Below are 57671 nucleotides of genomic sequence, written 5' to 3' on the forward strand. Positions count from 1 at the left end.
TCTCTGTGCCGCAGCGGCGGACCGTCTCTGTGGTTAAAAACAACCCTGCTTCACAAAAGCACCCTAACCACCATGCGTTATACCCACGTCACTGCCGACAAGATCAGCGCATTTAATAGTCCGCTAGATGAGCTATAACGGGTTGATGGGTAGATGCCGTCGAAGCAGTTGGCGCAGTTGCGACAGACTGAAAAACCGGCTTTTGAGTACGTAATCGACCGTGTACCGTTTAACAGCCCGTTTCATGACAATGATTTCCCCACGTGCGTTCAACCGGTACAGCCGACCCTGCGCGTCGAGGAAATAGTTGGGATAGCCGTCAATATCCCACACCCGGTCGGCGGCGACCAGTACCTGTTTGTGTTTCACACTACTTTTACTGAGAATGGTTGGAAGTAAAGGTAGCGTTTCTCATCTTGTCAACACATTCGCTTGTCTTTGACGTTAAAAACAAAACGCGGAACTATAACGTGCTGATAGCCAAACCAACGTAGTTCCGCAACTTTGCGTACATTAACTTGTTGGGCGGGGCCAGCCATAAAAGGGCTTGTGCGTGGTCCGTTTGGCGTGTGACAGGTTGCTCGCTTGTGGAGCCGTCGGGCGGTGCGTGGGGTCAGTTTCGGCTGACATTTTGCACGCCTGAGTAAGTGAAGTTTGGATCTTCTAAGTCCGTCGCTCCGGCGACAAAACACACGCCTGAGTGAGGTAGGTTTGGGCTTTCGTTCCGGGCCTCGCTTGACAATGAGCAGGCCCCTCCACTAATTCTTGTATTATGACCATTCAACACCACCAAGTAGAAGAGCAAAAAATTGCCGAGATAATCTCGACGGAGGTGATTATTCAAACCGTTGAGGATGGAGCTAATTTAGTGGCCAATATCTACTACCAAGGCTATGACGCCCTAATTCTACATCAAGGCAATCTCACGGCTAACTTTTTCGATCTGACGACTCAACTAGTGGGTGAAATCCTGCAAAAGTTTTCCAACTTTCGAGTTCGCTTGGCTATTGTTGGCGATTTTAGCTCGTATTCAAGTAAGAGTCTCCAGGCTTTCATAGCCGAGAGTAATAAAGGCGGTCAAATTAACTTTGTCAGTTCAATAGCGGAGGCTTTGATTAAACTCTCAAAGGCATAAGTCAAGGGCGGGTTTCCGCTCCGCGCTGCTATCCTTCCGTTGACAGGTTGCTCGCCGGTGGAGCCAAGTTGGGGGCCACCCAACATACGAAGGGCGTAAAGGCTCGCTTCGCTCACCATCGCCCCTTCGGGGTGTTGGGTGGCCCGTTCATGTCGGGGCTTGCGTGGCTCCCCTCTTTCGTTCGACAGGTAGCACGGCTCAGGAGCCATCGGGTGGTGCGTTAGGGCGGTCTTAGCTGACAGTGCGCTCGCCTGAGTGATGCAAGTTGCAGGCTTCCAAGTCCAGTTTCAGGCTGACAGTTGGCACGTATTGGTGAGTCAATTTACTGTTAATCAAATAATTATTATTTGATTCCTGCGTGGATTGGCCTCGGTTGACCAGGCTAACGCCCCCGTAAGGCGACTTTATGTCAACCCATCTTCAATTAATATGACTCCTGCTATCAAAACCATTCTGAAAGCTGTAACAACACTTAACTTATCTGACAAACTTAACTCATTATTGTTAACTCCTACTTGACTATACACAGATGAGTATTAGCTTACGTTGCAAAACTACCTATTCTTACATCCATATAAACTGACACAGCGTATGAAGGCATTAGATATTTTGAAGCTATACAAAAATGAATATCCGACGATTGAATTGGATATGTTATCTGCTGAAAAATATGAAATAAACGGAAACTTAAAATATGCAGGTGAGAAGTACAAGTTCATTGCTAGAAACCTTCTAAAACTCAAACTCGCGCCATTTGCAATAGATTATTATTTGATAGCCAGCGATTTATTCATCAAATCAACTAATTATGAAAAAGCTATCGGAACAGAGCTAACCATCTACCAGATATATAGACTTGAGAATAATACAGTAGGAATGGCGACCACTTATGAAAAAATTGCTTCCTATTACAAATATTATATGAATAATAATGGAACAGCAGGATCATACTATATGATGTCTGCAAAACTATACGAGCGAGATCAGAATTACTCATCTGCTTTTAAAAAGGCCAGATTTGCTTGCGAGTGTTTAGAAAACATCAGGAATAGTGAGCTGAAAAGAAGTGCTAATAGTCTTGCTTTTAGGATGGCTCTTCAATCAAGATATTATGAAAGAGCAGGGATACATGCAAAAAAATGGCTCGATTTAATGCCCAAAGACTATTCACCGCATTATATATCTATATGTATGAAAGGTTACAGATCATTCATCGATACAGATAGAGCAAATGATGCATTCTATTTCGTAAATGAAATAGTTATAGCACATTATGAAAAAGGTATAACACAGGACAAAATTATTAAATACTTGATTGATGGAATAAAACTGTATATTAAAGATACTAAGGAGATGAATGAATTATACAACACAAGAATTCTTTCAGAGCTTAAAACAAATATTGATTCTCAATTTAAGTATTCAATTGAACTCAGAGCGTTTTCTAATTCACTTGGCCTAGATCATATAGCTAATTTTTTTTATTTACAAGAGAAGGAGTTAATAAGGCAGAAGGCAAAAAATAGTAGAACATATTACAAATATTTCAACTATACATTGTGGAAAATATCATGTAGCTATGGTACTAGTCTTATCAGGTGGTTTCTAACATCTGCCATAATTATCGTTGTATTTGGGGTGTTGTACTCTGATTTTAGTTTTGTTAATATTGAGAATACATCGCTCAGGAATATTGTATCTGATATAAAACCAAGTGTAAAAATTACAAGCATTGATAATTGGTTTTCTCCTTATTATTATAGCGTTGTAACTTTTGCAACATTAGGTTATGGAGATATATTACCGAGTGATCTCTCAGGACAAATCTTTTCAGTGATAGAAGTACTAACTGGATATTTGATGCTCGGAGGACTACTGTCTGTTTTTTCAAAGAAAATGATAAGATAATTTTATCATCAGTAAACTTCGCTATTTGGCATTTACGGCTGACAGTTACATTTAAGAACACCATTATTCTTTGCCCAACACGACTGGGGGTAAAAAGGTTAGCTAAGTTGGGGCTTCGTTTGCGTAGGCTGGGTTGCGCTGGTCGGCTCTGTGATAGGACCGTCTGTCGGTCGACAGGTTGCTCGCCCCCGGCGGCAAATAGAGGGCATCCCAACCAGCTGGGGGTGTAAAGGCTCCTACGTCGCCATCAGCCCCCAAGGTCGTTGGGTGCTTCCATCCATCATGCAAGTGGACGTTTCACGTATCGCACCCACCCCTATGCCAACGTATGAGGGCGACTTTCAAAGCAGGAGATGTGTCTGTTGTTAGTTCAATAACCGCTTATGGCTACCGCCAGGCAACCGAGTAGGCTAGGTAGGCTAACAAGGCTGCCAATTCTGAGCGCCTCATGAGGCTGTCCTGGAATTAGTCATGGAGTCAACTAAGCTGGCCTTATGAGTTTGCTTCATGGCTACAGACTCAATTACAGTAGGCTGCGATGACCTTGTAAGCCGGATTGTATCCTAGTTCACCCGCTTTGGAGAGGTCGAGGCACCCGCCGTTTTCGTCGCCAAGGCTGTTTTTAAGGATACCCCGAATGTAGTAAGCTTCGGCGTAGCGTGGATTGAGCTTAATGGTGTTGTTGCAGTCAATGATGGCCGCGTGCTGATCGCCCTGCTCTGACCGGATCAGCGCGCGCGTGAAGTAGGCATCAGCGTAGGTTGGATTTAGCTCAACGGCCCTGTTCATGTCGGCAATGGCCAGCCGCGCGTCACCCTGCGCCTTGCGGCTGCTGCCCCGGCTCAAATAAGCTTCGGCCCGGTCTTTACTGAGCTTATTGATGCTGCTCCGCGCCTGCACCTGGTTGCGGAAGTTGTCGAGCACGTCGCGGGTGAGGCGGCTGGCATATACCTGCTTCGCCTCTTTATTCACGTTGGCATTGTCGATCTCGATAGCCTGATTGAAATCCTGAATAGCGCCTTTGTCGTCGGCGAGTTTGCTGCGGCACAGGCCCCGCCCGTAATACGCCGGGTAGTAGGTGCCCATAAGCCGGATGGTCTGGTTGAAGTCGGTCAGCGCCGCTTTATAGTCGTCGAGTTTGCTCTTGGCGAAGCCCCGGTAATAGTATGATTCGCCGTCTTCGGGGTTCAGCTCAATGGCTTTGTTGAGGTCGGCGATGGCCCCGGCAAAATCGTTCAGCGCCACCCTCGATACACCCCTGCCCGCGTAGGCCAGGGGCTTTTTTGGTGTTGCGTCAATTACTTTGGCAAAGTCGGGCAGACTTCCCTTCACGTCGTCGAGGCGCTGTTTGGTAATTCCCCGCAGGTAATAAGCGTCTATGTTGGCCGGGTTCAGTTCAATGGCTTTGTTGAAGTCGGCCAGAGCACCCCGGTATTGCTCCACGCGGCGGCGGCTCTGGCCCCGGTTGTAGTAAGCCTGGGCATTGGCAGGGTTGAGTTCAATAGCCCGGCCGTAGTCGAGCAGAGCACCGCGGTCATCATTTTGCTTGCTTTTGCTGGCCCCCCGACTGAGGTAGACAAGGGCGTCGCCGGGGTTGAGTTCAATGGCCCGGTCGTAATCGAGCAGCGCCCCCCGGTGGTCGTTCAGGTTTGCTTTGGCCAGCCCGCGGTTGTAGTAGCTCTCGGCCCGGTCGGGGTTCATGGTTATAGCTACGCTGAACGCTTTTAAAGCCCCGGTAAAGTCTCCGGCTCGATTTTTGAGGATACCCTCATCAAAACTATCAACGGGATTTTGTTGAGCAGCAGCCCTCCAGGGTTGACATAATAAACACAGGACCAGAGCGGCCAGGGGCAGTAAACAGCGCTTCATAGGTGGTAGGTACAACTGACGGTGAGTCGCCAACGGAACGACAATCAGAATTGTACCACAAATTCCGCACCATCATTTTGCCGGTAGCTAAGTTGACCACGTAGCTGCTGGGTGAGTGCTTTTACCAGCCGCATACCCAGCGATGCCCCCGACAGATTCATGATGCCGTTGGGAATACCAGGGCCGTTGTCACGAACGGTGAGCCGGTTGCGGCCATCATCCGTCCGGTCCAGAATCAGCTGAATACGGCAATCGCCCATGTTATAAAAAGCATGCTTGAATGAATTGGTAATCAGTTCATTCACGATAAGCCCCAGGGGCACGGCCGTGTCGAGCGATACGTTGAGCGCAGCCACGTTGTCTACTTTGATAGCCACATTCGGGATCAGCTCGGCATGGTGGTGGGCAATAATACGCGTCAGCTCTTCCAGGTAAGCGCACAGATCAACGGTGCTGACATTTTCGTTTTTATAGAGCTTTTCGTGCAGAATAGCGATGGACTCAAGCCGTTTTTCGCTTGTACGCAGCGCGTTCAGGGCGCGGGCATCGGTCACGGTGTTTGTTTGCAGCCTTAGAATAGAGGCAATCACCTGCAAATGGTTGCGCATCCGGTGGTGGCTTTCCCGCAGCAGCATCTTCAGTTCTTCCGATTCCTGCGCGGCTCGTTTGTCCACTTCGGTCAGGTAAACTGTTTTGTCAAAGAAAACAAAGAAAATAGTAATGAGCGCGGCAAAACTGAACGAGCAAAGCAGCAGATACCCCACCGACGTGAATGGGATGAAGCCAATCCATTTCGAATAAAAAAACAGGGTGCCGGCAATACCAAACGTGATGATGATGTTGACCAGAATCTGCTTCCAGAGGGTCCAGCGACGTTGTTGCTCCCTACGATGCCGGGGAAATAGCAAACCCAACAGCACCCCCGGCAAACCCACCCATATGGCAACGGGAACGCCAAAGCCCAGTAGCACCCAGAATTTGTGGGGATGCCGGAACTCTGCCAGGCCAAACGGTTGAAAGACCAGATCAACGAGCGCGACAATCATACCCGCAATAGTGGCCTTTAATCCGGCATTGCGGACCGTAAAGGGCTGCGGATACGGTTGTTTTAACCGGCTGACAAGAAAGGGATAGAGCGACATAGGTTGCTACCAAGACAACCCATAAAGCTAAGTCTATTTTTATTGCCTTAAACTAACAACTATCTGACCGGTCAGCGATTCGCCCGGATCCAGGATCGTTAGCCCCTCATTATTATTAAACGAATCGACGTTGGCCGTCAGGGGTTCAATGGCAATGCTGTCGCGGCGTCCCGGTGTGTAGATTACGAGGTAGGGCAACGATTCACTTTGTTCCACCACCAGACTGACCCCTTCGGTTGGCCAGCGCACCACCGTTTCGGCCCGACGCTGGGCATTAACGCGGGTTGGGTCAACCACAAATGGCGTATCGAATGACACATCTTTGAGCGAAGCCGGGCCACGGTGAACGTCGCTGGCGGGTTGCTGACCGTTTGGAATCATGTGCTGATCGAGGTGTATTTCGGTCTTCACAGGCAGGGTCAGTTCCAGCTCATCGGTATCGGCGTTGTTGAGCGTGAAGTAGGGATGCCAGCCAAATGCCGCCGGACAGCGGGCCGTGCCCGTATTCATGGCCGCAAACGTGAAATCCAGCCCCTGGTCATTTAGGGTGTAGGTAACCGCCAGTGAAAACGGAAACGGGTAGCCCGACAGGTCGCCCGGGTAGTCGTATTGCACACTGATCTGGGCGTGCTGAGCGCTGGTCTCCTGGCGCATCACCCGAAATGCTTTGCCATGTACGAAGCCGTGCAGGGCGTTGCTACGCCGGGTTTCGTTTAGTGGCAAGGCATACGCTTCGCCATCGAAGCGGTATACACCCTGAAAAATCCGGCTGGGATACGGGTACAGGAGCGCACTGGCGTAGGTCTCGTCGGCCCAGAGCACCTGCGCCGAACCAGCTGTATCAATAACCTTATACCGCTTGCCGTCGCGGCGCAACACCAGTTGCCGCAGGATGCCGCCAAAAGCGGGTAGTACCGTGGCCCATTCACCTGTTTCGGTATTGGCTAAAATATAGTCGATGAGCGGCGGAGCGCCTTCGATGGGGTCAAGCTGGCGGGTTGTAATCGTGTACATATGGATCAGAAAGGCCTATTTACCTACAGAATCCACAAAGTACGGGGGTTGTTTGGAAAAAGGAGTGCAAGGTTTAACGTCCAAGGTCCAAAGTGGGCTGACGCTGCAATATGCGTGCGTCAGCCCACTTTGGACCTTGGACGTTAAACCTTGCACTCCTCTCTCAATACCAGCGGTAGGTCAAACCAGCCGAGAGCAGGAGGTTCTGGGCACCATTGATCTCGTTGTATTTGTAGAACACGTTCTGGTACTGCGCCTGAATCTCGCCGCCAAGGCCCTTTTCGCGTTTGCCAAATACTTTCACACCAATGGCTGGCGCAATGGCCCCCGCAAATTTCTTGTCGGTGTCGGCCAGGGTGCCGTAGTAGTTGGTGTAGTTCATAAACGCACCACCGCCCGCCACCTGTACGTAGGGCCGGATGGGAGCCGCCGGATCACTAAAATAGTACGCCGCCGAAGCCATCACGGGCGTCATGGTCAGGGTGCGGGTCTGCACCGCCGAAATCGTTTCGCCCGATGTAAACGTGGTCAACTGCCGGGGCAACCGTTGCTGATTGTACTGGTAACCCGTTTGCAAACCCAGCGAAAAATTCTGCGGAAACTGCCACTCCATCGTCAGCAGGGCGTTGGCGGGTGAAATCGTTGAGATGTAATTCCGGCTACTGCCCATTGGCAACCCAACACCATACCGCAACGACGTGTTGAACGTCACGTACCGGCTGTATGTCGACTCGCGCATGAGGTTGTAGGCGTTGAGGCGGGGCCGCCCGTAGGCGTCGCGGTTTGGGTCTGTCCGGGGTGTGGGGTTAGGGGCAGGGGTCGTTCCACGTTCGGGCAAATCCTGCGCCCGGCCCGATAAGGTGGCCAGTCCCAGCAGAGCGGCCATTATGATTGACTTGTTCATAGGTTGTTGACAATTAGCGTGTTGCCTTCAGGTAGGTTGACTGAGCAAACGCGTCGGTGATGAGTTTGTTGATCGAAGCCGTATCGAAAATTCCGTTGCCACGTAGTTCGGCCTGGTAGATCACGCGCAGTTGATTCTGCGGGGCGTTGGGGTCGGTAGTGGGCGTAGTGATAACCCGGTTCTTGAGGTCTACTAACTCCACGCGCCAGTAGCGGTCTGTTACCTGGTAGTACTGGTAATAGCTGGGGTAGTAGGCCGAATAGCCGTAGCCATACCCGTAGCCCCAGTAGTTACCATAGCCCGCGTAGGGGTTGGTGGTCACGCCCGTGTAGCGATTGTTCACGCGCGTAACGGCCACGCCCAGGTCAGCCGATTTCCCCGCCGCCACGCGCGTATAGCCCCGATTGGTCAGCTCCTGAGCTACCTGCGCTACAATCTGTTGCTCAACAGGCTGGCTGGACTGGCTATAACCGTTATTCGACTCCACAATAACCGAGTCGGGCAGGCTAAACGTTTTGTACTGACTAAAATCAATCTGCCGGTCGTAGTTGGTAATCAATACGTTAGAGTCAGCCGGGGTCAGGTTATTAACGGCGTTATCAGTACAGGCCGATAGGCCCACACCAAGGCCCAGCGCCAGCACAGCCGCTGCCAGGGGCCGCCGGAATTGGCCACTTATCTTACTTGTTTTCATAGGATTAACGTTGGATTTGCACTACCTACAAAACGTATAGACTATACCAAAAGTTTGTCGTGGCCCGGCGTTAATGAGATCCTAATTTATTTCCAGCCAGGGGTTAATCCCGCGCCTTATCCAGAAACTTCCTTCTGGAACCCTACACACCATTTCAAGCCTTATAGGGTTAGGCAGATGCCGTATCTTTGCCGTTTGAAACGATCTAGTAGACTGTGCTGTACACGGAATATAAAAACCTCAATTACGCCGCTCTTGCCGAGGCGGTGCTGGCGCACTGGAAGGAAACAAACGCCTTCGAACAGTCGGTAACCCTGCGGGAAGGAAAGCCGACCTTTACGTTTTACGAAGGCCCTCCCTCGGCCAATGGCATGCCGGGCATTCACCACGTGATGGCCCGTGCCATTAAAGATATTTTCTGCCGCTACAAGACGCTGAAGGGCTTTCAGGTGCCCCGCAAAGGTGGCTGGGATACCCACGGCCTACCCATCGAGCTTCAGGTAGAGAAAGAACTCGGCATCACCAAAGACGACATTGGCAAGACCATTTCGGTGGCCGAATACAACCAGAAATGCCGCGAGACGGTCATGCGATTTACTGACCGCTGGAACGACCTGACCGAAAAAATGGGCTACTGGGTGGACCTCGAACACCCTTACGTCACCTACGAAACAGATTATATTGAGTCGGTATGGTGGCTGCTCAAGCAACTTTACGACAAAGGGTTGCTCTACAAGGGCTACACCATCCAGCCGTTTTCGCCGAAAGCGGGTACGGGGCTCAGCTCGCACGAACTGAACATGCCGGGTACGTATAAAGACGTAAAAGACACCACGGTGGTAGCGCAGTTTAAGGTGAAACCCAACGGCAAGTCGGGCTTTCTTTTCTTCGACTCCGCCGACGCCGATGTATACATCCTGGCCTGGACTACCACGCCCTGGACCCTGCCCGCCAACTCGGCCCTGACGGTGGGCGCCAACATTGATTACGTGCTGGTGAAGACCATCAATCCCTACACCTTCATGCCGGTACACGTGGTGCTGGCCAAGAACCTGGTGGGCCGGTGGCTGAACGAAAAAGGGCGCGTCGACAGCATCAACAGCCCTGCCTTTGATGCCTACCTCTCGACCGACAAAATCATCCCCTGGGCGCTGGTGTCGGAGTTTAAAGGGCAACACCTGGAAGGCATCGAATATGAGCAGTTGATGCCCTATGTTAGCCCCACGCCAAAGGAAAACGAGGGCAAACCATTCCGCGTAATTCTGGGCGATTTTGTGACCACCGAAGACGGTACGGGTGTGGTGCATACGTCGCCTACGTTCGGCGCTGATGACTTCCGCGTAGCACAGCAGAATGGTATTCCGGCCATCATGGTCAAAGACGAAACCGGCAAGGATGTGCCCATTGTGGATCGTCAGGGGCGTTTTGTGACTGAAATCACCGACTTTGCGGGGCGGTATGTGAAAGAGGAATATTACAGTGACGAAGAACGCGCCGACCCCGACTTCAAACCCACCGACGTGCTGATTGCCATTCAGCTGAAGGAGGAAAACAAAGCGTTTCGGGTGGAGAAGTACGAACACCCTTACCCCCACTGCTGGCGCACCGATAAACCCATTCTGTACTACCCCCTCGATAGCTGGTTTATCAAAACCACGGCGGTGAAAGACCGGCTGGTGGAACTAAACAAAACCATCAACTGGCAACCCGAAAGCACCGGCACGGGCCGCTTTGGCAACTGGCTCGAAAACCTCGTGGACTGGAACCTGAGCCGCAGCCGGTTCTGGGGTACGCCCCTGCCCATCTGGCGCTCGGAAACGCGTGAAGAGATTTGCATCGGTTCTGTGGCAGAATTAGTCGGGCAGGTGCAAAAAGCCCTTGCCTCGGATATACTGACTGCTGAGCAACGAGCTAACAACGAGTCGTTTATGGTCGCCTACGCGGCTGGTAACGTTGATCTCCACCGGCCTTATTCCGACGAAATTTACTTCGTATCAGGGTCAGGTAAGCTCATGCAGCGCGAACCGGACCTGATCGACGTGTGGTTCGATTCGGGGGCCATGCCGTATGCACAATGGCATTATCCGTTCGAGAACAAGGACCAATTCGAGCAGTCGTATCCGGCTGATTTTATCTCGGAAGGTGTTGACCAAACGCGGGGCTGGTTCTTTACGCTCCACGCCATCGCGGGTATGCTGTTCGACTCGGTAGCGTTCAAAAACGTGGTTTCAACGGGCCTGGTGCTGGACAAAAACGGCCAGAAAATGTCGAAACGGCTGGGCAACGCCATCGACCCCTTCACCACGCTGTCGGAGTACGGGGCCGATGCCACGCGCTGGTACATGATGACCAACACCGAACCCTGGGACAACCTGCGCTTTAACCTCGACGGGGTGGCCGAAGTGCAGCGGCGGTTCTTCGGTACGCTGACCAACACCTACAATTTCTTTGCGCTTTACGCCAACGTAGACGGCTACCGAATTGAGCCGTTCGACCGGGACGCCGAACTGCGCATCCCGCGCGAGCAACTGCCCGAACTGGATCGGTGGATTCTGTCGAAACTGAACACACTCATTCGCGAGGTAGAGGCTTCTTTTGAGGCGTATAACCCCACCAAAGCGGGGCGGCTGATTCAGGACTTCGTTAATGACCAACTCTCGAACTGGTATGTGCGCTTGTGTCGGCGGCGGTTCTGGGCCGGTAAAATGAGCACCGACAAACGGGCGGCTTATCAGACCCTGCACCACTGCCTGACGTCGGTGGCGCAGTTGATGTCACCCATTGCGCCGTTCTACGCCGACTGGCTGTATCAGAACCTGACGGCCGCTGTTCGGCAGGAGTCAATTGCCCAAAACAGCGCAGTGACGGACCACCCGTTCAGGCATGATTCGGTGCATTTCACAGACTGGCAGGGTGCTGAAGAAGACTGGATCGACACGGACCTGGAAGAGGCAATGGCCCTGGCGCAGCAGATCAGTTCGATGGTGCATTCCCTGCGGAAAAACCATAAACTGAAGGTGCGGCAACCCCTGTCGCGGGTGCTGATCCCGGTGGTCTCGGTAGGGCAATCAACGAGCACCATGCAACGGCAGATCGAGCAGGTGGCCCCGATTATTGAGTCGGAGGTGAATGTGAAAACGGTGGAATTTGTGGCCGACGCCAGCGGGTTGCTGACTAAAAAGGTGAAGCCCAACTTCAAAGCCCTCGGCCCCAAATTCGGTAAGCAGATGAAAGACGTAGCCGCCGCCATCACGGCCATGACATCCGACGAATTGACCCAGTTGGAACGCACCAGTAACCTGCAACTAGCTGGTTTTGATTTGCAACTGACCGACGTAGAGATCCTGACCGAAGATGTGCCCGGCTGGGTAGTGGCCGTTGATGGTCCGCTGACGGTGGCCCTCGACGTGACCGTGACTGATGAGCTACGCCGCGAAGGCATTGCCCGCGACCTGGTAAACCGGATTCAGAACCTGCGGAAAGATCAGCAGTTCGACGTGACCGACAAGATCAACGTGGCCCTGGAGCGCAATAATGAGCTACTTTCTGAAGCCGTAGAGGCCAACCGCGCCTATATTCAGCAGGAAGTGCAGGCCGTAAAACTGGAGTTGGTACCCAGCCTCAACGGGGGCTCGGTGGAAATTGATATGGATGAGTTTGTGCTGAAAGTCAAGGTCGAACGGGTGTAATTCTACTTTGGCATGGTGTTTGTAAAAATACTTAGTAATCCATAAACGTGATAGGCGATCTGTCTCGTTAACACACACAAACCTTGGTAAGCCCGGCTACGTTGTATGCCGGGCTTCTTTGTTTTAAGCACCGTCATTTATAGACAGCACCGGCTTGACCCCTACCTTTGCGGCATAACCCGTCAACTCTCCCGTATGCCTCAACGGATACTTGTTCTCCTCTTTGTGCTCGGCACGTTCCCGGGCTTTGTCTTTGCCCAGGCCATTACCCGTGGGCCTTACCTGCAACGGGTCACGCCAACGGGCGTTACCGTTCGCTGGCGCACCGACGTACCCACCGACAGCCGGGTGCGGTACGGCGCGGGGCTTTCACAGCAAGCCGTTGACAATGCCCAGACAACTGAACACATTGTGGTGTTGACCGGGCTGCAACCGGCCACACGCTACACCTATGCCGTGGGTACGTCGAAAGTCGATTTGTCGCCCGCCAATGACGCCTCCTACGCGTTCAAAACAGCCCCGGCGTTTGGGTCGAATGAAGCGGTGCGGGTGTGGGTACTGGGCGATTTTGGGGCCATTGGCCCTCGTCAGGATCAGGCGTTTTCGTCGTATAAAGCCGCCACCAAAAACCAGCCGCCCGACCTTTGGGTGTGGCTGGGGGATAATGCCTACTCCTATGGTCGCGATGACGAGTACCAGCGCAACGTATTCGATTATTACCCCGAACAGCTCCGCAGCCTGCCGTTCTACGCCACCCCCGGCAACCACGATTACCACGACGACGTCAACGACTTCAACGTTCCCTACTTCGCGCTGACCACCCCACCCACCAACGCCGAGGCGGGCGGCGTAGCGTCTAAATCAACGTCTTATTATTCCGTCGACTACGGTCCCCTGCACCTGATTTCGCTCGATTCGTACGGTAACTTTCCTGGTCAGGGACGCATTTTCGATACCACCAGCACCCAGATCGAGTGGTTGAAGCGGGATTTGGCGGCCAACGCAGCCTCGGCAAAAAAGCGTCCCTGGACCGTCATTTTCTTTCACCATCCTCCCTACACGCAGGGGTCGCGCAATTCCGACACCGAGCAGGACCTGATTCTGAATCGTGCCCGGCTCACGCCCATTTTCGAGCGGTATAACGTGGATCTGGTGCTCAGCGGCCACAGTCACATCTATGAACGAACCTACCAGATCCGCAACCACCGCGACCTGTCGGCCACGTTCAACAAGCGGACGATGGCCACCGACACCAGCACCGGACGGTACGACGGCTCGGCCAACTCATGCCCCATCGTGCAAAAGGACGGCAGCCTGATCTACATCGTCAACGGGTCGGGCGGCGCGTTGGGCGGCCGGGCACCGAATTACCCGCACAAGGCCATGGTCTACAGCTATACCGACGAAGGGGGCTCGATGCTGTTTGACGTAGCCGAAAACCGCCTCGATGCGCAATGGCTGGCTCCCAGCGGCGTGAAAGACCGCTTTACGCTGGTTAAAAACGTAAACCGCCGCCAAACCATCACCGCCGAATACGGCGACACGTTAACGCTAAGGGCCTCGTGGCCGGGCGAGTACAATTGGTCGGGCGGGCAAACGGGACGGACCATCCGCACGGTCAATCAGTCGGGTACATTCCGGGTGACCGACGGGAAAAACTGTCTTGCCGACGAGTATCAGGTCACGGCCCTGCCAAAGCCCCGCTTCGTCACCAATGCCCTGAGTGCCGCCGCTTACTGCCCCGGCACGGCCATTGCGCTCTCGGTCACTCCCGAAAATACCACTAAAGCCAACGCCTGGACCTACACCGTAGAACTGTCCGATGCCAGCGGGTCTTTCACCAGCCCGGTTGTGGTGGGGTCGGGTTCGCTGGCTACGCTGATTGCCAAACTGCCCGCCAACCTGCCGGGCGGGGCGGGCTATCGGCTGCGGGTAGTGCCCCAAAACGTACCTTATGCCGAGGCGGTAGCCAGTCCAGCCTTCACCGTGCAGCAACCGGCTACGGCCACACTGTCGGCGGGCATAGCCCTGGTCGGCCAGCCTACTACGGCCACCGTTACGCTGGGCGGAAACGGCCCCTGGCGGGGTACCTTTTCCGATGGCACTTCGTTTTCGGCCACCAGCAGCCCGGCGCTTGTTACGCTGCCCGCCAGCCAGCCCGGTTCTATCCGGCTGACGCAGATAAGTGGGGCCTGCGGCGCGGGAACGGTGCAGGGCGCGGGCGAAGTACTGGTGCAGCAGATCACCGCTACCGAACCCAACCTACCCGCCGTTACTGTTTTTCCTAACCCGACTACCGGCCAGATTTGGGTCGAACTGGAGGTGCCCGGTCCGGAAGCGGCCCAAATTGACCTTTTTAACCAGCAGGGGACCCGCGTGGCCAACCGACGTGTAGCCCCTGCTCCCACCCGGCAACGGCTGCCTTTTCAACTCGACAAGCCAGGAATTTACGTTGTCAGGATTCAAATTGGCGCGCAGACGGTTAGCCATAAAGTAATCCGTCAATAACGTCAAACGAATGTCAGTAACCAGTTCGCTTCCTGCCGTTGACCCATTGAACCGTACGCGGTTGTGGTCGGCGCTGGGGGCCGTGTATATTTTGTGGGGGTCTACCTACCTGTTCATCCATTTCATGACCGAGCAGATGCCGCCACTGTACATGGCCTCGGTGCGCTACATTGTGGCAGGCGGCATCCTCTATGGCGTATCACGGCTTACGGGCACAGCGCGGGCTACGCGGGCCGAGTGGCGCAGCACGGCCATCATTGGCTTTCTGCTGCTGACGGTAGCCAACGGCTGTCTTACGATGGCCATCCAGTATATCCCGTCGGGTATGGCGGCGCTGCTGGGTGGGCTGTTGCCCATTTACCTGCTGCTGCTGAACTGGATTTCATTTGGCCGAAAACGCCCGTCGGTACTGGCCCTGATTGGCCTGGTATTTGGGCTGGTCGGTATTTACCTACTCATCGCGCCCGAAAAAATGGTGGGCACGGGTGGCGTTCATGCCAACATTATCGGGACGGCGCTTGTGGCCGTGGGTAACCTGTCGTGGGCTATCGGCACGCTGCTTACGCCCCGGCTGCCCCAGCCACACCAGACGCTCGCCAGCGGCATGCAGATGCTTTGTGGTGGCGTTATTTTACTCATAATCAGCCTGTTGATGGAACCTGTTACCCCCTGGAGCATCCTGGCGGCCCCGCCCAAAGCCATCTGGTCGATGCTGTATCTGGTTGTGTTCGGTTCCATCATCGGCTTTTCGGCCTATGCCTGGCTGGCCCGGAATGCGCCCCCTACGCTGCTGTCAACCTACGCTTTTGTGAACCCCGTGGTGGCATTGCTGTTGGGGATCACCTTCGCTGGTGAAGTCTTTTCGATGCAGTCGCTGGCAGGTGCCGCCGTAGCGCTTATTGGCGTGGTCTTTATCACGCTGGGGCGGAAATAAACAAAGCTAGGGCGCAGCCAGCTGCATCAGTATTCCGCAGGCGTAGCCCATGTAGGTGCCCACAGCATAGCCCAGAATAGCCATCAGCACCCCTACCGGAGCCAGGGCGGGATGAAACGCCGCCGCCACGATGGGTGCCGTGGCTGGTCCGCCAATGCAGGCCTGACTGCCCACCGCCAGAAAGAAATACGGTGCCCGCAATAGCCGACAAACCAGCAGCATAATACCCACGTGAAAGGCCATCCACAGCAGGGCCACCACGACCAATCCCGGCTGGTCGGCAATGGCCAGAATGTTCATTTTCAGGCCGATGGTGGCAATCATCACGTAAAGCAAAACGGTGGCAATGGTCGACGCCCCCGCACTTTCCAACCGGCGTAATCGGGTAAATGATACCCCCACCCCAATGGCGGTGGCCAGACCTACGAGCCAGAAAAAAGGCGTTCCCAGGCTGAAACGGCTCAGCAATGGGTGGTTGGCGTTGATGTAGCCGGCCAGCGGATCGGCAATAGCGGTGGCGAGAGCCGTGGCGCCAAACCCCACAGACAGCACCTGCACTAGGGGCGTGAGCGTAATCGGCTCCAATGGGCGGGCCTGCTTCTGAGCCTCCACCCGCCGCCGCACTTCTTCCACCGCCGAGGCGTCGGCACCCAGCCAGCGGTCGATGCGCGGAGCACGGGCGGCACCGTAGAGCAAGACACCCAGCCAGAGGTTAGCCACGAGCACGTCGACAGTAACGATAGCTGAAAAGAGTGCGTTGCTGGGTTGAAACACTTCCTTGAGAGCAGTTTGGTTGGCCCCACCGCCAATCCAGGTGCCGGCCAGCGTGGCCAGTCCGCGCCAGACGGCATCGGGTCCCTGTCCACCCACCAGCGAGGGTGCCACGTGCGCCAGCGTCCACACGGCCAGTGGACCGCCCACCATAATGCTCACCGCCGATGCGCCAAACATCACGACTGCCGTGCGCCCCAACCGCCGAAACGCCCCGATATCGATCCCCAGCGTGAACAGGACCAGGCTACAGGGTAGCAGTATCCGCGTCACCACGGCATAGAGGGCATCAACGGCAGCCGGGTCGGCAAGGTGAGCCGTATTGAGCAGCGAGGGCAAAAAGTAGCAAAGGAGCGTGGTGGGCACGATTTCGTAAAACCGTTTCCAGAAGGGCCGTAAGCTGGCGGCGGTAGTCAGTACAGCGGCAATAATGCAGAAAAGGAAGCCGAAAAGGACGGGAGCAGGCATATGCGTCGATAGTCGTAAGTCGGCTGAAGCGTCTTACAACTGTCGACTTACGACTATCGACGCATATAAACAAACAACGCCGGCCTCAACCTGAGCCGGCGTGTCGTAATTACACTTCATCAACAAACTAAAAACCAAGCCGGAACGCCGGCGCGGGCTGTAGGAGGGGGATTCGAACCACCCACGGTGCGGTTAGCTACAGTACAACTTCTGGTGGTCAACCCCAGTCGCTCCTAAGAAACGAGTTCCGCAAAGCGGCATTATGCTGCGTTTATCCCTTATCACCACCCCCGAGACAGGAGGGCACGTCTGCCAGTTTCGACACCCTACAATGAAAAAAGAACCTTGTCACGTTTTTACTTGCGGGTTGTCTCACTACCCGACCAACTTGACATAACAAAGTTAGCAGCGCGACCTTCGTTTTTGCAAGTATTCTATAAAAAAACCTCAAAATTTATCGCATTTTTAAAAATATGCTATATTTGTTATGAACTCGTCAAAAACTAAATGGAAAAGGGGGGCAAAAATTTTGAAATTGACAACGTCGATCTGAAAATCCTGAATCTGCTCATGCAGGATGCCACGATGGCCTACACCGAAATTGGCAAACGAATCTTTGTGTCGGGGGGGACGGTCCACGTCAGGATGAAAAAAATGGAAGATATGGGCATCGTGCGGGGCTCGCAGCTCATCATCGACCACACCAAACTGGGCTGGGACATCAGCGCTTTTCTGGGTATCTACCTCGACAAGAGTTCGTTATACGAAGAAGTGGCGGTGCAACTGATGAAAATCCCGGAAGTGGTCAACGTGCATTACACCACGGGCATCTACAGCATCTTTGCCAAAATCGTTTGCCGCGATACCCTCCACCTCCGCGAGGTATTGCACGACAAAATCCAGAAAGTAAGCGGCATACAACGTACCGAAACGTTTATCTCCCTCGAAGAAAGCGTGAACCGCCCTGTACCCGTTACAGAAGAAGAAGTGAACTGATTTACGAATGACGAATTACGAATGACGATTTTTGCTGACGCCAGAGCAGGCTAGCAAACTGTGGCAGCGTCAGCAAAAATCGTAAATCGTCATTCGTAATTCGTAATTCGTAAATCACTTGTCTATCCTCCCTCCTGCCGGTCGTATACGCGACGGCCTCAACTTCGCCAGTAAGCTAACCCCCAGGCGGGTGGCTAATGCCCTGCGGGTGCTGACGAGCTTTTATGCCTCGCGCCGGAGTGGGCAACCCAACCAGCGGGGACTACCCGTGTCGCTCTCGGTCGAGCCAACGACTTCCTGCAATTTGCGCTGTCCCGAATGCCCCAGCGGCCTGCGGTCGTTTACCCGGCCTACGGGTATGCTTGGTGAGGACTTATTCAAACGCACCATCGACGAACTGCACGATACCTTATTATACCTCATCTTCTATTTCCAGGGCGAGCCCTACCTCCACCCCCAATTTCTGGAGCTTGTCCGCTACGCCGCCAACCGGAATATTTACACCGCCACCAGCACCAACGCCCACTACCTCACCGACGAAAACGCCCGCAAAACGGTTGAGTCAGGCCTCGACAGGCTCATTATTTCTATCGACGGCACCACACAGGACGTTTATGAGCAGTACCGGGTAGGGGGTAAACTGGCCAAAGTGCTGGAAGGAACGCGCAACCTGATCCGCTGGAAAAAAGAGTTGAAATCGACTACGCCACACGTGATCTTTCAGTTTCTGGTCGTGAAGCCCAATGAACACCAGATTGCCCACGTGCAGCAACTGGCCAGGGAGCTTGGTGTGGATGAAGTAAAACTGAAAACAGCGCAGATTTACGACTACGAAAACGGCTCGGACCTGATGCCGACCATCGACAAATACAGCCGTTACGCCAAAAAAGCCGACGGTACCTTCGGCGTGAAAAACGCCCTGCTGGACCACTGCTGGCGCATGTGGCACTCGTGCGTGATGACCTGGGATGGCCGCATCGTGCCCTGCTGCTTCGACAAAGACGCCGACCACCAACTGGGCACGTTGCAGGAAAACACCTTCCGCGATGTCTGGTTCAGCCCCGCCTACCGCCGCTTTCGTCAGACCCTCATCCAGAACCGCGCCGAGATCGACATGTGCAAGAACTGCACCGAGGGCGCCAAGGTGTGGGCGTGATTTAATGAGCAACCATACGCTGCCAACCCATGACTGCCAACCAGCCCACCAAACCAACCTACATCAACCGCGACCTGAGTTGGCTCAGCTTCAACCATCGGGTGTTGCAGGAAGCGGCCAACCCCCATGTGCCGGTCTATGAACGGGTGCGGTTTCTCGCTATTTTCTCGTCTAACTTAGATGAGTTCTTCCGGGTACGCATGTCGTCGTTGCTCTCGCTGGAGGGCCAGCGTACGGCCGAGAATGATGATGCAGAACCCCTGTTTCTGCCCGCCATTCAGGCGCAGGTGATGCAGTCGCAGCAAGAATTCGGGCGGCTGCTGGTGGAGGAAGTCCTGCCCGAACTAGACCGGCAGGGCGTACACCTCTACTACGGCGACCCGCTCCGGCCCGAACATGCCGCCGCCGTGAGCGACTATTTTTTTAGCCGGGTGCTGGGGTTATTACGACCAATCTGGCTCGACGAAGCCCCTACCAAACCCCTGAACGTACCCGACAGCGCGCTTTATCTGGCGGTTTCATTGCAGGGGCCGGGTGGGCAGCAGCGGGCGCTGGTCAATATTCCCGATCAGCACCTGCCCCGTTTCCTGGCGTTGCCGCCCATAGCTGGCCATCACTTTATCGCGTTCCTCGACGACATAATCCGGCCCCACCTGTCGGCCCTGTTTCCGGGCTACAGGGTAGTGAGTTGCCACAGCGTGAAGATCACCCGCAACGCCGATGTGAGCATTGCCGATGAATTTGTGGGACAGATGGACGAAAACATCGCCCGGATGCTCGATCAGCGGAAAGAAGGCCACACCACACGCTTTCTCTACGACCCCGCTATTCCCGCCGACCTGTTAACTACACTACAGACCGCGTTTGGCTTATTGCCCCAGTCGCTGGTGCTGGGGGGGCGTTACCATAACCTGAGCAGCCTGATGAACCTGCCCAACCCCGTTGGTAATGACCTCAATTATCCACCTCAGCCCCCGCATCCGGTAGCGGGTCTGCAAGGCGAGAAGTCCATTTTCGATCGGCTCGACGGGCGCGACTACCTGCTCCACACGCCCTACCAAAGCTACAACCCGGTATTGCGGTTTTTTAACGAAGCCGCCACGCACCCCGACGTGACCGATATCTTCGTGACGTTCTACCGCATCGCCGCCGATTCGGCCATTGGGCAGGCCCTGCTTAGCGCGGCCCGTAACGGCAAGCACGTAACGGTGTTTATGGAACTGAAAGCCCGTTTCGACGAGGCCAATAACCTCCGCTGGAGCAAGCAGTTTAAGGCCGCGGGCATCCGGCTCGTCTATAGCATTCCGAACCTGAAAGTCCACGCTAAAATTGCCTTTGTCAAACGCCGGATCAACGGTCAGGAGCGCCGTTATGGCTTGTTTTCAACGGGTAATTTCAACGAAAACACCGCCCGCTTCTACACCGACCATATTCTCCTGACAAGCCACCCCGGCCTCACTACGGACCTTGACCAGCTTGTGAGGTACCTGCAAACCCGAAAGCAACCTGCCCAATACCCACCTATCGCATTTGACCATCTGCTGGTAGCCCAGTTCAACCTGCTGCCGCAGTTGCTGGCGCTCATTGACCGCGAAATAACGCACCACCAGGCAGGGCGCCCGGCCCGTATTACACTCAAGCTCAATAATTTACAGGACCAGACAATGGTAGATAAGCTCTACGAGGCCAGCCGGGCGGGTGTGCCTATCGACCTGGTCGTACGCGGCATCTGCACGCTCCTCCCCAACGTACCTGGCCAAAGCGAAACCATCCGGGTCCGGCGTATCGTGGATCGGTACCTCGAACACGGACGGGTATTCGTGTTTCATAACAATGGCCAGCCCGACACCTACCTTGGCTCTGCCGACTGGATGAGCCGCAACCTGCACCGCCGCGTAGAAGTCTGCTTTCCGGTGTATGACCCCACACTGAGCCAGCAGCTTCGTCAACTGATTGATGTTCAGCTAGCCGACAATACCCAGGCTACTTTGCTCAACGAACATGCCGACTGGGAAGCGGTCTCCAACAGCCAGCCACCGCTTCGCTCACAGGCGGCCATTTATGAACGCCTGCGGCAGACGTGAAACATTTTCGTGAAACATTACTTGGAAAGGTAGTTTCGTTACGGCATCTTTGACCCTGCAACGAACAGTCCCATGGGTAAAGTTATTGCCATTGCCAACCAGAAGGGTGGCGTCGGTAAAACCACAACAACAATCAACCTCGCGGCCAGTTTGGCGGCCCTCGAATTCCGGACGCTCATTGTTGACGCTGATCCGCAGGCCAACTCAACCTCCGGGTTGGGGTACAACCCGAAGGAAATCGAGAACAGTATCTACGAATGCATGATCGAAGACGTGCAAACGCGCGACGCTATCATTCAGACCGACTTCCCGAACCTTGATCTGCTGCCGTCTCACATCGATCTGGTGGGGGCCGAAATTGAGATGATCAATCTGCAAAGTCGGGAAGACAAGATGAAAGAGGCGCTGGCGCACGTCCGCGACGACTACGATTTCATCATTGTCGACTGCTCACCGTCGCTGGGTCTGATCACGATCAACAGCCTTACCGCTGCCGATTCGGTCATTATTCCGGTGCAGTGCGAATATTTTGCGCTCGAAGGGCTGGGTAAACTGCTGAACACGATCAAGATTATTCAGTCGCGGCTCAACACGAACCTGGCCATCGAAGGCATTCTGCTCACGATGTATGATCTGCGCGTCCGGCTGTCGAATCAGGTGGTGGGCGAAGTAACCTCGCACTTCCAGCAGATGGTCTTCAGCACGATCATCCCGCGCAACATCCGCCTGAGTGAGTCACCCAGCTTTGGCGTACCCGTGCTGGCGCAGGACGCCGACAGCAAGGGGGCTATCAGCTACCTGAATCTAGCCCGCGAAATCCTGGCGAAAAACGGCCTGATGCCCCAAGAGACAGTTTAACGTTGAATGTCCAATGTCTAAAGTTGACCTCTATCGGCAAACTTTTAACACTAGACATTAGACTTGACACTCATTCCTATGAACACCACAAATGCAAAACCGGGGGGTACAAAACCCAACAAACTAACCGGCCTGGGCCGGGGATTGGGTGCGCTCTTGCAGGATAGTGAAAATCGGCAGGCCAAACCCTCGCCCTATGAGTCGATCAGCACGATGACCGAAATAGGTCTCGAACAGATTGAAACAAATCCCTTCCAGCCCCGTACCCGTTTCGACGAAGAGGCTCTGAATGAACTGGCCGACTCGATCCGGGTGCAGGGCATCATTCAGCCCATTACGGTGCGGCAGTTGGGCAAAGACCATTACCAGCTCATCTCCGGCGAACGGCGTTTGCAGGCCTCAAAGCTGATCGGGATGTTGCACATTCCGGCCTATGTCCGCACGGCCAACGACCAGCAGATGCTGGAAATGGCGCTGATCGAGAACATTCAGCGCGAAAACCTGAACTCGATTGAAATTGCCCTCTCCTATCAGCGCCTTATCACCGAGTGCAGCCTGAAACAGGAAGAGTTGGGCGAGCGCGTGGGTAAAAACCGAACTACCGTCAATAACTACATCCGGTTGCTGAAGCTACCTCCCGTTATTCAGGCCTCCCTGCGCGACACCCGGATTTCAATGGGTCACGCCCGTGCCATCATCAACATCGACAACCCGGACGTGCAGATCAAGCTCTTCAACAAAATCATCGAAGAAGACTGGTCGGTACGAAAAGTAGAGGAAGCCGTCCGAAACCTGTCGATGGTCGACGAAGCTGTTCCGGCCCGTAAAATCACGCTACCCAAGCAGGAGATGCGCAGTTTACAGTTTAAGCTGTCGTCGATGTTTGGCACGAAGGTGATGATCAAGGCCGATGACAAACACACGGGCGAGATCAAGATTCCGTTTACGTCGCAGGAAGACCTCGACCGGATTTTGAATGTCCTGAACTATTCGGCTTAAGGTTTTTTAAGCCATCGCAGCAGCCAAACCAACCGGCGCGTTCGTTACTCGTGTGGCGTCATGCCACGAATGTCCGCGCCGGTCGCGTCAATACCGAGTTTTTCAGTGAGCAATCTTTTTCTCCGTTTGGGTCTGTTTGGGTTACTGCTATGGCTGGGTTTGGTTAGCCCGCTCTGCGCCCAAACACCCGACACCACCCGGCCTGCTCCCACAGGGCGTTTTCCCATTATCCGGCAGGATCTACCAGCCGATACCATCCGGCCAGATGTGGTGGAATATGACACGCTGGCTGCTGATACGCCCGCCGCTGATACGGTGGCACTGTCGGATTCGGCCAACGCGAGAATCAGGAAGATCATACCGAAAAAAGCAGCGTTGCTGTCGCTGGCATTGCCGGGGTTGGGCCAGTACTACAACGGTCAAATCTGGAAGATCCCGATCATCTATGCTGGTTTCACCACGTTTGGGATTCTGATCAGTAGGTTCAACGGGCAGTACGTTGAGTTTTTGAACGCCTATACCGTAGCGTATAATAAACCCGGCACTAATCCGCAGTTGAAGAAGGCGTTGGTGGCCAGCCGAAACTTGGAGTATGATCTCAACCAGCTACAGCGGGGCACCGAATTTTACCGCCGCTGGCGCGATTATAACTACATTTTTACGGCCCTCTTCTGGGCATTGAACGTAGTCGACGCCAACGTAACGGCTCACCTGAAAACTTTCGATATCTCCGATAGCCTGACCCTGCGCTACCATCCGGTCATTATTCCCGCTACGGTGGGCATGGTACCGGGCGTAAGTCTCACGCTTTCTTTCCGAAAATAAATGCAATGACTATTCTCTTGCTGGGCTACGGCAAAATGGGTAAAACCATTGAGCAAATTGCCCTCGATCGTAACCATACCATTGTTGGGCGCATCGACGTCAGTAACCGGGCCGACATGGACCGGCTTACAGATGATGCCGTCGATGTGGTGATCGAATTCAGTTCGCCCGAAGCCGTAGTCGATAACCTGCGTTACTGCATTGGTCGGGGCTGGGCAGTGGTATGTGGCACCACGGGCTGGCTAAGCCAACGCGCCGAGATTGAGGCGGCCGTGCGCGAACGGGGCAGTGCCTTTTTCTACGCCTCAAACTACAGCATTGGCGTAAACCTGTTTTTTCGGTTAAACAAAACCCTGGCGAAGTTTATGCACAACTACCCCAGCTACCACGTTTCGATGACCGAGATTCACCATACAGAAAAGAAAGATGCCCCCTCCGGCACTGCCATCACCCTGGCCGAGGGCTTACTCAACAACCTGCCCCACAAGCACCGTTGGGCTGTTTCGGAGGAAGGTAAACCCGCCGCGGGCAACACCGACGACGCCATTGTGATTGATTCCGTTCGCGAAGGCACCGTACCCGGCACGCATATTGTCCGGTTCGAGTCAGACGTTGACCGGATTGAGATTTCGCACGTGGCGCACAACCGGCAGGGGTTTGCCATCGGTGCCGTTATCGCCGCCGAATGGCTCGCCTCCCGGCAAGGCGTGTTTGGCATGGATGATTTGCTGGGGGAATAGTTACCTAAACACCGGACGTTAGACACTGGATTCGTAAAAACCTGATTTTGGCGCATACCAATCGACACTGTTCAGCACCATACATCCAATATCCAGCATCCAACGTCCTATATCCGATATCCTGTTCGTAATTTCGTAGTAGCTAGATCTTGAACCACGTATAGCCCGTGTCTGAAGTAAAAATCAAAACCAAAGCCGATCCGTCGGTGAAGAGAAAATCGGCCGCCCGTGAGTGGTTCGACTCCATTTTATTTGCCGTAGTAGCCGCTACGCTCATCCGCTGGCTGTTTATGGAAGCCTTCACCATCCCTACGCCTTCGATGGAGCGGAGTCTGATGGTAGGTGATTTCCTGTTTGTAAGCAAATTTCATTACGGCACCCGCACCCCCAAAACACCCCTGCAGGTGCCACTAACGCACCAGAAAATATGGGGTACCGATATCCCATCGTACCTCGACTGGATTCAGTTGCCGCAGTACCGGCTCCCCGGTTTTTCGAGTGTGAAAAACGGCGACGTGGTGGTGTTCAACTATCCACCCGAAGACCAATACCCCACCGACCTGAAAACCAACTACATCAAACGGTGCATGGGCATTGCGGGCGACGTGCTGGAGGTGCGCCACCGGGCCGTATATGTTAACGGGAAAGCCGCCGAAGTACCGCCGTTTTCGCAGCAGACGTATTACATCTACACGAAGAAGACCGACCTCGACGATGCCTTCTTCCGGCAGTACGAGATTATCAACGATTATCGCCCCGAAACGGAATCGGTAAACTGGCAACCCCTACAGCAACTCAACGACTCAACAAAAACAAACGAACTGGTTGGTTATCAGGTGCGTACCACCGAAGACGTAGTAGCACAAATTAGAAAATATGACTGGTGCCGCGAGATCGTGGCCGCCGACGAACTGCCCCAGGCTACGCCATCACCCTATAACCAGCTTTACGGAAGCAAGCAGTTCAACTGGACTGTAGACAATTTCGGGCCGGTTACCATACCCAAAGAGGGGGCTACCGTTCAACTCGACAAAAAGAGCATTGCGCTCTACGGCCCGGTGATTCAAAAGTATGAGGGTAACAAAAACGTGGTGTTGACCGACTCTACGGTATCGGTCGACGGTAAGGCTATCACGAGCTATACCTTTAAGCAGGATTACTACTTCATGATGGGTGATAACCGCCACAACTCGCTCGATTCGCGGTATTGGGGTTTCGTTCCCTCCGACCACATTGTGGGCAAAGCGGTATTTATCTGGATGTCAATTGACCCCAATCCTGCCAATGCCGCCAACAAAATTCGCTGGAACCGGCTGTTTAGTGTAGTCAAGTAGGGGCGGTCCCTCGTGGTCGCCCGCCTTCGGACACGATAGTGGCCGCAAACAAAAAGAGTATCTTCTAACAACCAGATAAATTGTTAGAGGATACTCTTTTTGTTTGCGGCCACTATCGTGTCCGAAAGGGACCGACCCTACTCTTCCGCGTGCAGCCAGGCTTTCTTGGCGAGCAGGGTTTCTTCGTCTTCTTCGTGTTCTGGATCGGGCACACAGCAGTCGACAGGGCAAACGGCGGCGCACTGTGGCTCTTCGTGAAAACCTTTACACTCCGTGCACTTATCGGTCACGATATAATAAAACTCATTCGACACCGGCGCCTGAGGGGCTTTGCCCGTCACGACCGTACCGTCGCCAAAATCCACTTCGCTGAGGGAAGTTCCGCCACCCCACGTCCACTCCACACCACCTTCGTAGATAGCTGTGTTAGGACATTCGGGTTCGCAGGCACCACAGTTGATGCACTCCTCGGTAATCATGATAGCCATAATCAGGTCAAGTTAGCTGGCAAACACCGGCACATGTTAAACAGGTAACAAATATAATTATTTTTAGTTGGGCTCGGTGCTAAAAAGTTTGCAGAAAGCAACGGCAGCAGGCGGTAGTTTACGCCAAGCAGCTACGGCCCAGCTACTGCCTACGGCTACTGCTTATTGCTATTCCTTCACTGCCCATTGCCACTACTTTCCTCTTCCAGCCGCCGCTTTTCTTCTTTTTCACGACGGCGTTGTTCGCGGCGTTCCTGCCGTAACTGCTTGCGGGTTTTCACCGTGTCGGTCGGCGCAGGTGCATCGGCGGGACGGTCGGCACTGGGGCGGGCAGTGGGAGCCTCCTGAGTTGGTTCGGCGGTGGGCTTATCGTCGTCACGGTTGCCGTTGAAAAGCTGTTTGAACAGGTCGTCCATGCCATCACCATCGGCCGGGTCAGTACCCAGACTGTCAGCTTCAGCACCGGGAATTGGCGCTACCTGCTGACGCAGACCTTCGCGCAGACGTACGTCGTAGAAACCATACGCGCCGCTATCAGGCTGAGTAAGACCACGTTTGGCCATAATACGACCAATGATCCTGAAGTATCCACGCACGTTGCGTACCTGAAGCGATCCGTCGGGCTGGAAATAGGATAGCGCCTTTTTGGGGCTGGGAATGACAAATGCCAGGAAAATGCTTTCGCCCAGATTCAGTTCGGCGGGGGTTTTGTCGAAATAATAACGGGCTGCTTCACCAATACCATAAACGTTTCTGCCCCATTCGATGATGTTGAGGTATACCTCATACATACGCTCTTTGGGTACAAGCCGCCCGTTTTCAATCAGCCACACGATCAGGATTTCTTCGACCTTGCGCGACAGTGTTTTGTTGCGGTTCAGGAACACGTTCTTCACCAATTGCATCGACACCGTGCTCGCCCCGCGCTTGAATGCGCCAGCCTTATAGTTGGTAGCAATAGACACGCGAAACGCCTTTTCATTAAAGCCTTTATGCGTGAAAAAATTGTAATCTTCCGAGGTGAGGACCGCGTTGCGCAGATCGGGTGCGATGTAATCGAGGGGGGTATAGTCGGGATTGTTGCTGCCTACCGAGATGTCCCGCACGGGTTTATCTTTCTCGTAGGGCGTGTAGACGAAGGGCCGGTTAATCTGCGTGAAGTCAGTGCGGCCCATGCGTAGAATCTTAAACCCATTGGAGGTCAGCCCCGAATTGAATTTCACCGAATCGGGCAATGCCGTGTCGAAATTGAAGGTGAGGTCATATCGTAGTTTACCCGCTACCTTGATGCCATCCAGCGAGGCAAATAAACCCGTGGGGAATGAGTTGAACAGCGCCTGCGCGTCGAGGTTATCGGTATGCAGTTGCACATCAATCACTTTGCCGGTGCCAGCTTTGGTATTGGGCAGGGTATACTTCACAAACGGACGGGCTTTTACCTCGCCCAGATACAGGGTCGAGCTACTATCAATGCCCACATAATTTTCGCCCACAAACAGGTTGGCGTCCATAGCCGCCCGGCGAACGATCACATCAGACGGCGACAGGGCGGGGTGGTTCAGGCGCAGGTTACGCACCGACCCCGCCCCTTCCAGCCGGAATTCGCCCCCCGACCGGTCAACGTCGCGTAGTTCGGCGTGCAACGTATCGGCCTGTGCTTTCAGTTTAAAACGCTTCTCCAGATAACTGACTTCCAGCGGCTTACCATCAGCGTAAAGATTCAAATTATATTCTTTGTCTGACGGCGACGCTGTGCCCGCCACATGCCACATGGCTTCATTGCGATTCAGCCGGATAGTCGACGATACTTGTTCATTATCAATCTTGAACACGTCGGCCAGAAGCGTGATCTGATTGTCGTTATCGATCAGCCGCAGGTCGAGATTCTGCACGTCGAGGTCATCAGGAATCTTGGTCAGCAGGTTGTTAATCAGTTTCTCGGCTACGTCCGACAGGTCCGTGCGGCGGTCTGTACGGGTAGAGTCCGTGCGGCGGCGTTTAAGAATCGTGTCGAGATTGGTAAGTGAGTCGCGTTTCACCACCTGCACAAAACCATCGCGCAAGGTCAGGTTAGACAGGGCCACGTTGCCAAGTATCAGGGGCCATATACGTACGCCAACAGATACATTGTTGAGCCGCACCAGACTATCGCGATCCTGCGGCACGACCGATATATTGGTGAGGGCCAGTTCGGTGAGGCCGGTAAATTTGACTGAGCCAATACCCACCGTAAGGGCATAGTCGCGTTTGGCCTTTTTCACGGCCTTATCGAGCACGAGGGTAAGTAATCGTTCGCGTTGTGAATACGCGACACTGGCCCCAATGGCACCAAGCAGCGCCAGGGTCAGTAGCGTCCAGCCCGTATAGCGCAGGACCTTGCGTTTGTTAATTGGCATTGTGTGACTTACTAAGCGGGCAAAAATACGGATTTCAACAGGGTAACAGGTTTTTTAAGCCGGATTGATTCAAGGGGGAAACAGGTTTTGGGCAGGATTTCAGGATTTGCATCGGTCCGGATACCTGTTTCTATGTCATCAACAAAAAAGGTATTGTCTGCAGGCGGTCAGCCCCAAACAATACCCTCAAGGCAATCAGTTAGTTATGTAAGTTTATCGACCGCCCAGTGGAAACAGATAGCCGACCGATAATTGTCCAACCGTTGGCTTACCCGGCACGTTACCAAACTCGGTAACACCGCTGTTATCGCCTAGTGCATAGTAACCGCGTGCTTCAACGGTAAACTTACCCGGCCCCATTGGAAAACCCATGCCGATGCCCAGGGCACCACCGTAGCCAAGCGATGTAGTCTGTGCATCAACGGCGTAGGTGCCGTAGGGGCCAACGTTGACGAAGAAGCGCGGACGGCCCTGCTGCCCAAACTGAAACTTGACCAGCAACGGAACAACCAAGCTGCTCACCGAGACGTTGTCGGTCTTGAGCGTCCCAGGGTTGAGCACTTTTGTGTAATCCTGGTTGAAGTTGATCTCTGGCTGAAACGCAATGCCACCCCGCCCAAAAAGAAACACGATGCCGCCGTGGAAACCGTAAGTTGGGTCAATGCTGATGCCCGTAGGTTGATCAAGCAACGTATTATAATTACCCCCTGCACGAACGCCAATGTGCATTCTGGCTTCAGAACCAGCGTTTTCTATTCCATAACGATTTGGCGGACGGGTAACCGTTTCGGTGGTGCTTGCACTGTCGGCTGGCATTACGCCAACATCGGTGGGTTTAGCATTCCTGCCCCTGCGGTTTCGCCGGTCGTTTTTTCCCGCCGACGTTTCAATGGTAGCGGGCTTGGCCTTTACGCCATGTAATTCATCATACATCTCCTGCTTTTTGACCGGGTCCATTGGCTCATTGGTGGCCGCCGTGCTGGGAAATTCAATGGGGGCAGTGGTGGTCGACTGGTAGCGAGTCAGGGTGGTTGACTGCGGTTTGGCAGGTGTTTTTTTAACGGTAGTGGTCGTGGACTTGCGGGTAGTAGTAGCCGACTTGGTGGTAGCCGACTTCTTTTTAGCCGACGTTTTCTGCTGGGCATAACCCATCGTGATCGTAAAAAGCAATGCCAGGGCGACGAAGAGTGCTCTCATATGTCGATGTGGGTTTTTAGTTGAAACAAAGTTGTCCTATTCCGTCAGGAGTTACTACGTGATTTGAGGAAACGGCCTAAAATAACAGAATCAACGAGCAGCAATTCGTGCAAAAGTTTAAACAAGCTTCGCGCTAAGTGATTTAGTTAAGATAAAGCAAATCTCACTATATGACGACTGAACATCCAAAAACGGCTTTTATAACGGGTGCAAATAAGGGCATTGGCTTTGAAGTGGCCCGTCAGTTGGCTAAACGTGGTTTCGCCGTTTTTATTGGTGCACGCGACGTAGCCAAAGGCCGTGCTGCTTCCCAATCGCTCTGCGAAGAAGGCTACGAATCCACGTTCATTGCCCTCGATGTGACCGATCCGGTGAGCATCAAACAGGCGGTAGGTACGTTTTCGCAAAAAGCCAGCCACCTCGACGTACTCGTTAACAACGCGGCAATTCTGGAAGACCACGGCGAAAACATCATGAAGCTAAATCCAGAAATGCTGGACAGAACATTGAAAACCAACGTAACAGGTGCAATTATGGTAACGCAGGATTTCTTGCCTTACCTACAACAGAGCGAGCGTGGCGCCCGCATCGTGAATGTGTCGAGCGAGGCTGGCGCATTGTCATCAATGGCCACCTACGCCCCTGCCTACAGTATTTCTAAAACAGCCCTCAACGCGGTTACACGTCAGTTTGCGGCGGCACTCACCAGTCCGCGCATTGCCGTCAATTCTGTTTGTCCCGGCTGGGTTCGCACCGACATGGGTGGTCCTGGTGCCTCGCGCTCCGTAGAACAGGGTGCCGAAACCATCGTCTGGCTCGCTACCGACGCCCCCGCCACCGAAACCGGCAAGTTTTGGCAGGACAAGAAAGAGATAGGGTGGTGAAGGAATTTACGAGCGGTCCGCCGCCGCGGTTACAAGGTACGAATTACGATTTTTGCTGACGCCAGCGTACTGACGCGTCAGCAAAAATCGTAATTCGTACCTTGTGACCGCGGCGGCGGACCGCTCGTAAATCATAACATGTCTCACCTTCTCCTTCCCGTTCTATTTGTGGTTGGCCTGATCTATGCTTCAGTGGGGCATGGTGGGGCTAGTGGCTACATTGTAGCCATGACGCTGCTGGGCGTGGCACCCGAACAGATAAAGCCAACGGCCTTGCTGCTCAACCTGTTCGTGTCGTCGGTGGCGTTTTTTCAGTACTACCGGGCGGGGCATTTCCGTTGGGCTACATTCTGGCCGTTTGCCATCAGCAGTGTGCCCCTGGCCTTTGTGGGTGCCCGCCTCCCCCTCTCCGACACACTTTATAAACAACTGCTGGCTGGCTGTCTGCTGCTGCTGATCGTGCGCCTGATCTGGTCAACAAAAGCCAACGAAGAAGCACAAAAGCCAATTCCGCCCGCCGTGGGCTTGCTGGTGGGTGGCGCGGTGGGGCTACTGTCGGGTATGCTGGGCATTGGTGGGGGCATCATCCTCAGCCCGTTGCTACTCATTTTCAACTGGGCCACCATTCGGCAAACGGCTGCCACCTCGGCCCTGTTCATCTTCGTCAACTCGGTGTCGGGCCTGGTGGGGCTACTTACCAAAGGTTACAGCCCCGCCCCGGAACAATATACCTGGATTGCGGCGGCGTTTGCGGGCGGACTCGTGGGCGGATACCTGGGCAGCCACCGATTTAGCGTGCCACTTTTGCGGTATGTGCTGGCCCTGGGCGTGGCCGTGGCTTGCGTGAAGCTGCTGATCTGAGCTACGGTCTGCCACCCACAAACGGGGGAACTAAAGGCCCAACGATGGGTTTATGGCAATGAATCGAATACTAAAAACGACATAAACAAAGTACGATTATGGCAGCAGGAACACATGCAATTGAAGCCACTGACGCGAACTTCAACGACCTCATCAACTCAGACATTCCCGTACTGGTTGACTTCTGGGCGGAGTGGTGCGGCCCCTGTAAAATGATTGGCCCCGTAGTGGAGCAATTGGCCGCTGAATATGAAGGTCAGGCCGTTGTTGCCAAAATGGATGTTGACCAGAACTCACAGGTGCCCGGTCAGTTCGGCATCCGTAGCATCCCAACGTTGATGGTCTTCAAAAATGGCCAGATGGTTGATAAAGTAATCGGCGCCGTACCTAAATCGGTGCTCGAGCAAAAATTGAAAGCCCAGCTTGTGCAAGCATAAACTGAGTTTACCGTTCAACGTCTAAGGTCCAAAGTTGGCTAGCGCAAGAATACTCATGCGCTAGCCAACTTTGGACCTTAGACGTTGAACTCACTTCAACCCGCCGAATAGAACACCCGCTTCACGCGTTCGCTGATGCCCGTCAGCACTTCATACGGGATCGTGTTCATTTGTTGGGCCAACGTAGTCACGGGCAGGTTCGGGCCAAAAATCTCCACGCGGTCGCCTTCGGCGGCGGATGCCCCGGTTACGTCGATCATGGTCATGTCCATGCAGACGTTACCCACCGTGGGACACAGTACCCCGTTCACCCACACCTGCCCCATCCCCTTACCCAGCCGCCGGTCGAAACCGTCGGCGTAGCCAATAGCCAGAGTGGCAATGCGGGCATCGTGGTCCAGTTCACCGCTTCGGCTGTAACCCACAGTTTCACCTGCTTTCACGGTTTTGATCTGGCTGATGGTGGTGCTCAACGTACCTACCGTCCGCACCCGGCTAGCCTCCAGCTGGCTGCTTTCCACGCCATAGAGGCCAATGCCCACCCGCACCATATCGAGGGTGTATTCGGGGAACCGCACAATGCCCGCCGAGTTGAGCAGGTGACGCACGGGCCGGTAGCCAAGGCCCGCTTCGAGTACCGCCACTGCCTGCCCGAACACCTCGGCCTGTTGCCGTGAAAAGTCATTGAACCGGGCTTCGTCGGCACCCACCAGATGACTAAATACCGTGGCCACGCGCCAGTTGGGATGTTGTTTCAAATAATCAACTACAGCGGGTATCTCTTCCGGCAAAAACCCCAGCCGGTGCATGCCCGTATCTATTTTTAAATGGAGGAAAGGGCGAGAGGGAGGAGCGGAGGAAAGAGAGAACGGAGGGAAGGAAGAAGAAGTGGATTTTGTCTCCTGTTCCTCCGTTCCTCCCTCCCTCCTTTCCTCCCCTTTGCCCATCCACTCCCGCAGCAACGCCATGCTGTAGATTTCCGGCTCTAAGTTGTTGTCGATCAACGTCTGAAATGTTTCCGGGGCGGGGTTCATCACCATGATCGGGAGCGTGATGCCCTGCTGCCGTAAAAAAACACCTTCATCGGCATAGGCCACGGCCAGGTAATCGATGCGGTGAAACTGGAGCAGCCGGGCCACTTCAGCGCTACCACTACCATAGGCAAAGGCCTTCACCATCACCATCAGCCGCGTTTGCGAACCCACTTTTTCGCGGTAATAATTCAGGTTGTGCGTCAACGCGTCGAGGTCGATATGGAGCACCGTGCCATGTACTTTTTCCTGCAGCCGGTTCACGATCCGTTCAAACGAAAACGCCCGCGCTCCCTTGATGAGCACGACACGCTCCTGGAGCGAATCTGTTGAAAACTGGGCCAGAAAAGCATCGGTATCCGGGTAAAAGCGGGCACCCTGACCAAAAAAACGAGCGTTTCGACTGATAACGGGACCGATACCTATTACCTGCGACACCCCCTGTTCGGCTAGCAACGTGCCAATGAACGCATAGAGATCGGCTTCGTCCTGCCCCGATTGCAACACGTCTGACAAAATCACGGTTTTTGGCAGGCAACTGCTTTGCTGCTTCTGAAAGTCGAGGGCCAGCCGCAACCCCGCCACATCGTTGTTATACGAATCGTCGATGAGTACGCAGCGGTTGATACCCTGCTTCAGTTCCAGCCGCATCTGTACGGGACGCAGCCGGGCCACCCGTTGGTTTAGGTCGTCGACAGCTACGTCTTTGAGTGACAGCAACGTAAGCAGCGCGTGGGTCAGGTTTTCTACGGAGGCCGCGTCGGTGAAGGGGGTTTGAATCGTCCATTCCCGGCTATCGGCCCGGCGTGTAAGCGTGAGTTGGTCACCCCGTAGTGTTGTCCAGAAGGCGGCTTCCGCATGTCCCTCCGCCGACCAGCCAATGTAGTGCGCTGCTGGGTTTACTGCCCGCAACATAATAGCAACCTCGTTGGCGACTACCTCGTTATCAAGGCAGTATACCAGCGTTTGCACCCGCGTAAACAGCCGTAATTTCTCCGCTACCTTCTGCCGGAGCGTCTTAAAACCCTCGTCGTGGGCCGTGCCGATGTTAGTCAAAATGCCGATGGTTGGCTGGATAATGGCCTCCAGGGCGGCCATTTCGTGGGGCCTGGAAATACCGGCCTCAAATACCCCGATGGTGGCCGCTGCCGTAAGCTGCCGCACCGATAAGGGCACCCCCACCTGCGAATTGTAGCTCTTGGGCGAACGGACTACCACAAAATCAGGCTGGGGAGAACCACCGCCTAGCAGTTGCGCCAGCCACTCTTTCACTATCGTTTTGCCGTTGCTACCCGTAATACCCACCACCGGAATGCTAAACTGCTGCCGGTGTTTTGCAGCCTCCTGCTGCATGAATGCCAGTACGTTGTCGACGACAATAAACTGAGCATCAACGTATTGGTCTGCATCCGCCACGGGTCGGTCTACCACAAACTGCCGGACACCCTGCGCGTAGAGATCACCAATGAACTGATGTCCATCGTGGTGATCGCCCCGGATAGCGAAAAACACACTTTGGCCAGGCACAAGCACCTGCCGCGAATCAGTAAGCCAGAAGGGATTCAGTTTCTTCATATCCACTTTTGCCGCCGGAAATAGACGACCATGCCAACGAAAATGGCCCCCATCAGACCCAACGCCCAGAAATAACCAGTCCGGGTGTGGAGCTCGGGCATGTTGTCGAAGTTCATACCGTAGATACCCGCAATGAAGGTCAGCGGCAGAAAAATTGACGACATCACCGTCAGCGTTTTCATCACCGAGTTCATCCGGTTGCTGGTGCTCGACAGATACACGTCGAGCAGGCCGGGGATGAGTTCACGGTAGGTATCGAGCGTGTCGATGATCTGGTTTATATGGTCGGCGAGGTCGCGGAGAAAGGGGTCAGTATGGTCTTTGATCAACACTGATTCTTCACGTTGCAGGGCGCTGAGCATGTCGCGCAGGGGCGACACGTAGCGGCGCATGATCGTGATTTCGCGCTTGAGGGCGTAGAGCATACTCAGCGTTTCGCGCCCGGCCAGTTCCTGCACAATACGATCCTCAACGGCGTCTAATTTCTCCCCAATGTTGTCGAGCACCACAAAGTAGTTATCCACCACCAGGTCCATCAGCGAATAGAGCAGGTAGTCGGGGCCATTGCGTCGTGTCTTGCCCGCCGAAGCTTTAATACGGGTCAAAACAGGCGTGAAAATGTCGCCGGTCCGCTCCTCCTGAAACGAAATCAGAAACGTTGGTCCCAGCACGAAACTGACGTGTTCGGCGTCTACCTCATGCTGCCGGGGGTCGTGGTGCAGCATTTTCATGGTCACGTAAATCACCGGCGAACTAACCCGGTCGTCGTCGTAAAACTCGACTTTGGGTTTCTGCTCGGTGTTCATCACATCTTCCAGCAACAGCGGGTGCAGCCTGAACTGATGCCCCAGGGTGGCCACCACGTTGGCTTCATGAATACCGTCAACATCGAGCCAGAGTACATGCGGCGTTCCGCCGTTGGGCAGTTGGCAGGCGCTCAACTTTCCGGAGTCGTCGACCTGGTAATCGGTTTCGTTATACTCAATCCGCTGAATATGCGTGGCGTGGTCTATTTCCTGTCCCACATACGTGAGCGTACCCGGCGAAGTGCCGACCTGGGTTTTATACGTTTTATTGCGGCGACGTGACAAGGGAAAATTCAGGTTTAAGGTTTCATGCCTAACGTTCAATATTGGCTTTCGCAGGTGTACTCCCACGAAAGCCAACATTGAACGTTAGGCATGAAACCTTAAACTCATTTTAGTTAAACCTAACGACTAAAAGCGTGTCGAACGGCCAAATATCGGGGATTACGGTATGGACCGGCTCATTTTTTACGCACTCTTATTTACCGCCGGGCTAAGCGCCTGTAGCAGCGGCAAAACGGCTTACCGGCGCGGTGATTATGCCGAAGCCGTTCAGAAAGCCAGCACGCGGCTGGCTCAGAAAAAAGGCTGGAGCAACCGGGGCCATGAACTCGCCATGCTGGTGCTGCAGCGGGCGTTTGTTCAGGGGTATAACAAACATCAGGAAGCTATTCGGCGGCTGACCAACGCGGCACGTCCCTACCGTTGGGAAGCCATTTTTACCGAATACAAAACCCTGCAAACCATGACCGACGAAGCCCACCGGACACTGGCAATTCGGCAGGCGGCGGGCACAGAGCCGACCTGGCTGGCACCCTACCCTACTGGTTATGAAAGTCAACTGGCCGAAACCCGCACCCTGGCCGCCGCCGAACGCTACGCCCTGGCGGAGGCCGCCTTTGCCCACCGGGAAACAGACCGATACGCCGCCCGCGAAGCCTATGAACAGTATGGACAAGCCCTGAACTGGGAACCCAACTACCTCGATGCCACTCAGAAACGATTAACCGTAGCGCCCTTCGCCATGCTGCGGGTATTGGTGGAGCCACCCACGCAAACCCGCGAACTAGACCCCGCCGATACCCATGAGCTAGGTCAGGCGGTCTTTGCCCATCTGGCACGCAACAGCACACCCGCCCCGTTTGTGCACCTCTACCAACCCGACCAGACCGAGGTAGATTCCGATGGCGAATACCGCCTTTTCGACGGGCAACCCATTGCTGAAACAGTGCAGTATCTGGTAGACAGGTACGTGCCCTATGATGAACGGCTGACAACGACAACGCAGGCTGTTGAGAGCAACAGCTTGTATAAAGTGGGGGAAAAGCGCATCAACGATTCCACCGTGGTCGACATCATGGAAAAGGTCAAAGGCGTCATCACGCTGCATACGCACCATATTGAGGCCCGGATGGTGGTGCAACTGCGCGCTATAGATACCCAAACTGATAAAGTAATCTGGACCGATACCGACTACATTACCCGCGACTGGACCGGTACCTGGGAAACCTTCACCGGCGACGACCGCGCTCTGAATGGCCATACCTTATTGACCCTGACGGGCACCCCGCCGTCGGCCAGGCGGTTATTCTTCGATCTGGTCAGCAGCGCGGGCGGTTCGGTGGTGAGCACGGTTCGGAAGCAATACAAAAAGCGGTAGGTTTGCCCTATGCAAACTGCTCTTGACCACCTGCGCCAGGACCCCGTTTTGGCCAACCTGATTGCCGTTACCGAAGCCCCCAAACCCGCCCACGCCCACGACGACATTCCCGAGCATGACCGGCTCTACGTAGCCCTGCTGGAAAGCATCGTGTCGCAGCAGATATCTACGAAAGCTGCCGACGCTATCTTCCGCCGCTTTCGGATGCTCTTCAGCCAAACCGCCGACGCCGAAGGCTACCCTACGCCCAAACAACTCGCCGAAGCCAGCGTGGAAGACCTCCGCACGGCCGGGTTATCGTTTCAGAAAATCAAGTACATGCACAGCGTAGCCGAATTCGCCCAGACCAACTCACTCGATTTCGATTATGTACAATCGCTTGATGATGAAGCTATTATTAATTACCTGACACCCATCAAAGGCGTTGGCCGGTGGACGGTTGAGATGCTGCTGATGTTTGTCCTCGACCGTCCCGATGTGTTTCCGGTCGACGATCTGGTGATTCGGCAGAAGATGGTGCGGGCCTATGAACTCACCGAAACGGGCCGTCCGCTTATTCGCCGCCTGCACGAAATTGCCCAGCCCTGGCAACCCTACCGCACCCTCGCTTGTCGGTATTTGTGGCGGTGGAAACCCTGAAAGGAAAGGAGGAAGGGAGGAAAGGGGGAAGGGAGGAAGGGGGCTGACGCATTAGCAATACGCTGGCGCCTGCCCCCTTCCTCCTTTCCTCCTTTCCTGCCTCCTCCTTTCCTTCCTATTCTACCAACTCCCCAAACAACCTGGCCAATGTTTCACTGGCATCGGTACACAGACCGGGGTGCACGGCTGAAGTTTGCACGACGGTGCTCCGCGTGGCGGTAAGCCAGCGAAACCGGGCGGCCATAGCAAGTTGACCGATAGGCCCGCCCGCGGCCCGGCCTGCGCAGATTTTGGTGAATGAATCCAGCCGGGTGTGTAATTCGGTCAGGTTTATTTCGGGCGAAAAAGCATCCAGCCGTTCTTGATTGAGCCTGTATACCGTTTGCAGGAAACCCTGTGCCGGGCAATATAGAATGACGCCGACATTCAGGAATTCTTCGCGCTCTACCCGTGGCACCACGCGAATCACCGCGTATTCAAATAAGTGCTTGTCGGGCATGGTTGGCTTCCTGAACAAAAATGTGAGAATGAGCTAGCCGGTCCTGCAAAAACTGCACGTATACCGCCCGCCGTTCTGCTGCGGGTTCCGCCGTGGGGTCGTTGGCATCAACCAGCCATTCGTCGGGCACCAGGGCCACAATTTCGGCGATGCGTTCGGGCGTTAATAACTGATGATAGTCAGCATCAACAGCCTCCAGATCAGTCGCCTGCAGAAGCAGCACGTGATCTTTCACCGGCACAAAAGGCCGTCGGCTTTGCTCCTGCCACGGTTGGCTGCTGTGATGAAAATACAACGATGCGCCGTGGTCAATCAGCCAGAGTTCCTTGTGCCAGATCAGCATATTGGTGTTGCGGGCCGTACGGTCAACGTTGGTCACCAGGCAGTCGAGCCACACAATCTGCGAGGCCAGCCGGGCCGGAACGGTGGTCACCAGCGGATCAAACGTGATAGCCCCGGAAAGATAATGGATACCCATATTCAGGCCGGCACTGGCTTTCAGCAGATCCTGAATTTCCTCGTCGGGTTCGGTGCGGCCAAAGGCTTCGTCGAGTTGGGCAAACACGATTTCGGGCATGCGCAGCCCCAGCGTTCGGGCCAGCTCACCCGCAATGAGTTCGGCCACAAGCGCCTTCAGTCCCTGCCCGGCCCCCCTGAACTTGAGCACATATAAAAAGCCGTCGTCGGCCTCGGCCAGTGCGGGCAGTGACCCGCCCTCACGCAGTGGCGTAACGTAGCGCGTGACCTGAACGGTACGGATGAGAGATTCAGTCATGGAGTAAAAATAATGAGCGATTGAGTGAATGAGCGAATAGTTTGGAACGGCTTTGCCGTGCGTATAAGAACGCTCGCGCAGCAGTCCAAGCTATTCGCTCATTCACTCAATCGCTCATTCACTCATTAATCTATAGTGCATTTACGGAAAAAGCCGCTTTTGCTTCTACTTTCAACAGAATTTGAATGCCCTCTGGCCGGATAGCGAAGCGTTGGGGCACAAACCGAAACGACTGGATGTTCAGGTCGTTCTTACGCCCCACTTTTCCTTTTTCAAAAGCCCGGCCTATAAGCCCCGGCAAGCTGAGCACCTGGGTGCGCAGAGGTATATGTAAGGCCCGTTGCAACGTGTCTTTTAGCTTGTCGTGAAGTAGCCAGTCGGCGGTTCGAAGCAGGCGTTCTTCTGTCTCCACGTCAAAATCTATGTTTTTGATTAACAACGTATTAGACAACGTATCGTAGGCAGGCTGCCCCCGAAAGTAGAGAATGCCGTTTACGGTGCCCCCTACATCGGTGCGAATGATAAGGGCATGCTGCGCCCCATAGACCGATGCCTTTTTAACCTTCAGCGAACCACCCATCAGGTTCATCTGCTGACTGCCAATGGCTTTTGTTAGCACCCTGTTAATGTCGGAATAAGGCAACAGGCTCATAACCTGTATGTCTGACACCTGACGTATGTGATGGTCTTTTCGCACGGCGGGCAACACCCGGTTGGGTGTCACCACCGGTTTTGGCCCCAGGTGCGTGCTGGTATAAAATGCCACCCGAATCGGAATTGTGAGGGTTGTTTCGGTACCGCTCACATCGCCAACCGCCACGCTGAAGGGCGTGGGGACGATCCAGAGCGTGTCGGGCTTTTTGGTTAACAACAGAGGCTTTTGTAGATCGAGCCAAACCGGACGAACTTGTTTATCGAGGCGTAACTCGCCATACACGGCATTATCAATGGTCGTCTCTATATACGTCCGGCGTTTTTCCAGGGCTTTCTCGGCAAGGCGCTGCACAGGAATGTTGATACCCAGAATGCGTACTTTGGGTTTCTCGATCCAGGTGTAGTCTACAAATTTGACCCGCGTCGATAAACGCCAGTCGCTCGATACCTGCAGCGGGCTTTGGAATTGAACGGCCAGTTTGCAGAGCGGCTGGGTTGCGTGTTTCTTTTTGTTCAGCCGTAGTGGATTGTCGAGCCAAACCGTGATAGGTGCCGAAAACGTGACGCGGTGGTTGGCATAGCGCAGCCGCACGCGGCCTGTGCGCACCACCCGCAGGTTAACGGCACTACCTTCCACATTCTCCGTGTTGACTATCTCGGGCTTTAGTGCCGCGTTGATTTTGTCTTCCAGACTTCGCAACCGGAAGGTGATCGGGCCGGCCAAAAACGAACGGGCCGGCGCAATGGCCGAATCGTAGCCACCTGCCTGTGGTGGCTTGGGTTTTACACGGTTGCACGACAGCGCAAAACCGACAATAAGGACTATTAAAGAAAAGCTGGTAGCACGTTGAGGGATCATACCCCCAACGAACTAATAGCTTTCCGGAATGGTTTTTCCGGCCCGCTAAGTCTTACTGAATGACTGCGCTTTATCGGTCGCGCAACCGCATCCCTTACCACAACCCGCCTGTTTGGCGGTGATAGACCGGTAGGCACGTCGACCCAGGTAGCCCAGGGCAACCGCGAAAAGCAGAAAAATTAGTATCGTCTGCATAGCAGCAAGGCATTTAGGTTGAAACACCCGCCTACGTCCATCCGTTCCGCTCGGCCAGGCGGCTGATGTGCTGGTAATGGTGTTCTCCATGCCAGGCGTAGAGAGCCAGCACGTCGGCCAGCGCAAACGTGCGGTCGCTACCCGGATGATAGTATGTGCGGCGTAGATCGTTGCTGGTAAGTGCCTCAAGGCAAACCACCCACCGTTTGTGCAGAGCCGCGAGCAAGGTTAGCGACGGAGCAACAGGGAGTTTAGCGTCGGGAAGTTTGGCCCACTCGCCCTCTTCGTAGGGGCTGATGCGCGGGTTTTCTTCCGTCAGGGCCAGTTTCGTACGTATATAAGCGTTCATGTGGCTGTCGGCCACATGGTGCACCACCTGCCGCACGGTCCAGCCTTCGGGGCGATAGGGCGTGTCGAGCCGGTCGTCGGGCCATTGGGCCACCAGTTGAGCTAATTTTTGAGGAAGCGCGGCGATGTCGGCGAGGTATGCCTGCGTCTGATCAGAGGCCAGTGGCGGACCAACGGGCATGGCGCCAATGGGATAACGGAGGGCATCTAAGTCCTGCATAGCAGTGTTGTTGGGGGTGTTTAGCGGAAAGTTACGCTGAACTTTTCAGGGTCGAAAACCTTTTTCTGTGCAACAATAACCTACAACAGATGAACTGGACTAAGTTAACCGACGCTACCCAACTTGATCATATTATTGACGAATCAGCGGAACGCCCCGTTCTGATTTTCAAGCACAGCACCACCTGCTCCATTAGTGCCATGGCACTCAGCCGGATGGAACGAAACTGGTCTGATGCCGCCGGTATTAAACCCTACTACCTGGACCTGCTGGCTCACCGCCCCATATCGGCACAAATCGCTCAAACGTTTGGTATTGACCACCAATCGCCGCAAGTGTTACTGATTCAGAACGGGGAATGCGTCTACGATGCCTCGCACATGGCTATCTCTTTTCAAACATTGACACAAGTAGTGTAATCATTCCGTTACTTTTTATCGCCAAAGCAGTCATATTCCCGCGAATGTGACTGCTTTTTTATTAAAATATTTGTCATAACTCGCTGATTATCAGGGTCGCATGTTTTAATAACCAGTTTTATATTAAAATATGTATGTACATGTGATCCAATCATATGCTACTTTCGTAAGTCTATTACTCCTGATAAGTCCATAGAATAGTGCGCAACAAACCGCATCAATCTGTTGACTTACTAGCCTCATCGGGATCCTGCCATTTTTTCACATTGCTCCTGCCGCGCTAATGACAGATAAGCGGCGAAACTTTTATGAAAAAAATTTATTCAGATGAGGCGCTGGTGGCTACGTTCATACGTACCCACAGCAACCAGGTATTCGCCGAGTTGTATCGGCGATACAGACCCAAGGTTTATCAGACCTGTTTCAGGTACCTTGATGACCCCGATGATGCGGACGATCAGACGCAGGAAATTTTCAGCAAGGTATTTGCCAAACTGGACACTTTCCGGGGAGAAGCCAAGTTCTCGACCTGGCTGTTTGCACTAAGCCGATTTCACTGCCTGTCTGTCCTTGACAGCCAGAAGCGGCGCACACAGGTTTCGCTGGACCTGGTGGATGAAGATCAGGTGGCACACATTGATTCAGACGAGCTAAGTCTCGACGAACGCTGGCAGCAGGCCGAGACGACCCTCGGCAAACTATCGCACAGTGATCAGGACCTGCTTCGTCGCCGGTATCTGGGCAACAAAGACGTGGCTACCCTGGCGGGCGAAGACAGCGTTAGCCTGAGTGCCATGAAGATGCGCCTCAAACGCGCCCGCGACCTGGCGCAGTCCTACCGACAACCGGATTAACGAAGTAACTGAGGGCTAAGAACAAAGAGCCAAGAACTAAGAAACAAGAAGAAAGAGCCAAGAAATAGTAGTTCCTGCGAGATACATCACGCTGTGGAAGCTCTTATTTCTTGGCTCTTGACTCTTTCTTCTTGTTTCTTAGTTCTTGACTCTTGACTCACTGCTTACTCCTTCAACGTAATCCGTGCCCGGTGGCAGACGCCGCCGATGGGCGGGTTGAATTTCGACACGCTCACTTCAACGCTGTCGACGGTAGGGTATTGCTGTTTTATTTCGGCAATCAGGCTGTGGGCAATGTGTTCGAGCAGGCGGGCGGGGCGTTTCATCACCGCCGCCGTAATCTTATAGAGATCTTCGTAGTTAACCGTAGCGCTAAGGCGGTCGCGGCGGGCGGCTTCTGAGAAGTCTGCGTAGACGGTGATGTCTACGGCATATTTGTTGCCTATTTTCTGCTCCTCGTCGTAAAAGCCGTGGTAAGCAAAGAATTCAAGCCCTTCTAAAGCGATGGTTCCCAATGGGTTGTGGCTTTTATAAAGGAGAAGCAAGAGGTAAGAAGCAGGAGCCAAGAGTTTACGCGATAGAAATAATCCTGCGTAAGCTCTTGGCTCCTGCTTCTTACCTCTTGCTTCTCTCTCCTATATCTGATCGAAGAAAGAGCCTCCTTTTTTGGGTGCCTCTTCATCCTGAGCCGTTTCCTGATGAGCTGGTTCGGGTTGTTCGGTAACGGCAACAGGGGCGGCACCTTCGGCGGCATCTGCACCGGCAAGGGCTAGCGGTTCGTCGGTGGCGGGTTCGTTGGTGGGCAGGTCAGACGGCACGTCGGCATCGGCGGGGAGAGCGGCGGCATTGGCAGCCAGCACCGAGGCCGTAGTAGGCAGCGGCTGCGATTCATCATCGTCAAACTGATCTTCGTATTCCAGTTGTTGCGCCACCGGAGGAGCAACTTCTGCTGGCTCGTTTGACGTTTCGGCCGACGTATTTTCAGCGTTATATGGCTGATTATCTGTATGCTCTGGAGCCTCTGCAAGGGCATGGTTCTCAGTGGGGGCTTCGGCAGCGGATTGCGCTTCCGGGGCAGCCATCTCGTCGAATTTCTGCTTGGCCGACTGTTTGGCAAATTTCTTCTCGAACCGGTCTACGCTCTCCATCGCGTTGGTAGCCAGCGCCCGAATCTGCACCATCAGGTTGTCTTTATAGCGCTCCATCGCTTTGAAATCCTGCTCCAGCGACTTCAATTCCGATGACAGATTCTCCCGGACGTAGCGTGTCTGGTTTTCGGCATCCTGCACCATCACGGCAGCTTTACGCTTGGCTACGGCAATTTGCTCGTCGGCTTTCAGGCGGCTCTCGGCCAGGTATTTCTCGGCTTGCTGGTTGGCTTGCTCGGCAATGTTGGCGCTGCTGTCTTCGGCGTTTTTTAGCGTACGGAACAGAGTCAGTTCAATTTCTTTGAGCTTATTGAGCTCTTTTTCGGCCAGTTCAAGCTGCATCTTCAACATCTTGTTCTCGCCCGTTACGCGTTCCCACTCCTGCGAAAGCGATGACAAAAACGCGTCAACTTCATCAACCCGATAACCGCCCAGGGGCTTCTTTTCAAAGGTATGCTGCCGAATTTCGATGGGTGTAATTTTCATATAGTTGGTGTCTCGAAAGACTGAAAAGGCTGGTTGTAAAATGTGGAAAGTCCGTTCCTGATGGGAATTAACGACAATAATCGCTAAAAACCATCAATAGCCCACACCGCCACGGTCCGGTCGTCGCTGGCGGTAGCAAACTGAGTATTGCTTAACCAAAGCACTTTATTCACCGACGTGCTATGCCCACCATACCGCGCCCGGTCTACTACTTTGCGCAGTCGGAGCGAATCGGCATCCCAGATTTTGACCGTTTTGTCCATGCTCACCGTGGCCAGCCACTGCCCATCAGGGCTATAGGCCATGTGGTTGATCGTATACATATGAGCCACGATGTCGGCGTCGGGGCGGTAGTTGGCTTCCACATCCCACGACCGCAAATGCGCATCGCGACCGCCCGCCAGCATATGCCGAAAATCGGGTGAGTAGGTCAGCGCGAAGACGGAATTAGTGGCCCCTTCCAGCGTCTGTTTCAACTCGAGCGTGTTCATATCAAACAGGCGAATACGGTGATCGCTGTAACCAACGGCCACTTCACGTTCAACCGGGTTGATAGCCACGCACCGAGCCGATTTATCACTGGCTTTTACGTACTTACGCACCGCCCGTGTAGGTACGTCGAGCACCACCACTACACCGTCGGCCAGGGCAACAAAGGCCGTTTGCCGGTAAAGTTGAATATCGAAAATGGCAGTGGTCGTGAGTTTCAACGACCCGGCCACAGTGCGGGCTTCAGGGTCGATGAACTGGAGGCCTTCGTAGTTCTGCCCTACCCAGAGCAACCCACTACCGGGGTCACGCGCCAGGGCATAGACCGAAGCCGGAATCTGCGCCACCAGCGACCCAAGGTCGGGCCGGGCCATGTCCCAGTCAGCCACCTGCCCATCGGCCCCCGCCGAAAAGAAGTGATCGGGCTGGGCCGAACTAATCAACGTAAAGACACTGTCGCGGTGCCCGCCAAACGTATCGAGGCGTTGAATGTGAAAGGACATAGACGAGTTCAAAGTCCAAAGTTCAACGTTTAACGTCTAAAGTTTTGTAAACAGCGTCTTTTCTGAAACTTTAACCTCAAACGTTGAACTTTGGACTTTAAACTCGCCCATGCCCCACCTCGCTACCCACGCCATTAGCCCCGACTGTGAACTGATTCGCTGGCAGATCACCGAAGACGAGCCAACGCTGGCCGGGCAACTGGTACTGACCGATGAGGAACAGGCTGATCTGGCGGGAATCGCGCATCCGGGGCAGCGGGTGGAGTGGCTGGCCTGTCGGGTGGCGCTGAAAACGCTGATCGAAATGAGGGGCCAGCCATACACCTGTCTTTGGAAAGACGAATTTGGCAAACCACACCTCTGTCAATCAGCCGGCAAATCCACCGCATTGGCGGACCGGCCGGGCGAATCCACGCGGGGCCACATTTCGCTGTCGCATACGCCCGGCTGGGCCACGGCGGTCTGGCATCAAACGCGGCCTGTGGGTATAGACGTTGAACCCATCCGCGACCAGTTTACCCGCGTGGTGCCGCGGGTACTGTCGCCGTCGGAAATCGAGGATGCCAACGGCCAACCCGACCGGCTGGCGGTGTACTGGTGCGCCAAAGAGGCCCTGTACAAATTATACGGTAAGCGCCAGCTCACTTTCCGCGAACACCTGCTGGTTGACCCCTTCCCCACCGGCGCAAGCTTATTAACCGGTCACGTTCGGCTGCACGATCACCAGGAAACACTGCAAGTTCACTGTTTGCACCTTGAGCCGGGTTTAATTGCGGTCGCTTTTTAAGACCACTTACTCTATTATTTCCGCTAGGTAAGTAGAAACAAAAAATTCTGGCCTTAGTTTAATAGTATAATTACCAGAAACTACTGTCCTTTTTCGCGAAAACTGACAGCGTAGTACTGTATCACTCAACGTCTTATGAACGAACGACTACCCGCTCTTGTCTGGCGGCGCATTTCCTTATACACCTTATTTTGTCTGTTCCTGCCCGGAATACTCCTGGCGCAGAACCGAACGGTGTCGGGCGTAGTGAGCGACGCGAAGGGGCAGACACTACCCGGCGTTAACGTCATTGTGAAGGGTACCAACACCGGAGCCACGTCTGATGTGGAGGGACGGTACAAAGTAGCAGTCACCTCCGACGAAGCCGTTTTGCAATTCTCGTACGTCGGCTATACCGGGCAGGAAGTGTCAGTGGGCAATCAGACGGCCATCAACATCACGCTTGTCGAAGATAACAAAACCCTGAACGAGGTGATCGTGGTGGGATATGGTGCTCAGAAACGGACCGACCTCACCGGCGCTGTTTCCACCATTACGGCCAAGGACATTGCGCGCCTGCCCGTGGCGGGTATTGACCAGGCCTTGCAGGGAAAATCATCTGGGGTGCGAGTCACGCAGTCGACGGGGGCACCGGGCGAGGGGGTGGCCGTGCGCATTCGGGGTGTGGGCACGGTCAACGATAACAGTCCGCTATTTATCATCGACGGCATTCCGACAAAAGATGCGTTCAGCGTGTTGAACCCGGCCGATATTGAGAGCATGTCGGTGCTGAAGGATGCCTCGTCAGCCGCCATTTACGGGTCGCGGGCGGCCAACGGCGTCATTGTCGTGACCACGCGGCGGGGAGCGTCGGGCGCACCGCGCATTTCATTCAATGCCTACGGGGGCGTACAAACCCACGGGCGACTGATTCCGATGGCTAACACGGCCCAATACGTTTCCATTTTTAATGAAGCGGTGGTTAATGACAACGCCGATTTCACCGACCCAGCCCTCTTCCGCCGCCCCATCACGCCCGACATTGCCGCTTCGCTGCCCAACACCAACTGGCAGGAGGAAATTTTCAGGCCCGCGCCCATTCAGAACTACCAGTTGCAGTTTAGCGGCGGCACCAAGCAGTCGCACTACCTTATTTCGGGCAACTATTTCAACCAGCAGGGCATCATTCTCAACTCCGGCTACGAGCGCTATGCCCTGCGCACCAGTGTGGATACGGACATTGGCGGAAAAGTGCGCGTAGGGACCAACATCAACCTGACCTACAGCAACCGCAAAATCGTGGGCAGTTCGGGCGATGGCTTTGGTGGCAACGGCGGCAGCATTGTGCGCTACGCCCTGTTCCGCGCCCCCGCCACGCCCGTCTACAACCCCGACGGCACCTTTTTCGACCTGCCCACCCGCACTGACCTCTTCGGCGATGGCTACAACCCGGTGGGGCTAGCCACCAAAGCCGACAACACCCAAACGCAGTACCGCCTCTTCGGCGACGTGTTTGGCGAGTGGACCATCAACCGCAATCTGACTTTCCGCACCAACGGCGGTATTGACCTTAACATCCTGAATGACAAGCGTTTCAACGAGAACTGGGGCACCAATGGACGCATCAACAGCCCCGCCACGCTGAGCAACGCCATCAGCCCGATCAGCACGCTGACCTGGAATAACACGCTGACCTACAGCCGCAAATTTGGGGGTGTGCACGACGTAACGGTGCTGGCGGGTACCGAGGCCATCCGCAACGTGAGCCGCACCGTGGGTGGGTCAGACCGGAACTTCATCGACCAGGACCCCAGCCTCCGGTATCTGGGCCGGGGTGTTGACCCCACGGGCCGCAATAGCACTGAGGCCGACCAGCGTTGGGCGTTGTTTTCGCTGTTCGGGCGGGTCAACTACGCTTACAAAGACAAATACCTGGCTTCGGTCAACGTGCGCCGCGACGGGTCGAGCCGGTTTTCGCCCGCCAACCGCTACGCCAATTTCTTTTCGGGGTCGGTGGGTTGGAACATTGATCAGGAAGCCTTTTTCCAGCCTATCGCCAGCACGGTTTCGCTCATGAAGCTGCGGGCAAGCATTGGGCAGTTGGGCAACCAGGACATTGGCAACTACCCCTTTGCCAGCCTTATCGGGTCGGGGTTCAATTATCCGTTTGGGTCGCCGCAGGCGCAGCAGCCGGGCTATACGGTGGTGAGCCGGGGTAACTCGAACGTGAAATGGGAGGCGTCGACCCAGACCGATATAGGGCTGGACATGGCGTTTTTCAAAAACAAACTGCAACTCACCCTCGACGTTTTCCAGAAAACAACCTCCGATATCCTGATTCCCGTACCCGTGCCGCGTTCGGGCGGGACGACAGCCTCGGCACCGTATGTGAACGCCGGGCGGGTGGAAAACAAGGGGCTGGAAATTGACCTGATCTACCGCGACAAAAAAGGCGATTTCACCTACGACGTCACCGCCAACGCCTCGTTCATCCGCAACCGCGTGGTGTCGCTGTCTGATGGGCGGCCTATTCCCGGCGGACGCATCGACAACGGCGTATTTGCCACCCTGACGGAGCCGGGTCACCCCATCGGGTCGTTTTACCTGCTCACGCAGGCCGGTATTTTCCAGAACGAAGCCCAGCTTTTCACCAGTGCCAACCAGGGCAACGGCATCAAACCCGGCGATGTGCGCTACGCCGACCTCAACGGCGATGGCCTGATTACCAGCGCCGACCGGTCGCACGTGGGTAGCCCGATCCCGACACTGACCTACGGCCTCACGGCCAACGTGTACTGGAAGGGTTTTGACCTGAGCGCCTTTTTTCAGGGCGTTACGGGCAATAGCATCTATTACCAGGTGGCCACCGACATCGAGGGGTTTTACCGGGCGTTTAACATTACGCAGCGGGTAGTGGATGGGCATTGGACCGGCGAGGGCACGAGCAACAGTCAGCCGCGGGTCTCGTGGCGGGGGTCGGCCAATAACAAGCTGCCCTCTACGCGCTTTCTGGAAGACGGTTCGTATACCCGACTGAAAAATCTGCAACTCGGCTACACGCTGCCGGGCAACATCCTGAAACGGTTTGGGGCGTCGAACCTGCGCATTTACGTGGGCGGGCAAAACCTGCTCACGTTCACGAAGTACCCCGGCCTTGACCCCGAACAGCAATCGAGTGACAACCTCAACACCGAACAGTTTCGCGGCGACGTGGCCGTGGGCATCGACTGGGGTACGTACCCGTCGGCAAAGACATATACAGTTGGCCTGAATGTGAATTTTTAAACCCCACCCCCAGCCCCTGCCCCTCAAATAGAGGGGAGGGGAGCCGCTTTAGAGCAGCTTCGCTAAGCGGAGCTTACGCCAGAGTAGCTCCCCTCCCCTCTATTTGAAGGGCAGGGGGCTGGGGTGGGGTAGACACCATGAAAACGAAACTCATTACCTTCCTCTGCCTTCTCAGCCTTGGTGCTTGTTCGGATATGCTGAACGAGCAGCCGCGGGGTGACTATGCCGAAGCAGCGTTTTACCAGACCTCGGCGCAGGCAGTGCTGGCCATCAACGCAGCCTATCAGCCGCTCTCATTTGCGTCGGACAATAACCGGCTGTGGGTCTTTGGCGACGTGGCTTCCGACGATGCGGCGAAGGGCGGCGACCCCGGCGATCAGGCCGATATTGGACTGGTCGATAATTTCCAGATTTTCCCCAATAATGGCCCTGTGGAATCTGAATGGGGTGTTTTGTACGAAGGCATCAACCGGGCGAACCTGGTGTTGCAGCGCGTACCGGCCATCAACATGGACGCGACGTTGAAGAACCGGGTGCTGGGCGAGGCACGGTTTCTGCGGGCGTTGAACTACTTCTACCTCGTGAACATCTACGGCGACGTACCGCTGATTCTGGAACCACGCAACGCCGACAAGCTGCAGGTAACGCAGTCAGCGGTAGGCACGATTTACGCACAGGCCATTGAAGCCGATCTGCTGGTGGCGATTCAGAACCTGCCCGCTGCCCATGCCGGTCCCGACGTGGGGCGGGCTACCAAAGGCGCGGCGCAGGCCCTGCTGGCGAAGGCCTATTTATACCAGCAAAAGTGGCAGCCCGCGCTGGATCAGGCACAGGCGGTAATCAACAGCGGGCAATATGACCTGCTGCCGGTGTATGCCAACAATTTCCGGGCGGCCTACAAAAACAACCGCGAGTCGGTGTTTGCGGTGCAGCACTTGTCGGGGCAGGTACCGTTTCAAGGCAACCGGCTGAACCAGTGGTTTGCGCCCCGCCCCAACGAGAACGGCTATTTCTTCGACGCGCCCACACCGGGTTTCGTAGCCGAATTTGAACAGACGGCAGCCAAAGTAGCCGACCCCCGCCTTGACTATTCAGTAGGCCGGGCCGGTACGACCTGGCTCAACGGCGAACCCTTCGACCCGCAATGGTCGCCGACGGGGTATCTGAACAAAAAGCACGTGCAGCCGCTGGCCGAAGTACCCGCCGCCACCAAAGGCGATGGCAATTTGAACTACGTGATGATCCGCTACGCCGACGTGCTGCTGATGGCTGCCGAGGCCCTGACGGAGCTAAATCGGGGAGCTGAGGCCCTGCCCTATCTAAACCGGGTGCGGAAACGCGCCCGCGAAAGCTACCTCAACGACCCCGCCCTTGCCCCCGCCACGGGTGCGCCGGCAGTACCTGCCAATCTGTTACCCGACGTGGTGAGCACCAGTCAGGCCACCCTCCGCGACGCCATCCGGCATGAGCGGCGGGTAGAGCTTGGCCTAGAGTTTCACCGCTATTTCGACCTTGCGCGCTACGGTCAGGCCTACGCCGAAGCCGCCCTGCGCGACAAGAATTACGCCTTCGCCAAAAATCGCTACGTGCCCCTCCCCCAGAGTGAGCGCGACACGAACAAGGCGCTGAAGTAGAAGGAAGGGAATGAACAATGAACAATGGCTTCGCGCTGTAGGCCCTTCGACAAGCTCAGGGTGACAACCACCTTGAATCAAGTCCACTGAGCTTCTTTAGATAGCGTGTCACCCTGAGCCTGTCGAAGGGCCTACAGCGCGAAGCCATTGTTCATTGTTCATTGTACATTCCCTCCCCCCCCCCTTTCGCAACCATTTTTTCTCAATACATATATGAAAAACAAGTCGATTTCTCTCCAGACGCTACTCAAAACAGTACTGGCTATGTTGCTGCTGCTGAGCGTATTTGAAGCCTGTAAGAAGGCAGATGACCCAGTGGTCGTGACTCCCGTTGACAAAACCAAGTTGAAGGCGCGTATTGACAGTGCCAATGCGATCTACACCAGTGCTGTGGAAGGTGTGCAGGTGGGTAATTACGAGGTAGGCTCGAAAGCTACATTCAAGAATTACATTGACGCGGCCAACATCATCTACGGCAACGCCGCCGCCACCCAAACCGACGCGACCAATGCCTATGTAAACCTGGGCGTGGGTATGACCAATTTCGCAGGGAAGCGGGTGCAGGAGATCGCCGCGGCCAACCTGATTCTGTACCTGAAAATGGACGGCAACGCCAATGATGCGTCGGGGAAAGGGTTTAATGGAGCACTGAAAGCTGGTGCGCAACCCATATCTGCGACAGTGACCTCTGGTTCAGTTACCCAAGCCGTAAGCTGGACAGGTTGGGGTGGTAGCGCTACCAACGTACCCGCGTTAACGAAAGACCGTTATGGTGTCGACGGTAAGGCGTACACGTTCGACAAAGGATCGAACATTGAGATTCCCTACAACTCGGTGCTGAACCCTGCGAAAGAGTTTACCATTGCGCTTTGGGCACGGCCTACCAAGATCAACGAAAGCAGCTACATGGTGTCGCTGAACCGCTGGAATGGCTATAAATTTCAGTTGCAGAGCGCCAACAAACCGTTCCTGACGGTGAAAACTGCCCCTGGCAAGTACATTGACAAAGACAATGAATCGCCCACGCTCGACGTGAACAAGTGGTATCACCTGACCGTAACCTATAAATCAGGCGCGATGACGTTCTATGTAAACGGTACACCTGTGAAAACCTGGACCGACGTTTCGGGTGATCCATATGCCGTGAAGAGCAATATCAATCTGGTTATTGGTCAGGATTTACCCTCTAACCTGTATCAGTTGAATGAAAAAGATGATGCTGACGGAAACAACTTCAACGGCCCCTGGGGTGGCTATTTCACTGGCGACATGGACGAGATTCGCATGTATAACGTCGTGCTGAGCGACACGCAGGTGAAGTCGATTTATAACGCGGAGAAGCCGTAGAGGAGAATAATGAACAATGAACAATGTATAATGTGCAATGTGGCTGACGCAAGAAGGCCTGCGCGTGATCGGGTAGCGCGGTTCCGCGTCAGCCATTTTGCGTCAGCCACATTGTTCATTGTACATTGTTCATTGTTCATTCTTTTTCTCTCCTGCCAATCGCCCAACCCAACCACCTCCCCTACCCGTCCGCTGGTGCTTTGGTGCTCCAACAATGCGCCGGAGATCACCTTTGCGCGGGAGTTTGTGGATGCGTGGGGCAAGGCTCGTCCCGATAAACCGCTGCGGTTTCAACCCATACCGGAGGGGCAATCGAGTGAAGAGATCATCCTGGCGTCGGTGGTGGGCAAAACCACGCCCGACATCTACGCCAATATGTGGCAGGGTAGCGTGGAAATGTATGCCAAAGCGGGCGTGCTGGTGCCGCTAGACACGATTCCGGGCTTTCGGGCTTTTCTGCAAACGCGCTGCGATTCAGCCGTTATTAAGGAAATAACGTCGGGCGATGGACATATTTATCAGGTCCCGTGGAAGGTGAACCCCATTATGATGCTGGGCAACCGGCAGGCGTTGAGCAACCTCGGCGTGGGCGGTCCGCCCTATACATATGGCAGCTACACGCAGGCGGGGCAACGCTTCCGAAAAGACCGCAACGGCGACGGCTACGTGGATCAGTGGATTGGCTATACCGAAGTGAAAGCACTCTGGTATCAGCGCCTGTTTAATTTTTACCCGCTCTACCTCGCCGCGTCTGACGGGGCGCCACTGCTGAAAACCGGCCCCGACGGGCATCAGCGGGCGGCGTTCAACAACGCGGCGGCGGTAGGCGTATTTCGGTTTTTACAGACCCTCTACAAAAACAATTTCTTTGCCCGCGAACGGCTCTCGGCCACCCGCGACCCCTTTCTCGACCGGCGCATTGCCACCCAGTTTACGGGGCCGTGGCAGGTAAGCTTTTTACAGCGATATGCCGCCCCTGACCTCCAGTACGACTTTTTTCCCATGCCCGTGCCCAATAACCACATGGGACCAGCCTACACCTATGCCGACCCCAAAAACATTGTCATCTTCAACACCTGTCCCGACCCGGTGGCCGCCTGGCAGTTCGTGAAGACCCTCATCGACCGCCCCGGCGACCTTCGACTTCTGGAATTAACCGGTCAGTTTCCCCGCCGCAGCACGCTGAACACCGACCCGTTTTTTGCTGCCTACCTGGCCCAGCATCCGAAGCTAAAACCCTTCGCCGAACAGTCGAAATACCTGCGCGGCGTAGACAACAGCGAAGTCATCGTGGAGGTGTTCGACATCATTTCGCAGGAGTACGAAGCCTGCGTAATCTACAACCGCAAAACCCCCGAAGCCGCCATCGCCGAAGCCGCCAAGGCCGTGGATGTACTTCTAGGGAATGAGTGAATGAGCGAATGAGTGATTGAGTGAATGTCCGGAAGCCGGTCGTTGTCGCTTGGCTCCAGCCGAGTGACCCCTATCTGAGGGCCTCCGGCCCGTAATGTGACATTGAGTCCCGTTGGCCAAACTATATCAAATTCGAGTTACGGGCCGGAGGCCCTTAGATAGGGGTCACTCGGCTGGAGCCAAGCGACAACGACCGGAAGCCGCCACGCGGAATTATTTCTAAATGCTCCGCGTAGCGGCTTCCAGACATTCACTCAATCACTCATTCGCTCATTCACTCATTAAATACGCTGACTAACCCATGAAACGCCTCACCCCCTACCTTCTCGTCTCGCCATATCTGCTGCACTTTTTGGTGTTTGTGGCGTTTCCGGTTGGGTTTTCGGTGGTGCTCACGTTTCACGACTGGAATATTATTTCGCCGATGAAGTGGGTGGGGCTGGCCAACTACGGGCGAGTGTTCCGGGACCGCGAATTTTGGCAGGCTGTCTGGAACACACTGCGGTTTCTGGTGGTGCATATACCCCTTCAAATCGCCATAGCCCTGTTTTTGGCCGAATTACTCAACCGGACCATCCGGGGAGCGGCGTTTTTTCGAGCGGCGTTTTTCCTGCCCGTGATCGTGTCGGGCGTGGTCGTGACCATCCTGTGGCAGCAGTTGTACAGCTTTAACAGCGGTTTGCTCAATCGGGGTTTGGTGGGTCTCGGACTGGGCCGCGTGGGCTGGCTCGACGACCCCGACGTAGCCATGTATAGCATTGCCGTGATGGCCACCTGGAAAAACGTGGGGCTGTATGTGATCCTGTTTCTGGTGGGTCTGCAAAGCGTACCAGAGCAGTATTACGAAGCCGCCGACCTGGAAGGGGCCACCACCTGGCAGAAGTTCCGCTACATTACGCTGCCCATCATCAACCCCACGCTCTTCACCGTCGTGGTGCTGTCGACCATCGGCGGGTTCTCGCTTTTCATCGAACCCTACATCATGACCGAAGGCGGGCCGCTGAACAGTACGCTCTCGGCCGTGATGTACATCTACAAACAGGCTTTCCAGTATTACCACATGGGCTATTCGGCTACCCTCGGCTTCTGCTTCGCGCTCATCATCCTGCTGGTGGTGATCGTGCAGCGGCGGTACGTGGAGAAGGAAGTTTAATGAACAATGTACAATGAATAATGAACAATGTACAATGGGGTCCGACGGGTCGGCTACGCGCTGTGGGCTACGCGCTCCAGGCCCTTCGACAGGCTCAGGGTGACAGCCTACCTTGGCGCAGTTTCCTGACTTGATTCAACTTCCCTGTCACCCTGAGCCTGTCGAAGGGCCTAGAGCGCGTAGCCCACAGCGCGTAGCCGACCCGTCGGACCCCATTGTACATTGTTCATTATTCATTGTACATTAAAAAACATGAAACCTCTCCGCTACATACTTCTCACCGTTGCCGCCCTGACGTTCATTTACCCGTTCGTCTGGATGGTGTCGGCGTCGCTGTCGAGTGAGGCGGGGCTGGGGTCGCTGACGTTGCTGCCTATTGGGGCAAGCATCCAAAATTACATGACTGTTTTTGAGCGCATTCCGCTGGGGCGGGCGTTTCTGAACAGCCTGTTTGTAGCCGTGTTCACCACCGGCCTCGTGCTCCTATCCGGGGCGATGGTGGGCTATGCGCTGGCCCGGATGACCTTCCGCGGGCGCGACGCCATCTTCTACCTAATCATTTTCACTATGACGCTACCGTTCCAGATCACGCTGATTCCCAACTACATCACGATGGTGAAGCTCGGCTGGGTGGATTCGTATCTGGCCCTGATCGTACCCTTTGCACTTAATTCACTGTCGGTGCTCCTGTTCCGGCAGGCGTTTGCGGGTTTACCGCAGGCCCTTATCGACGCCGCCCGGATAGACGGGGCCAACGAACTGCGCATCATCTTCCAGATCCTGATTCCAAACATCCTGCCCACGGTGCTGACCATCACCATTTTAACCTTCATGGGCCTCTGGAACGAAGCCCTTTGGCCCCTGATCGTGATCCGCGATGAGGCCACCATGACCATGCCGCAACTCGTCACGCTGTTCTCCGTCGGTGGCCGCGCCGATGGACAGTTGGGTGTTAAAATCGCCGCCGCCGTGCTATTGGCTCTACCCATTATCATCCTGTATTTGTTCTTCCAAAAACACTTCATCCGCAGCATGGCCTCATCCGGCATGAAGGATTAAAGACCCCACCCCCAACCGCAGCGGCGGACCGTCCCTGCCTCTGAAAATCAGGGGAGGGGAGCTACTCTGGCGTAAGCTCCGCCTAGCGAAGCTGCTCTAAAGCGACTCCCCTCCCCTGATTTTCAGGGGCAGGGGGTGGGGGTGGGGTCACACAACGTATGAAAAAACTTGTTCTTCTTCTCTTCCTCTCCTCTTTTTCCTGCAAAAAGGAGGCCGTTCAACCGGCACCAGCAACTACGCGGCAGGTCAATACGGCACATCTGAATAGCTTATACCAGACCGTAAAGCTGGCCTCGAACGGGGCCGAGGTGGGCACGGTGGCTATCTACAGCGAAGCGCCCGACTATCGCCTCGTTACGGATGGCGATGAGGGCTTCACCTGCGTGGATGACGTGGCGCGGGCGGCCATTTTCTGGCTGGCCGAACCCGACTTTGCCACCAACACCGACAAGCAGGGCAAACATAAACTGGCTACCGAATTTTTGTTGCAGCTACAGGCCCCCGCAGGTGATGCCGGGGCGGGGTATTTCTATAATTTCCTCTGGCCCGACAAGACGATCAACAAGACATACAAAACCAGTGTGGCCGAAGCCAATTTCTGGTCATGGCGGGCGTTGTGGGCGTTGTCAGAAGCATACCCCACCTACCAGAAAAGCGACCCAACCTTTGCTGCCCGGATGCGCACGGCGATGGACCGGGTGGTGGCGAATATGCTCCGCGATTTTGGATCAAAACCAAAAGATTACACCTTCATCAAAGGCCTTCAGATACCCAAATGGTTGCCGTTTGGATCGGGTACGGATCAGGCGGCGATCATGCTGCTGGGGCTAGCCAACTACCAACAAATAGCCCCCAACGCGGCTAATTTGGCCCTTATTGACCAACTGGCGGCGGGTATCTTGGTTATGCAGCAGGGCGACGCAGCCAAGTTTCCCTACGGTGCATTCCTCAGTTTCGAGAATGGCTGGCACGCCTACGCCGCCGATCAGGCCTATGCGCTGCTACGTGTGGGTAAGCAACTCAACAAGCCCGATTGGATCACCGCCGCCCGCAAAGAAATAGACAATTTTTACCCGTACCTGCTTAAAGAAGGCTTCCTGGAATCGTTTTCGGTGGAAACCCGCGACGGGGGAGTTGGCCTGTTGCAATCGAACAAATTTCCGCAGATTGCCTACGGTATCCGGCCTATGATCTGGGCCACGATGGAAGCCTACGACCAGACAAAAGACACCAAGTACCGTGACCTGGCGAAGCAACTGTATGGCTGGTTTGGAGGTAAAAACGCTGCCGGCACCGTCATGTATGACCCCGCCACGGGCCGCGGCTACGACGGCCTGCTAAGCACAACCCGAATCAACCAAAACGCCGGTGCCGAATCCACGATCGAGAGTCTGTGGGCGGCGCAAAAAATCAATTAGCGAATGAGTGACGGTCCGACGTTTCGGTGAGCGAATGAGTGACTATGCGTCCCAGTCCAACCTAGTCACTCATTCGCTCACCGAAACGTCGGACCGTCACTCATTCACTCATTAAAAAATGGCCAACGTACAACTCAACCATATT

At 54.7% G+C, this 57671-nt stretch carries 49 protein-coding genes (1 of these 49 running past the window's edge); 29 read left to right on the top strand and 20 right to left on the bottom strand.

The genetic code is table 11. The features are described from left to right. Positions 1-132: 132 nt before the first annotated feature. Complete coding sequence (locus tag J2I47_RS25010; RefSeq protein WP_207367362.1) at positions 133-369, bottom strand: hypothetical protein; 237 nt, start codon at positions 367-369, stop codon at positions 133-135. A 403-nt stretch (positions 370-772) separates the two neighbouring features. Between J2I47_RS25010 and J2I47_RS25015 the strand changes: the two genes are divergently transcribed. Next, entirely contained in the window at positions 773-1135 is a 363-nt protein-coding gene (locus tag J2I47_RS25015) for a DUF4180 domain-containing protein (protein WP_207367363.1), read from the top strand. Positions 1136-1726: 591 nt separating this feature from the next. Further along, positions 1727-3043, top strand: coding sequence for a potassium channel family protein (locus tag J2I47_RS25020; RefSeq protein WP_207367364.1), 1317 nt, complete (start codon positions 1727-1729; stop codon positions 3041-3043). Positions 3044-3562: 519 nt separating this feature from the next. Here the strand turns inward: J2I47_RS25020 and J2I47_RS25025 are convergent. From J2I47_RS25025 to J2I47_RS25045, 5 genes are all read right to left on the bottom strand, one after another. Next, complete coding sequence (locus J2I47_RS25025; protein WP_207367365.1) at positions 3563-4912, bottom strand: tetratricopeptide repeat protein; 1350 nt, start codon at positions 4910-4912, stop codon at positions 3563-3565. A 44-nt stretch (positions 4913-4956) separates the two neighbouring features. Next, positions 4957-6054, bottom strand: a complete 1098-nt coding sequence (locus J2I47_RS25030; protein ID WP_207367366.1) for a sensor histidine kinase — start codon at positions 6052-6054, stop codon at positions 4957-4959. Positions 6055-6093: 39 nt separating this feature from the next. Continuing rightward, the gene (locus J2I47_RS25035) at positions 6094-7068 is read right to left on the bottom strand and encodes an aldose 1-epimerase (RefSeq protein WP_207367367.1); all 975 of its coding nucleotides are present in this window, start codon (positions 7066-7068) and stop codon (positions 6094-6096) included. A gap of 163 nt (positions 7069-7231) precedes the next feature. Continuing rightward, positions 7232-7972: a hypothetical protein gene (locus tag J2I47_RS25040; RefSeq protein ID WP_207367368.1), complete on the bottom strand. Its 741-nt coding sequence runs from the start codon at positions 7970-7972 to the stop codon at positions 7232-7234. A gap of 13 nt (positions 7973-7985) precedes the next feature. Next, positions 7986-8666, bottom strand: coding sequence for a DUF4136 domain-containing protein (locus tag J2I47_RS25045; RefSeq protein ID WP_207367369.1), 681 nt, complete (start codon positions 8664-8666; stop codon positions 7986-7988). 215 nt (positions 8667-8881) lie between these two features. Here J2I47_RS25045 and ileS point away from each other — a divergent pair, with 215 nt between their 5' ends. The 3 genes from ileS to J2I47_RS25060 all read left to right on the top strand — a co-directional run bounded on the left by ileS (position 8882) and on the right by J2I47_RS25060 (position 15797). Beyond that, a complete protein-coding gene (ileS, locus tag J2I47_RS25050; RefSeq protein ID WP_207367370.1) occupies positions 8882-12355 on the top strand; it encodes an isoleucine--tRNA ligase in 3474 nt (1157 codons plus the stop codon). Between the two features lie 195 nt (positions 12356-12550). Further along, positions 12551-14863, top strand: a complete 2313-nt coding sequence (locus J2I47_RS25055; RefSeq protein ID WP_207367371.1) for a metallophosphoesterase — start codon at positions 12551-12553, stop codon at positions 14861-14863. 10 nt (positions 14864-14873) lie between these two features. Continuing rightward, positions 14874-15797 (top strand): EamA family transporter, encoded by a 924-nt coding sequence (locus J2I47_RS25060; RefSeq protein ID WP_207367372.1) that lies wholly within the window; start codon positions 14874-14876, stop codon positions 15795-15797. Positions 15798-15803: 6 nt separating this feature from the next. Here J2I47_RS25060 and J2I47_RS25065 read toward each other — a convergent pair whose 3' ends face one another. Then, a complete protein-coding gene (locus J2I47_RS25065) occupies positions 15804-17036 on the bottom strand; it encodes a DUF819 family protein (protein ID WP_207367373.1) in 1233 nt (410 codons plus the stop codon). 507 nt (positions 17037-17543) lie between these two features. On the opposite strand from J2I47_RS25065, the gene J2I47_RS25070 reads away from it, so the two are divergent. The 8 genes from J2I47_RS25070 to lepB all read left to right on the top strand — a co-directional run bounded on the left by J2I47_RS25070 (position 17544) and on the right by lepB (position 26028). Continuing rightward, positions 17544-18032 carry an Lrp/AsnC ligand binding domain-containing protein gene (locus J2I47_RS25070; RefSeq protein ID WP_207367374.1) on the top strand — a complete coding sequence of 163 codons (489 nt, stop codon included), beginning with the start codon at positions 17544-17546 and terminating at the stop codon, positions 18030-18032. A 118-nt stretch (positions 18033-18150) separates the two neighbouring features. Continuing rightward, positions 18151-19188 (top strand): radical SAM protein, encoded by a 1038-nt coding sequence (locus J2I47_RS25075; protein ID WP_207367375.1) that lies wholly within the window; start codon positions 18151-18153, stop codon positions 19186-19188. Positions 19189-19217: 29 nt separating this feature from the next. Next, positions 19218-21272, top strand: coding sequence for a polyphosphate kinase 1 (gene ppk1, locus J2I47_RS25080; protein WP_207367376.1), 2055 nt, complete (start codon positions 19218-19220; stop codon positions 21270-21272). 72 nt (positions 21273-21344) lie between these two features. After that, the gene (locus J2I47_RS25085) at positions 21345-22130 is read left to right on the top strand and encodes a ParA family protein (RefSeq protein ID WP_207367377.1); all 786 of its coding nucleotides are present in this window, start codon (positions 21345-21347) and stop codon (positions 22128-22130) included. A gap of 78 nt (positions 22131-22208) precedes the next feature. After that, positions 22209-23129 (top strand): ParB/RepB/Spo0J family partition protein, encoded by a 921-nt coding sequence (locus J2I47_RS25090; protein ID WP_207367378.1) that lies wholly within the window; start codon positions 22209-22211, stop codon positions 23127-23129. A 105-nt stretch (positions 23130-23234) separates the two neighbouring features. Next, complete coding sequence (locus tag J2I47_RS25095) at positions 23235-23954, top strand: DUF5683 domain-containing protein (protein WP_207367379.1); 720 nt, start codon at positions 23235-23237, stop codon at positions 23952-23954. 5 nt (positions 23955-23959) lie between these two features. Beyond that, a complete protein-coding gene (gene dapB, locus J2I47_RS25100) occupies positions 23960-24694 on the top strand; it encodes a 4-hydroxy-tetrahydrodipicolinate reductase (protein ID WP_207367380.1) in 735 nt (244 codons plus the stop codon). 167 nt (positions 24695-24861) lie between these two features. Continuing rightward, positions 24862-26028, top strand: coding sequence for a signal peptidase I (gene lepB / locus J2I47_RS25105; RefSeq protein ID WP_207367381.1), 1167 nt, complete (start codon positions 24862-24864; stop codon positions 26026-26028). Between the two features lie 137 nt (positions 26029-26165). Here the strand turns inward: lepB and J2I47_RS25110 are convergent, their stop codons facing one another. From J2I47_RS25110 to J2I47_RS25120, 3 genes are all read right to left on the bottom strand, one after another. Beyond that, a complete protein-coding gene (locus J2I47_RS25110) occupies positions 26166-26516 on the bottom strand; it encodes a 4Fe-4S binding protein (protein WP_207367382.1) in 351 nt (116 codons plus the stop codon). 176 nt (positions 26517-26692) lie between these two features. Beyond that, positions 26693-28912 carry a transglycosylase domain-containing protein gene (locus J2I47_RS25115; RefSeq protein ID WP_207367383.1) on the bottom strand — a complete coding sequence of 740 codons (2220 nt, stop codon included), beginning with the start codon at positions 28910-28912 and terminating at the stop codon, positions 26693-26695. A gap of 213 nt (positions 28913-29125) precedes the next feature. After that, positions 29126-30109 (bottom strand): porin family protein, encoded by a 984-nt coding sequence (locus J2I47_RS25120; RefSeq protein ID WP_207367384.1) that lies wholly within the window; start codon positions 30107-30109, stop codon positions 29126-29128. Positions 30110-30279: 170 nt separating this feature from the next. On the opposite strand from J2I47_RS25120, the gene J2I47_RS25125 reads away from it, so the two are divergent. From J2I47_RS25125 to trxA, 3 genes are all read left to right on the top strand, one after another. Beyond that, positions 30280-30993, top strand: a complete 714-nt coding sequence (locus J2I47_RS25125) for an SDR family oxidoreductase (RefSeq protein ID WP_207367385.1) — start codon at positions 30280-30282, stop codon at positions 30991-30993. A gap of 138 nt (positions 30994-31131) precedes the next feature. Beyond that, positions 31132-31854 carry a sulfite exporter TauE/SafE family protein gene (locus J2I47_RS25130; protein WP_207367386.1) on the top strand — a complete coding sequence of 241 codons (723 nt, stop codon included), beginning with the start codon at positions 31132-31134 and terminating at the stop codon, positions 31852-31854. A gap of 98 nt (positions 31855-31952) precedes the next feature. Then, entirely contained in the window at positions 31953-32291 is a 339-nt protein-coding gene (trxA, locus tag J2I47_RS25135; RefSeq protein WP_207335581.1) for a thioredoxin, read from the top strand. Positions 32292-32386: 95 nt separating this feature from the next. Here the strand turns inward: trxA and J2I47_RS25140 are convergent, their stop codons facing one another. Together J2I47_RS25140 and corA are read right to left on the bottom strand one after the other, a co-directional pair. Beyond that, the gene (locus J2I47_RS25140; RefSeq protein WP_207367387.1) at positions 32387-34897 is read right to left on the bottom strand and encodes a bifunctional UDP-N-acetylmuramoyl-tripeptide:D-alanyl-D-alanine ligase/alanine racemase; all 2511 of its coding nucleotides are present in this window, start codon (positions 34895-34897) and stop codon (positions 32387-32389) included. After that, positions 34894-35988 (bottom strand): magnesium/cobalt transporter CorA, encoded by a 1095-nt coding sequence (gene corA, locus J2I47_RS25145; RefSeq protein WP_229374936.1) that lies wholly within the window; start codon positions 35986-35988, stop codon positions 34894-34896. The genes J2I47_RS25140 and corA overlap by 4 nt, the downstream gene beginning before the upstream one ends. 166 nt (positions 35989-36154) lie before the next feature. Here corA and J2I47_RS25150 point away from each other — a divergent pair, with 166 nt between their 5' ends. After that, positions 36155-37363, top strand: a complete 1209-nt coding sequence (locus tag J2I47_RS25150; RefSeq protein ID WP_207367389.1) for a hypothetical protein — start codon at positions 36155-36157, stop codon at positions 37361-37363. A 9-nt stretch (positions 37364-37372) separates the two neighbouring features. After that, positions 37373-38002 carry a DNA-3-methyladenine glycosylase family protein gene (locus tag J2I47_RS25155; RefSeq protein WP_207367390.1) on the top strand — a complete coding sequence of 210 codons (630 nt, stop codon included), beginning with the start codon at positions 37373-37375 and terminating at the stop codon, positions 38000-38002. 115 nt (positions 38003-38117) lie between these two features. Here J2I47_RS25155 and J2I47_RS25160 read toward each other — a convergent pair whose 3' ends face one another. From J2I47_RS25160 to J2I47_RS25180, 5 genes are all read right to left on the bottom strand, one after another. Next, positions 38118-38501, bottom strand: a complete 384-nt coding sequence (locus J2I47_RS25160; protein ID WP_207367391.1) for a DUF3037 domain-containing protein — start codon at positions 38499-38501, stop codon at positions 38118-38120. Further along, positions 38479-39276, bottom strand: coding sequence for a HipA family kinase (locus J2I47_RS25165; RefSeq protein WP_207367392.1), 798 nt, complete (start codon positions 39274-39276; stop codon positions 38479-38481). The genes J2I47_RS25160 and J2I47_RS25165 overlap by 23 nt, the downstream gene beginning before the upstream one ends. Positions 39277-39406: 130 nt before the next feature. Continuing rightward, a complete protein-coding gene (locus tag J2I47_RS25170) occupies positions 39407-40789 on the bottom strand; it encodes a DUF4403 family protein (RefSeq protein ID WP_207367393.1) in 1383 nt (460 codons plus the stop codon). A gap of 45 nt (positions 40790-40834) precedes the next feature. After that, positions 40835-40984, bottom strand: coding sequence for a FeoB-associated Cys-rich membrane protein (locus tag J2I47_RS25175; RefSeq protein ID WP_207367394.1), 150 nt, complete (start codon positions 40982-40984; stop codon positions 40835-40837). Between the two features lie 31 nt (positions 40985-41015). Then, complete coding sequence (locus tag J2I47_RS25180; RefSeq protein WP_207367395.1) at positions 41016-41552, bottom strand: YfiT family bacillithiol transferase; 537 nt, start codon at positions 41550-41552, stop codon at positions 41016-41018. A gap of 89 nt (positions 41553-41641) precedes the next feature. On the opposite strand from J2I47_RS25180, the gene ytxJ reads away from it, so the two are divergent. Together ytxJ and J2I47_RS25190 are read left to right on the top strand one after the other, a co-directional pair. Next, positions 41642-41971, top strand: a complete 330-nt coding sequence (gene ytxJ, locus J2I47_RS25185) for a bacillithiol system redox-active protein YtxJ (protein WP_207367396.1) — start codon at positions 41642-41644, stop codon at positions 41969-41971. A gap of 308 nt (positions 41972-42279) precedes the next feature. Continuing rightward, on the top strand, positions 42280-42825 hold the full coding sequence (locus J2I47_RS25190) for an RNA polymerase sigma factor (RefSeq protein WP_207367397.1): 546 nt from the start codon (positions 42280-42282) through the stop codon (positions 42823-42825). A gap of 164 nt (positions 42826-42989) precedes the next feature. On the opposite strand, the gene folB is transcribed toward J2I47_RS25190, so the two are convergent. The 3 genes from folB to J2I47_RS25205 form a co-directional block, all read right to left on the bottom strand. After that, positions 42990-43340 (bottom strand): dihydroneopterin aldolase, encoded by a 351-nt coding sequence (gene folB / locus J2I47_RS25195; RefSeq protein ID WP_207367448.1) that lies wholly within the window; start codon positions 43338-43340, stop codon positions 42990-42992. Between the two features lie 120 nt (positions 43341-43460). Further along, a complete protein-coding gene (locus J2I47_RS25200) occupies positions 43461-44459 on the bottom strand; it encodes a DivIVA domain-containing protein (protein WP_207367398.1) in 999 nt (332 codons plus the stop codon). A gap of 83 nt (positions 44460-44542) precedes the next feature. Then, positions 44543-45451, bottom strand: a complete 909-nt coding sequence (locus tag J2I47_RS25205; protein WP_207367399.1) for a WD40 repeat domain-containing protein — start codon at positions 45449-45451, stop codon at positions 44543-44545. A gap of 109 nt (positions 45452-45560) precedes the next feature. Here J2I47_RS25205 and J2I47_RS25210 point away from each other — a divergent pair, with 109 nt between their 5' ends. The 9 genes from J2I47_RS25210 to J2I47_RS25250 all read left to right on the top strand — a co-directional run. Beyond that, positions 45561-46238: a 4'-phosphopantetheinyl transferase family protein gene (locus J2I47_RS25210; RefSeq protein WP_207367400.1), complete on the top strand. Its 678-nt coding sequence runs from the start codon at positions 45561-45563 to the stop codon at positions 46236-46238. A gap of 135 nt (positions 46239-46373) precedes the next feature. Continuing rightward, the gene (locus J2I47_RS25215; protein ID WP_207367401.1) at positions 46374-49502 is read left to right on the top strand and encodes a SusC/RagA family TonB-linked outer membrane protein; all 3129 of its coding nucleotides are present in this window, start codon (positions 46374-46376) and stop codon (positions 49500-49502) included. A 137-nt stretch (positions 49503-49639) separates the two neighbouring features. After that, complete coding sequence (locus J2I47_RS25220) at positions 49640-51136, top strand: RagB/SusD family nutrient uptake outer membrane protein (RefSeq protein WP_207367402.1); 1497 nt, start codon at positions 49640-49642, stop codon at positions 51134-51136. Positions 51137-51349: 213 nt separating this feature from the next. Continuing rightward, positions 51350-52483: a LamG domain-containing protein gene (locus J2I47_RS25225; RefSeq protein WP_207367403.1), complete on the top strand. Its 1134-nt coding sequence runs from the start codon at positions 51350-51352 to the stop codon at positions 52481-52483. 132 nt (positions 52484-52615) lie between these two features. Continuing rightward, a complete protein-coding gene (locus tag J2I47_RS25230) occupies positions 52616-53896 on the top strand; it encodes an ABC transporter substrate-binding protein (protein ID WP_229374937.1) in 1281 nt (426 codons plus the stop codon). Positions 53897-54197: 301 nt separating this feature from the next. After that, the gene (locus tag J2I47_RS25235) at positions 54198-55049 is read left to right on the top strand and encodes a carbohydrate ABC transporter permease (protein ID WP_207367405.1); all 852 of its coding nucleotides are present in this window, start codon (positions 54198-54200) and stop codon (positions 55047-55049) included. Between the two features lie 252 nt (positions 55050-55301). After that, positions 55302-56108 (top strand): carbohydrate ABC transporter permease, encoded by an 807-nt coding sequence (locus J2I47_RS25240; RefSeq protein ID WP_207367406.1) that lies wholly within the window; start codon positions 55302-55304, stop codon positions 56106-56108. A gap of 158 nt (positions 56109-56266) precedes the next feature. Further along, on the top strand, positions 56267-57526 hold the full coding sequence (locus tag J2I47_RS25245; RefSeq protein ID WP_207367407.1) for a hypothetical protein: 1260 nt from the start codon (positions 56267-56269) through the stop codon (positions 57524-57526). 118 nt (positions 57527-57644) lie between these two features. After that, positions 57645-57671: the 5' portion of an ABC transporter ATP-binding protein gene (locus J2I47_RS25250; protein ID WP_207367408.1), read on the top strand. Its footprint extends 1089 nt past the window's final position; 27 of the gene's 1116 nt are visible here — the first part of the coding sequence; its start codon is at positions 57645-57647; its stop codon lies beyond the right edge, outside the window.

Origin of the sequence: Fibrella rubiginis, assembly GCF_017353185.1 — a bacterium.
Taxonomy (GTDB): domain Bacteria; phylum Bacteroidota; class Bacteroidia; order Cytophagales; family Spirosomataceae; genus Fibrella; species Fibrella rubiginis.

What these genes read in the sequence shown, in the direction of transcription:
- J2I47_RS25130 (WP_207367386.1), top strand. Translation starts at nt 31,132, where the DNA reads ATGTCTCACCTTCTCCTTCCCGTTCTATTTGTGGTTGGCCTGATCTAT.
- J2I47_RS25120 (WP_207367384.1), bottom strand. Translation starts at nt 30,109, where the DNA reads ATGAGAGCACTCTTCGTCGCCCTGGCATTGCTTTTTACGATCACGATG.
- J2I47_RS25065 (WP_207367373.1), bottom strand. Translation starts at nt 17,036, where the DNA reads ATGCCTGCTCCCGTCCTTTTCGGCTTCCTTTTCTGCATTATTGCCGCT.
- ppk1 (WP_207367376.1), top strand. Translation starts at nt 19,218, where the DNA reads ATGACTGCCAACCAGCCCACCAAACCAACCTACATCAACCGCGACCTG.
- J2I47_RS25220 (WP_207367402.1), top strand. Translation starts at nt 49,640, where the DNA reads ATGAAAACGAAACTCATTACCTTCCTCTGCCTTCTCAGCCTTGGTGCT.
- J2I47_RS25210 (WP_207367400.1), top strand. Translation starts at nt 45,561, where the DNA reads ATGCCCCACCTCGCTACCCACGCCATTAGCCCCGACTGTGAACTGATT.
- J2I47_RS25115 (WP_207367383.1), bottom strand. Translation starts at nt 28,912, where the DNA reads ATGCCAATTAACAAACGCAAGGTCCTGCGCTATACGGGCTGGACGCTA.
- trxA (WP_207335581.1), top strand. Translation starts at nt 31,953, where the DNA reads ATGGCAGCAGGAACACATGCAATTGAAGCCACTGACGCGAACTTCAAC.
- J2I47_RS25245 (WP_207367407.1), top strand. Translation starts at nt 56,267, where the DNA reads ATGAAAAAACTTGTTCTTCTTCTCTTCCTCTCCTCTTTTTCCTGCAAA.
- J2I47_RS25035 (WP_207367367.1), bottom strand. Translation starts at nt 7,068, where the DNA reads ATGTACACGATTACAACCCGCCAGCTTGACCCCATCGAAGGCGCTCCG.
- J2I47_RS25020 (WP_207367364.1), top strand. Translation starts at nt 1,727, where the DNA reads ATGAAGGCATTAGATATTTTGAAGCTATACAAAAATGAATATCCGACG.
- J2I47_RS25140 (WP_207367387.1), bottom strand. Translation starts at nt 34,897, where the DNA reads ATGAAGAAACTGAATCCCTTCTGGCTTACTGATTCGCGGCAGGTGCTT.
- ytxJ (WP_207367396.1), top strand. Translation starts at nt 41,642, where the DNA reads ATGAACTGGACTAAGTTAACCGACGCTACCCAACTTGATCATATTATT.
- J2I47_RS25055 (WP_207367371.1), top strand. Translation starts at nt 12,551, where the DNA reads ATGCCTCAACGGATACTTGTTCTCCTCTTTGTGCTCGGCACGTTCCCG.
- J2I47_RS25235 (WP_207367405.1), top strand. Translation starts at nt 54,198, where the DNA reads ATGAAACGCCTCACCCCCTACCTTCTCGTCTCGCCATATCTGCTGCAC.
- J2I47_RS25025 (WP_207367365.1), bottom strand. Translation starts at nt 4,912, where the DNA reads ATGAAGCGCTGTTTACTGCCCCTGGCCGCTCTGGTCCTGTGTTTATTA.
- J2I47_RS25180 (WP_207367395.1), bottom strand. Translation starts at nt 41,552, where the DNA reads ATGCAGGACTTAGATGCCCTCCGTTATCCCATTGGCGCCATGCCCGTT.
- J2I47_RS25240 (WP_207367406.1), top strand. Translation starts at nt 55,302, where the DNA reads ATGAAACCTCTCCGCTACATACTTCTCACCGTTGCCGCCCTGACGTTC.
- J2I47_RS25160 (WP_207367391.1), bottom strand. Translation starts at nt 38,501, where the DNA reads ATGCCCGACAAGCACTTATTTGAATACGCGGTGATTCGCGTGGTGCCA.
- J2I47_RS25215 (WP_207367401.1), top strand. Translation starts at nt 46,374, where the DNA reads ATGAACGAACGACTACCCGCTCTTGTCTGGCGGCGCATTTCCTTATAC.
- J2I47_RS25060 (WP_207367372.1), top strand. Translation starts at nt 14,874, where the DNA reads ATGTCAGTAACCAGTTCGCTTCCTGCCGTTGACCCATTGAACCGTACG.
- J2I47_RS25205 (WP_207367399.1), bottom strand. Translation starts at nt 45,451, where the DNA reads ATGTCCTTTCACATTCAACGCCTCGATACGTTTGGCGGGCACCGCGAC.
- J2I47_RS25175 (WP_207367394.1), bottom strand. Translation starts at nt 40,984, where the DNA reads ATGCAGACGATACTAATTTTTCTGCTTTTCGCGGTTGCCCTGGGCTAC.
- J2I47_RS25225 (WP_207367403.1), top strand. Translation starts at nt 51,350, where the DNA reads ATGAAAAACAAGTCGATTTCTCTCCAGACGCTACTCAAAACAGTACTG.
- J2I47_RS25070 (WP_207367374.1), top strand. Translation starts at nt 17,544, where the DNA reads ATGGAAAAGGGGGGCAAAAATTTTGAAATTGACAACGTCGATCTGAAA.
- J2I47_RS25110 (WP_207367382.1), bottom strand. Translation starts at nt 26,516, where the DNA reads ATGGCTATCATGATTACCGAGGAGTGCATCAACTGTGGTGCCTGCGAA.
- J2I47_RS25200 (WP_207367398.1), bottom strand. Translation starts at nt 44,459, where the DNA reads ATGAAAATTACACCCATCGAAATTCGGCAGCATACCTTTGAAAAGAAG.
- J2I47_RS25085 (WP_207367377.1), top strand. Translation starts at nt 21,345, where the DNA reads ATGGGTAAAGTTATTGCCATTGCCAACCAGAAGGGTGGCGTCGGTAAA.
- J2I47_RS25045 (WP_207367369.1), bottom strand. Translation starts at nt 8,666, where the DNA reads ATGAAAACAAGTAAGATAAGTGGCCAATTCCGGCGGCCCCTGGCAGCG.
- J2I47_RS25040 (WP_207367368.1), bottom strand. Translation starts at nt 7,972, where the DNA reads ATGAACAAGTCAATCATAATGGCCGCTCTGCTGGGACTGGCCACCTTA.
- J2I47_RS25155 (WP_207367390.1), top strand. Translation starts at nt 37,373, where the DNA reads ATGCAAACTGCTCTTGACCACCTGCGCCAGGACCCCGTTTTGGCCAAC.
- J2I47_RS25090 (WP_207367378.1), top strand. Translation starts at nt 22,209, where the DNA reads ATGAACACCACAAATGCAAAACCGGGGGGTACAAAACCCAACAAACTA.
- J2I47_RS25165 (WP_207367392.1), bottom strand. Translation starts at nt 39,276, where the DNA reads ATGACTGAATCTCTCATCCGTACCGTTCAGGTCACGCGCTACGTTACG.
- dapB (WP_207367380.1), top strand. Translation starts at nt 23,960, where the DNA reads ATGACTATTCTCTTGCTGGGCTACGGCAAAATGGGTAAAACCATTGAG.
- J2I47_RS25015 (WP_207367363.1), top strand. Translation starts at nt 773, where the DNA reads ATGACCATTCAACACCACCAAGTAGAAGAGCAAAAAATTGCCGAGATA.
- J2I47_RS25030 (WP_207367366.1), bottom strand. Translation starts at nt 6,054, where the DNA reads ATGTCGCTCTATCCCTTTCTTGTCAGCCGGTTAAAACAACCGTATCCG.
- J2I47_RS25170 (WP_207367393.1), bottom strand. Translation starts at nt 40,789, where the DNA reads ATGATCCCTCAACGTGCTACCAGCTTTTCTTTAATAGTCCTTATTGTC.
- J2I47_RS25190 (WP_207367397.1), top strand. Translation starts at nt 42,280, where the DNA reads ATGAAAAAAATTTATTCAGATGAGGCGCTGGTGGCTACGTTCATACGT.
- J2I47_RS25125 (WP_207367385.1), top strand. Translation starts at nt 30,280, where the DNA reads ATGACGACTGAACATCCAAAAACGGCTTTTATAACGGGTGCAAATAAG.
- J2I47_RS25150 (WP_207367389.1), top strand. Translation starts at nt 36,155, where the DNA reads ATGGACCGGCTCATTTTTTACGCACTCTTATTTACCGCCGGGCTAAGC.